The organism is Actinoplanes sp. NPDC024001 (genome assembly GCF_040638955.1).
GTDB lineage: Bacteria > Actinomycetota > Actinomycetes > Mycobacteriales > Micromonosporaceae > Actinoplanes.
Genome location: NZ_JBEZZB010000084.1, coordinates 1 through 44239, shown reverse-complemented (window position 1 = coordinate 44239; position 44239 = coordinate 1). Strand labels below are relative to the sequence as shown.

37 protein-coding genes and 2 pseudogenes are annotated in these 44239 nt (G+C 73.1%); 20 read left to right on the top strand and 19 right to left on the bottom strand.

All coding sequences use genetic code 11. From position 1 onward, the window contains the following. The coding region (locus AB0F81_RS29205) for an alpha/beta hydrolase (protein WP_360202329.1) at nt 1-1209 on the bottom strand (1209 nt) is incomplete at its 3' end. 136 nt (nt 1210-1345) lie between these two features. On the opposite strand from AB0F81_RS29205, the gene AB0F81_RS29200 reads away from it, so the two are divergent. Together AB0F81_RS29200 and AB0F81_RS29195 are read left to right on the top strand one after the other, a co-directional pair. Next, nucleotides 1346-1906 (top strand): carboxymuconolactone decarboxylase family protein, encoded by a 561-nt coding sequence (locus AB0F81_RS29200; RefSeq protein ID WP_360202327.1) that lies wholly within the window; start codon nt 1346-1348, stop codon nt 1904-1906. Then, nucleotides 1903-2937, top strand: a complete 1035-nt coding sequence (locus AB0F81_RS29195) for a Glu/Leu/Phe/Val dehydrogenase dimerization domain-containing protein (protein ID WP_360202326.1) — start codon at nt 1903-1905, stop codon at nt 2935-2937. Before AB0F81_RS29200 ends, AB0F81_RS29195 begins: the two co-directional genes overlap by 4 nt. Here AB0F81_RS29195 and AB0F81_RS29190 read toward each other — a convergent pair. From AB0F81_RS29190 to AB0F81_RS29170, 5 genes are all read right to left on the bottom strand, one after another. After that, nucleotides 2919-4604: a hypothetical protein gene (locus AB0F81_RS29190; RefSeq protein WP_360202324.1), complete on the bottom strand. Its 1686-nt coding sequence runs from the start codon at nt 4602-4604 to the stop codon at nt 2919-2921. The genes AB0F81_RS29195 and AB0F81_RS29190 overlap by 19 nt on opposite strands. A 32-nt stretch (nt 4605-4636) precedes the next feature. Continuing rightward, nucleotides 4637-6535: a beta-L-arabinofuranosidase domain-containing protein gene (locus tag AB0F81_RS29185; protein ID WP_360202322.1), complete on the bottom strand. Its 1899-nt coding sequence runs from the start codon at nt 6533-6535 to the stop codon at nt 4637-4639. Nucleotides 6536-6543: 8 nt separating this feature from the next. Beyond that, complete coding sequence (locus tag AB0F81_RS29180) at nt 6544-7305, bottom strand: carbohydrate ABC transporter permease (RefSeq protein ID WP_360202335.1); 762 nt, start codon at nt 7303-7305, stop codon at nt 6544-6546. A gap of 44 nt (nt 7306-7349) precedes the next feature. Beyond that, on the bottom strand, nt 7350-8180 hold the full coding sequence (locus AB0F81_RS29175) for a sugar ABC transporter permease (RefSeq protein WP_360202333.1): 831 nt from the start codon (nt 8178-8180) through the stop codon (nt 7350-7352). 98 nt (nt 8181-8278) lie between these two features. Further along, on the bottom strand, nt 8279-9529 hold the full coding sequence (locus AB0F81_RS29170; RefSeq protein WP_360202320.1) for an extracellular solute-binding protein: 1251 nt from the start codon (nt 9527-9529) through the stop codon (nt 8279-8281). 150 nt (nt 9530-9679) lie between these two features. Here AB0F81_RS29170 and AB0F81_RS29165 point away from each other — a divergent pair, with 150 nt between their 5' ends. Continuing rightward, a complete protein-coding gene (locus AB0F81_RS29165) occupies nt 9680-10678 on the top strand; it encodes a LacI family DNA-binding transcriptional regulator (protein ID WP_360202318.1) in 999 nt (332 codons plus the stop codon). Nucleotides 10679-10910: 232 nt separating this feature from the next. Next, a complete protein-coding gene (locus AB0F81_RS29160) occupies nt 10911-14471 on the top strand; it encodes a LamG-like jellyroll fold domain-containing protein (RefSeq protein WP_360202316.1) in 3561 nt (1186 codons plus the stop codon). A gap of 21 nt (nt 14472-14492) precedes the next feature. On the opposite strand, the gene AB0F81_RS29155 is transcribed toward AB0F81_RS29160, so the two are convergent. After that, the gene (locus AB0F81_RS29155) at nt 14493-14693 is read right to left on the bottom strand and encodes a transketolase C-terminal domain-containing protein (protein WP_360202315.1); all 201 of its coding nucleotides are present in this window, start codon (nt 14691-14693) and stop codon (nt 14493-14495) included. 17 nt (nt 14694-14710) lie between these two features. On the opposite strand from AB0F81_RS29155, the pseudogene AB0F81_RS29150 reads away from it, so the two are divergent. The 3 genes and pseudogenes from AB0F81_RS29150 to AB0F81_RS29140 form a co-directional block, all read left to right on the top strand. After that, nucleotides 14711-15328 (top strand): annotated as a pseudogene (locus AB0F81_RS29150) (SDR family NAD(P)-dependent oxidoreductase); the annotation flags it as partial. A gap of 38 nt (nt 15329-15366) precedes the next feature. Continuing rightward, nucleotides 15367-16557 carry a glycosyltransferase gene (locus tag AB0F81_RS29145; RefSeq protein ID WP_360202313.1) on the top strand — a complete coding sequence of 397 codons (1191 nt, stop codon included), beginning with the start codon at nt 15367-15369 and terminating at the stop codon, nt 16555-16557. Between the two features lie 4 nt (nt 16558-16561). Beyond that, nucleotides 16562-17113: a TetR/AcrR family transcriptional regulator gene (locus AB0F81_RS29140; RefSeq protein WP_360202311.1), complete on the top strand. Its 552-nt coding sequence runs from the start codon at nt 16562-16564 to the stop codon at nt 17111-17113. A gap of 234 nt (nt 17114-17347) precedes the next feature. Here the strand turns inward: AB0F81_RS29140 and AB0F81_RS29135 are convergent, their stop codons facing one another. Continuing rightward, complete coding sequence (locus AB0F81_RS29135) at nt 17348-17761, bottom strand: MarR family transcriptional regulator (protein ID WP_360202310.1); 414 nt, start codon at nt 17759-17761, stop codon at nt 17348-17350. Between the two features lie 63 nt (nt 17762-17824). Here AB0F81_RS29135 and AB0F81_RS29130 point away from each other — a divergent pair, with 63 nt between their 5' ends. After that, entirely contained in the window at nt 17825-18415 is a 591-nt protein-coding gene (locus tag AB0F81_RS29130; RefSeq protein ID WP_360202308.1) for a TIGR03086 family metal-binding protein, read from the top strand. Nucleotides 18416-18442: 27 nt separating this feature from the next. Here the strand turns inward: AB0F81_RS29130 and AB0F81_RS29125 are convergent, their stop codons facing one another. Further along, nucleotides 18443-19561, bottom strand: a complete 1119-nt coding sequence (locus AB0F81_RS29125) for an FAD-dependent monooxygenase (protein ID WP_360202307.1) — start codon at nt 19559-19561, stop codon at nt 18443-18445. A 107-nt stretch (nt 19562-19668) separates the two neighbouring features. Here AB0F81_RS29125 and AB0F81_RS29120 point away from each other — a divergent pair, with 107 nt between their 5' ends. The 3 genes from AB0F81_RS29120 (at nt 19669) to AB0F81_RS29110 (ending at nt 22598) form a co-directional block, all read left to right on the top strand. Further along, nucleotides 19669-20592 (top strand): TetR/AcrR family transcriptional regulator C-terminal domain-containing protein, encoded by a 924-nt coding sequence (locus AB0F81_RS29120; protein ID WP_360202305.1) that lies wholly within the window; start codon nt 19669-19671, stop codon nt 20590-20592. A 74-nt stretch (nt 20593-20666) separates the two neighbouring features. Then, the gene (locus AB0F81_RS29115; RefSeq protein ID WP_360202303.1) at nt 20667-21758 is read left to right on the top strand and encodes a HAMP domain-containing sensor histidine kinase; all 1092 of its coding nucleotides are present in this window, start codon (nt 20667-20669) and stop codon (nt 21756-21758) included. A gap of 258 nt (nt 21759-22016) precedes the next feature. Next, on the top strand, nt 22017-22598 hold the full coding sequence (locus tag AB0F81_RS29110) for a DUF4386 family protein (protein ID WP_360202302.1): 582 nt from the start codon (nt 22017-22019) through the stop codon (nt 22596-22598). A gap of 8 nt (nt 22599-22606) precedes the next feature. Here AB0F81_RS29110 and helR read toward each other — a convergent pair whose 3' ends face one another. Next, on the bottom strand, nt 22607-24757 hold the full coding sequence (gene helR / locus AB0F81_RS29105) for an RNA polymerase recycling motor ATPase HelR (RefSeq protein ID WP_360202300.1): 2151 nt from the start codon (nt 24755-24757) through the stop codon (nt 22607-22609). Nucleotides 24758-24981: 224 nt separating this feature from the next. Here helR and AB0F81_RS29100 point away from each other — a divergent pair, with 224 nt between their 5' ends. From AB0F81_RS29100 to AB0F81_RS29080, 5 genes are all read left to right on the top strand, one after another. Beyond that, entirely contained in the window at nt 24982-26151 is a 1170-nt protein-coding gene (locus tag AB0F81_RS29100) for a DUF418 domain-containing protein (protein ID WP_360202299.1), read from the top strand. Between the two features lie 4 nt (nt 26152-26155). After that, nucleotides 26156-27304, top strand: a complete 1149-nt coding sequence (locus AB0F81_RS29095; RefSeq protein ID WP_360202297.1) for a sensor histidine kinase — start codon at nt 26156-26158, stop codon at nt 27302-27304. Continuing rightward, nucleotides 27301-27930 (top strand): response regulator transcription factor, encoded by a 630-nt coding sequence (locus tag AB0F81_RS29090; protein WP_360202295.1) that lies wholly within the window; start codon nt 27301-27303, stop codon nt 27928-27930. The genes AB0F81_RS29095 and AB0F81_RS29090 overlap by 4 nt, the downstream gene beginning before the upstream one ends. Before the next feature lie 64 nt (nt 27931-27994). After that, entirely contained in the window at nt 27995-28366 is a 372-nt protein-coding gene (locus AB0F81_RS29085; RefSeq protein WP_360202293.1) for a YciI family protein, read from the top strand. Further along, complete coding sequence (locus AB0F81_RS29080; protein WP_360202291.1) at nt 28354-29550, top strand: DUF6596 domain-containing protein; 1197 nt, start codon at nt 28354-28356, stop codon at nt 29548-29550. The genes AB0F81_RS29085 and AB0F81_RS29080 overlap by 13 nt, the downstream gene beginning before the upstream one ends. A 124-nt stretch (nt 29551-29674) precedes the next feature. On the opposite strand, the gene AB0F81_RS29075 is transcribed toward AB0F81_RS29080, so the two are convergent. Further along, nucleotides 29675-30535 carry a pentapeptide repeat-containing protein gene (locus AB0F81_RS29075; protein WP_360202290.1) on the bottom strand — a complete coding sequence of 287 codons (861 nt, stop codon included), beginning with the start codon at nt 30533-30535 and terminating at the stop codon, nt 29675-29677. A gap of 5 nt (nt 30536-30540) precedes the next feature. Further along, on the bottom strand, nt 30541-30987 hold the full coding sequence (locus tag AB0F81_RS29070) for a hypothetical protein (RefSeq protein ID WP_360202289.1): 447 nt from the start codon (nt 30985-30987) through the stop codon (nt 30541-30543). A 60-nt stretch (nt 30988-31047) separates the two neighbouring features. Between AB0F81_RS29070 and AB0F81_RS29065 the strand changes: the two genes are divergently transcribed. Both AB0F81_RS29065 and AB0F81_RS29060 read left to right on the top strand, forming a co-directional pair. Continuing rightward, on the top strand, nt 31048-31827 hold the full coding sequence (locus AB0F81_RS29065; protein ID WP_360202288.1) for a hypothetical protein: 780 nt from the start codon (nt 31048-31050) through the stop codon (nt 31825-31827). Further along, a complete protein-coding gene (locus tag AB0F81_RS29060; RefSeq protein WP_360202286.1) occupies nt 31811-32362 on the top strand; it encodes a hypothetical protein in 552 nt (183 codons plus the stop codon). Before AB0F81_RS29065 ends, AB0F81_RS29060 begins: the two co-directional genes overlap by 17 nt. A 3-nt stretch (nt 32363-32365) precedes the next feature. Here AB0F81_RS29060 and AB0F81_RS29055 read toward each other — a convergent pair whose 3' ends face one another. Continuing rightward, nucleotides 32366-35704, bottom strand: a complete 3339-nt coding sequence (locus tag AB0F81_RS29055) for a trypsin-like peptidase domain-containing protein (protein ID WP_360202284.1) — start codon at nt 35702-35704, stop codon at nt 32366-32368. Between the two features lie 48 nt (nt 35705-35752). On the opposite strand from AB0F81_RS29055, the gene AB0F81_RS29050 reads away from it, so the two are divergent. Then, the gene (locus tag AB0F81_RS29050) at nt 35753-38866 is read left to right on the top strand and encodes a BTAD domain-containing putative transcriptional regulator (protein WP_360202283.1); all 3114 of its coding nucleotides are present in this window, start codon (nt 35753-35755) and stop codon (nt 38864-38866) included. On the opposite strand, the gene AB0F81_RS29045 is transcribed toward AB0F81_RS29050, so the two are convergent. From AB0F81_RS29045 to AB0F81_RS29030, 4 genes are read right to left on the bottom strand one after another with little or no spacing between them, the layout of a single operon-like run. After that, a complete protein-coding gene (locus AB0F81_RS29045) occupies nt 38808-39590 on the bottom strand; it encodes an ABC transporter permease (protein ID WP_360202281.1) in 783 nt (260 codons plus the stop codon). The genes AB0F81_RS29050 and AB0F81_RS29045 overlap by 59 nt on opposite strands. Continuing rightward, nucleotides 39587-40543 carry an ATP-binding cassette domain-containing protein gene (locus tag AB0F81_RS29040; RefSeq protein WP_360202279.1) on the bottom strand — a complete coding sequence of 319 codons (957 nt, stop codon included), beginning with the start codon at nt 40541-40543 and terminating at the stop codon, nt 39587-39589. The genes AB0F81_RS29045 and AB0F81_RS29040 overlap by 4 nt, the downstream gene beginning before the upstream one ends. A gap of 47 nt (nt 40544-40590) precedes the next feature. Beyond that, nucleotides 40591-41262, bottom strand: coding sequence for a response regulator transcription factor (locus tag AB0F81_RS29035; protein WP_360202331.1), 672 nt, complete (start codon nt 41260-41262; stop codon nt 40591-40593). Beyond that, complete coding sequence (locus AB0F81_RS29030; protein WP_360202278.1) at nt 41259-42497, bottom strand: histidine kinase; 1239 nt, start codon at nt 42495-42497, stop codon at nt 41259-41261. The genes AB0F81_RS29035 and AB0F81_RS29030 overlap by 4 nt, the downstream gene beginning before the upstream one ends. Nucleotides 42498-42644: 147 nt before the next feature. Here AB0F81_RS29030 and AB0F81_RS29025 point away from each other — a divergent pair, with 147 nt between their 5' ends. Further along, complete coding sequence (locus AB0F81_RS29025) at nt 42645-43253, top strand: phosphatase PAP2 family protein (RefSeq protein ID WP_360202276.1); 609 nt, start codon at nt 42645-42647, stop codon at nt 43251-43253. Here the strand turns inward: AB0F81_RS29025 and AB0F81_RS29020 are convergent. Beyond that, nucleotides 43171-43821 carry a response regulator transcription factor gene (locus AB0F81_RS29020; RefSeq protein WP_360202275.1) on the bottom strand — a complete coding sequence of 217 codons (651 nt, stop codon included), beginning with the start codon at nt 43819-43821 and terminating at the stop codon, nt 43171-43173. The two genes, AB0F81_RS29025 and AB0F81_RS29020, sit on opposite strands and share 83 nt — an antisense overlap. Next, nucleotides 43818-44239 (bottom strand): annotated as a pseudogene (locus AB0F81_RS29015) (hypothetical protein); the annotation flags it as partial. The pseudogene AB0F81_RS29015 and the gene AB0F81_RS29020, both read right to left, overlap by 4 nt.

Below are 44239 nucleotides of genomic sequence, written 5' to 3'. Positions count from 1 at the left end.
GGCGGCCGCCGCGGCGGCGGGCCAGGACGCGGCGTCGCGGGCGTGCCACCCGTCGGAGCAGAACACCGCCGCGGCGGCCTCGAACTCGTTGTGGTAGCCGCCGGGTGCGGGCTCCAGCCGCTCGGCGAGCGACTTGCGGGCGGCTTCACGGCGGGCCGGTTCGGCGTACGGATCGGTCAGCGCCCGCAGATCGACGAGGTTCGGGATGACGTGGTCGGCGGCGTCCGGCTGGTAGAGCTGCTGCAGCGTCTGGCTGACCAGCATCGGATAGGTGTAGTCACGCCCGTCCGGCAGGGTGACCGGGGCACGCTGGAGCCGCTCGGCGATCGTGTCGAAGTCACCGCCCGCGAAGCCGCACCGCGACTCGCCGGCCCGGTCGCATCGTTGGAGCAGTTCCCGCAGCACCCGGTGGGACGCGGCCGCGGAACCCATCCGTACGAAAGTGGGAACATCCCTGGTGGCCGGCGTGCCGGCCCAGGCGGCCGGGTCGACGATGCCGTCGATGGCGATCGCGCGCACCCGGCCGGGGAACATGGCGGCGTAGACCTGCCCGAGGTAGCTGCCGTAGGACACCCCGAGGTAGGTCAGCCGGGCATCGCCGACGGCGCGGCGCAGCACGTCCATGTCGCGCGCCACCTGCGCGGTCGACGCGGCCGCGGCCAGGCCGCCGGTGGCGGCCGCGCAGGAGACCCCGATGGTACGGGCGCTCGCGACCGCCTTCCGGACCTCGGCGCGGGTGTACGGCCCCCGGCCCGGCCCGGTGAACGGTGCGGTGACCCGCTGCTGCTCCTCGGCGCTGCCGAAGCACCGGACCTGCCAGCTGTCCCCGACCCCGCGCGGGTCGACGCCGACGATGTCGAACCGTGCCACCACTTCCGGGCTGAGGAAGTCCGGCAGGCCCATCGCCATGTCGGTGGCGGAGCTGCCGGGCCCGCCCGGGTTGACGAACAGGCTGCCGATGCGCCGCGCCGGATCGGTGGCCCGGTGCCGCAGCAGGGCGACCTCCACCTGCGCCCCGTCCGGGTCGTCGTAGTCCAGCGGCAGCGGCGCCGTCGCGCACTCGAACCGTTCCTCGCACGGCTGCCAGCGCAGGACCGGGGTCGGCACGCGATCGACGCGCTGGGCCTCGGCCGGTGGTCCGGCCGCCTGCGCGGGGATGCCGGCCAGGGACACGGTGAGGACCGCCGCCGCGGTGATCAGAGAACGCATGACAGCCAGCCTCGATGGATCTCCGTCCGATCTCGATACCGCTGGCGGGTCACAAAAAGGTAGGGCGGACTGGATGGCGCATCGGGAACGGCAGCGTTATGGTGCTTCTAAATTCGAAGCACTGGAGGCGACTGTGGTGCGTATTCCTCCGCTCGGCGCCCCGTACCCCGAGGGTGTCGAGGATCAGCTGGCGGCGATGATGCCGCCCGGTGTGCCGCCGATCGGCCTGTTCCGGACCTTCGCCCGCAACCTGCCGATGACCGTGGCGATGACCGGCTGGGGCAGCTACGAGCTGAGCCGCCACCTCTCGCTGAGCATGCGGGAGCGGGAGATCGTCATCCTGCGCACGTGTGCGCGCTGCGCCTGCGAGTACGAGTGGGGCGTGCACGTGATGTTCTTCGCCGACCGGGTGGGTCTCACCGGCGACCAGCTCACCTCACTCACCCACGGCTCGGCCGGCGATCCATGCTGGACGGACGCCCGCGAGCGGGTGCTGATCACGGTCGCCGACGCCCTGCACGACACCTCGGATCTCGACGACGACCTGTGGAAGACCGCCCGCGACCTTCTCGGCGAGGCCGAGCTGCTCGACCTGTTCCTGCTCTGCGGGTGGTACCACGCGATCAGCTTCGCCGCCCGCGCCGCCCGGGTGGACCTGGAGCCCGGCGCACCTCGCTTCGCCGACGCCCGGCCATGACGGACCGCCACGAGCAGGTCACGTCCTTTCAGGACGTCGAAACCGGCCTGCGCGCGATCGTCGCGATCCACGACAGCACGCTCGGCCCGGGCTTCGGCGGGACGCGCTTTCATCCGTACGCGGGGGCGGCCGCCGCACTGGCCGACGTGCTGCGGCTCTCGCGCGGGATGACGCTGAAGACCGCGATGGCGGACCTGCCGTGCGGTGGCGCGAAGGCGGTCATCATCGGTGACCCGCGCACGCTGAGGTCCGAGCCGCTGCTGGAGTCCTACGGCCGTTTCGTGCAGAGCCTCGGCGGGCGCTACGTCACGGCCGGCGACGTCGGCGTCAGCGCCGAGGACCTCGACGTGATCGGCCGCACCACCGAGTTCGTGGTCGGCCGGACGGTCGCCGCCGGCGGCTACGGCGACAGTGGACCGATGACCGCGCTCGGTGTCCTGCACGCCATCCGGGCCGCCGCCGCGACGCGGTGGGGGAGCGCCGACCTGACCGGGTGCGCGGTCGGCGTCGAAGGGCTGGGCAAGGTCGGCTTCGAGCTGGCCCGCCTGCTGCTGGCGGCCGGGGCGAAGGTCACCGCGGCGGAGATCTCCACGCCGGCCCGCGAGCTGCCGGGAGTCGTGCTCACCGACCGGGTGCTCGACGCGCCGGTCGACGTCTACGCGCCCTGCGCGCTGGGCGCCACCCTGACCGCTGACTCCGTCCCCCGGATCCGCGCCTCGATCGTCTGCGGCGCCGCCAACAACCAGCTCGCCACCGCCGACGTCGAGCGGTTGCTCGCCGACCGGGACGTCATCTGGGTGCCGGACTTCGTGGCGAGCGCCGGCGGCGTGACCATGGGCTCGTACGAGTTCCGGCGACTGCCGGTCGAGGACGTTCCCGCCCGGGTGGCGCGGATCTTCGACACCACTGCCGAGGTGCTCGCCCTCTCCCGCGATCGGGGGTTGCTGCCCGGCGCGGCGGCCGAGTCGATCGCCCGCGCCCGGATCAACCGGCGCCGGACAGCAGAGCCCGATCAGGACAGGTGGATGTAGTCCAGCTCGGCGTACCCCGAGCCGCCGGCGAACGCCGGTGCGCCCTTGGCGAGGCGGATGACGTTGTAGCCCGCGTTGAGATTCACGGTCGTGCTGACCGTCGACCCGAAGATGCCCCAGCCGGCGGTCGGCGGGTAGCTGATCGTCGACCAGCCGCCCCCGTTGTACGCCAGCCCGTGCGTCGCGGTGGCCCCGGTGCCGTTGGCGTAGCCGATCGCCATCGTGTACGACCGGGCGGCCGGCACGTGCACGATGAAGTCGACGAACGACTGGTTGCGCATGTTCGCGCTGCCGTCGATCTGCCCGACGTATCCGCCGTTGGACGCCGACCCGGCCGAGAACCGGTTGGCGTTGACCACGGTGGCGTTCTCCGCCTCGTACCGTTGCTGCCAGGTCGCCGCGCCGGACGCCGGGGTGACCAGCAGCTGGTAGGCGTCCCACGCGTGCATGTTGGTCACCGGGACGCTGATGCTGCCGTTGACGACGTTGTAGGTCGCCGACGAGACCGCGATCGGCGCGTTCTGGTTGGTGTGCCGCCCGGTGGTGCCGCTGCGGGTCAGGGTCACCCGCACCTGCGAGCCGAGCGCGCCGAGCCCGTTGACGCGCACCGTGTTGTTGCCGCTGTCACCGCCGAGCACCACGTTGACGAAGCGGCGCGTCGGGTCGTACGACGCCACTCCCTCCAGCCAGGACCCGGGGATGGTCTGCACGATGTTGCCGGCCATGTCGCCGTACCACCGGTAGGGCCAGTACGACGAGGTCGGCGCGTTGTTGTGCAGCAGGCCGTTGAGTGTGCCGGCCTCGTACCAGTAGGCCCGCTCGGCCGAGCGGATGCCGTGCCGTTCGAAGACCGCCATGTAGTGCACCGAGACGCTGGGGATGTCGACCTGGGACGGCGACGCGTACTCGTTGATCGAGATGGGCCGGGGTGAGATGCCCAGCGACCGCTCGATCGCGCGGTAGTCGTTGACGTGCGCCTCGACCTGGAGGTACTTGTCGTCCTCCAGCTCGTGCCAGACGATCACGTCGGGCAGGGTGTTGGTGTTCCGGGCGTGGGTGAGGAAATCGACCATCCATTGGTGGTTGTAGACGGAGTGCGACGGCCCGACGATCGGGGTGACCGTGTCGAGCGTGCGGATCAGCCGGTGGGTGCGGGTCCAACCGTCCAGGAAGGGGCCCGCCGCGGCGGTGTTCCAGGTCCAGTCCGGCTCGTTCCAGAGTTCCCAGCCGTCGACGTTGGTGGTCGAGGTGGCGTTCAGCCGGGCCTGCACCATGGTGCGGACCTTCGACTCCCAGTCCGCCCAGCTCACCCAGCGGTACGGGAAGTTGGGGTAGATGTCCGGCATCCGGAAGAACTGCTGGGCGCCGGCGCTGGTCACCTTGCCGGCCACCTGCAGTCCGTCGCAGCACGGGCTGGTCGCGCCGTTGCCGAGCTGCTGCCCGCCGGGCGGCGGCTGGGTGAGGTGGTTCAGCTTGAGCGGCAACATCATGTTCAGGGGCGGGTTGTTGCCGGTGTTGACGGCGTAGAGGCCGCCGGACGCCACGTGCGTGACGGGCCGGACGACCGTGCCGACGTTGACCGTGAGGGTGTTGCCGGCGGCCTGTGCCGGGCTGGGGACGGCCAGCCCGGCGGCCACGAGGAGCAGGAGGACGGTGGATCTTCGCACGGTTCACCTCGGTGGGGGTGAGGACAGGACGGTTACTCCTCCCGTGAGGCCAGCGGAATCCAGACCCGCATCGGTCCGGGGGTGCGGTTGGCCCACAGGAAGTAGGGGACGGCGGTGACCACCGTGTTCGGCCCGGACGCGGCGGCCGGCGGCCAGGTGCCGTAGAGCCCGGTGTCCGAGACGGCGCGGGCGCGGACGGGCACCTGCAGCGTCACCGGGAACGGACCGTCGCCATGGAACGCGACGGTGAGGGAGGAGTGCGGGTCGAGGCAGAGGTCCTCGAGCACCACGCCCGCGGGCACGTCGGCCTGCTCCAGGCAGTAGACCAGCGGGCCGCGGACCAGGGCGACGGCGCCGCGGGTGGCGTCGACCCGCGGGTGGGCGCTGACCAGGCGGGTCGGCATGGCCAGGGTCAGGACGATCCGGTCGCCCGCGTGCCAGACCCGGTGCAGCCGGAGGTAGCCGTCCTCGGCGTGGGCCGGCGCCGGGTTGCCGTTGACGGTCAGCCGCGCGTCGTCGCACCAGGCCGGCACCCGCAGCGACAGCGCCCACGGCTCGGCGGACGTGGCGGTCACCGTGACGGTGATCTGCTCGTCCCACGGGTAGCTGGTCTCCACCTCGACGGCGCGCCCGCCGTCGCTGAACGTGCCGGTGCCGTAGAGGTGCAGCTGCAGGCCGCCGGGTCCGCCGGTCGCCAGGTAGGCGTGCAGCGACGCCATCAGCCGGGCCAGGTTGGGCGGGCAGCAGGCGCACGAGTACCAGCTCAGCCGCTGCGACGGGGCGTCCTCGTGGGAGCCGTCGTGGCCGGTGCGCAGCTGCAGCGGGTTGGAGTAGAAGAACTCGGTGCCGGAGAGGGCGGTGCTGCCCGCGATGCCGTTGTGCAGCACCCGTTCCATCTCGTCGGCGTACTTCACCTTGCCGGTGGCCAGCAGCAGCCGCCAGGCCAGCTGGAAGCTGCCGATCGCGGCGCAGGTCTCCGCGTAGGCGCGGTCCGGCGGCAGCTCGTACGGGTCACCGAACGCCTCGTCGCGGTGCCGGGAACCCTGCCCACCGGTGATGTAGGTGCGGCTGTCCAGTGCGGAGTCCCAGAGCCGTTCGGCCGTCTCCAGCAGCGCGGTGTCGCCGGTCTCCACGGCCACGTCGACGGCGCCGGCGAGCAGGTAGAGCTGGCGCACCACGTGCCCGGTGACCTCGGTGGACTCGCGCAGCGGCTCGTGGTCCTGGAAGTAGCGGGGGCCGAACCGGCTGGCGTCCAGCGTGCCGTGACCGCGGTTGGTGACGAAGCGGCCGGCGAGATCCAGGTAGGGGCGGTGCCCGGTGACCCGGTAGAGCTCGGCGAGAGCCGTCTCCACCTCCGGGTGCCCGTCCACCTCGGGCGAGTCCCCGTACCGTTGCACCAGAAGATCGGCGAAGCGGCGCGCGACCGAGAGGACCTGCTGGGCCGCCGGCTCGTCGGGCGCGGAACGCGCCGCGGCGACCGCGGCCTGGACCAGGTGGCCGGCGGTGTACATCTCGTGGCTGTAGTGCAGCTCGTTCCACTGCCGGTCGCGGTGCGCCGGGTCCTGGTAGAAGGAGTTCAGGTAACCGTCCGGGTCCTGGGCCTTCTCCAACAGCGCGGCCACCTCGTCGACGAAGGCGGGCGCGGAGCCGGACCAGAACGCCGCCTCCAGGGTCTTGTGCACGTCGGTGTCGGCGAACCACATGCCGGCGAACTCGGCGTCGGCGTCCCCGGTGACCCGGCGCAGGTTGGTCAGGTTGCCGTGCACGCCGAGCTGGTCGATGCAGTGCGGCAGCGTCGCGCCGGCGTTGCGGGCCTGCCAGTCGCCCAGCAGTCCGCCCGGCGTCAGCCGGACCGCGCCGGCGGGCAGCGGCCGCAGGACGCCGAGCGCGTCCGGCGTGGGCACGACGGGACCGTGCGAAACGAAGCTCATGTGGTTCCTCAGTCCTTGACGGCGCCGGCGGTGACGCCGGCCGCGACGTAACGCTGGGCGATGATGAGCAGCAGCGTTGCGGGGATGGAGGCGATCACCGCGGTGGCCATGATGGCGTTCCATTGCTGGTTGTTGTTGCCGATGTACTGGTAGATGCCGAGGGTGATGGGCTGGTGGTCGGCGCCGCCGGCGAGCGTGGAGGCGAACACGAAGTCCGACCAGGCCCACAGGAACGCGAAGAGGCTGACCGTGACGATCGCGTTGCGGGACACCGGCAGGATCACCGAGACGAACGTGCGCCAGGTGGAGGCGCCGTCGATGCGGGCCGCGTTGATCAGCTCGTCGGGCAGGCCGGACATGAACGCTGTGAAGATCAGCACGCCGAACGGCACCGCGATCGTCGAGTCGGCCAGGATCAGAGCGGGCAGCGTGTTGAGCACGCCGAGGCGCAGGTAGATGGCGTAGAAGCCCATCGCCATGATGATCCCGGGGATCATCTGGGCGATCAGCAGCACGAAGCTGAGCGCGCCGCCGCCTGCCGGGCGCAGCTTCGCCAGGGCGAAGCCGGCCGGGGCGGACAGCATCAGGGTCAGCACGACGGTGCCGATCCCTACGATCAGGCTCGTCCCGAGGTATGGCAGTTGCTGGTCCAGGACGGCGCGGTAGCCCTCCAGGGTGCCGTTGAACGGGAACAGGTGCGGTGGGTCGGCGCGCATGTCGGTGTCCTTGGTGAAGGACACGTTGATCATCCAGTAGATCGGGAACAGCATGATCGCCGTGAAGGTCAGGCCGAGCCCGGTCTTGGCATGCTGCTTCACGCCTGCCTCCTCTGGAACCGGATGTAGAGCAGGCCGAAGACCAGGGCCATGATGATCAGCAGGTTGCCGACCGCGGCGCCGGGCCCGAATTCGGGCAGCAGGTTGCCGAAGCTGAGCCGGTAGGACCAGGTGGCGAAGGTGGTCGACGCGTCGGTGGGGCCGCCCTTGGTCATGATCCAGATGATGTCGAAGACCTTCAGCGTGTAGACCAGCCCGAGCAGCAGGGTGATCGCGGAGACCGGCCGCAGCAGCGGGAAGGTGACCCGCCAGAAGCGTTGCCAGGGTGATGCGCCGTCGATTGCGGCGGCCTCGTAGACGTCTTTCGGGATGGCCTGCAGTCCGCTGTAGAGCACCACCAGGTTGAACGGGATGCCGATCCAGATGTTCGCGATGATCACGCTGGTCAGCGCCCAGTCCGGCGAGGTCAGCCAGTTCACCGGGTCGACGCCGAACAGGCCCAGGGCGTGGTTGACGATGCCGGAGTCGCTGTTGAGCATCCAGCTCCAGGTCGACGCGCTCACGATCAACGGCAACAGCCACGGTACGAGGAACAGCGCGCGCAACGTGGCGGACAACCGGAAGTTCTGGGCGAAGAACACCGCCAGGGCCAGCCCGATGGCGAACTGGAACGCGATCGACACGAAGGTGAAGACCAGCGTGTGCAGCAGCGCCGGCCCGAACGCCGGGTCGTCGAACACCGTCCGGTAGTTGTCCAGGCCGCTGAACGGGGCGTCGCCCTGCACGAAGCTGCGCACCGTGTAGTGCCGCAGGCTCAGGTCCAGGTTGCGGTAGAGCGGGTAGGCGTAGAAGGCGGCCAGGTAGACCACGACCGGGGCGAGGAACGCCCAGGCGGTCCAGTGAACTCGGGACCGCCGGACCCGGGTGCTGCCTTCCCGGGTCCGGACGAGGGTGTCGGCGTGCGTGGTCACTTGGTAGCCGCGGCTGCCGTCGTCTGGGCGTCGGTGAGCGCCTGCTGCGGGGACTTCGATCCGCTGAGCGCCGCCTGGAACGCGGTCCACATCGGCTGCGAGATCTTCGGGTACTTGGTGCCGAGGTCGTCACTGGTGCGGCCCTTGGCGGCCTTGACCGCGTCGACCCAGACCTTCAGCTCGGCGTTCTCGGTGACCTGCTTCTGCTGCACGGCCTCGGTCGCCGCGATGTAGGACAGTGTCGTGTCCGTGGTGTAGGCGTTGTCGCTGCTGCTCAGGCAGGAGATCAACTTCTCGGTGACCGCGTACCGGTCGGTCGTGGACTGGACCGGTGCGGTGACGAACTCGCCGCCGGTCGGGGCGGGAGCGGTGCCGCCGGCCTGCGACGGGATCGGGATGATGCCGTACTCGAAGCCGGTCTTCTTGGCGTTGGCGAGCTGCCAGGTGCCGTTCTCACTGAACGCGAAGTCACCGGTGGCGAACTCCTGCCAGCTGGTGGTCTGGGTGTTGTTGAGCACCGAGTTCGGCGCGTAGCCCTTCTTCAGCCAGTCGGTCCACAGGGCCAGCGCGGCCACGCCCTGCGGCGAGTCGAGCTGGGTCAGGTCGGCACCGGAGCCCCAGAACCACGGCAGGAACTGGAAGCTGCCCTCCTCGGTGCCGATCGCCGAGAACGTGATGCCCTTCTTGCCGGTGGCCTTCACCTTCTCCAGGGCGGCGGTGAGGCCGGCCCAGTCCTTGATGGACGCCGGGTCGACACCGGCCTTGTCGAGGACGGCCTTGTTGTAGTACAAGGCAAGCGTGTTGGCGCCGATCGGGATGCCGTAGGTCTTGCCGCCGATCTGACCGGCGGCGAGAAGGTTCGGCTCCACCGCGGAGGTGTCGACCTTCAGCTCGTCCGTGGTGGTCAGCACCCCGGCGTCGGCGAGCGTCGACACCACCGGGTTGTCGACGATCAGCACGTCGGGGGAGTTGTCCTGCTGGGCGGCGAGCAGCGCCTTGTTGGTGAGGTCGGTGGTGTCGTACCCGGTGCGCTCGACCGTGACGCCGGCGTCGGTGCCGCACTTGGTCAGCAGCTTCACCCAGTCCGACGTGGCGTCGAACTGCGGGTACGGGTCCCAGATCGTGTAGGTGCCGCCGGCTTCCGAGCCGCCGTCGCCGGAACCGGAGTCGGAGGAGTTGGAGCAGCCCGCCAGGAGACAGGCGGCGATGGTGAACGCAGCCGCAGCGCGAACGCGCAGGGATGTCATATGGGTCCTCGCACACTGGTTGGGATGCCAAGGAAATCGATTGCCTAGAAGCTAGGTAGCCGCTTGCTCGCATGTCAAGAGCGAGTTACCGTTCGATGAAGCGGGTGACCGGAAGGTTGCTCGGAAACTCGGGAGGAAACGCTGAGCACGATGGATCGCGCCGTCACCATCAGCCAGGTGGCCGCGCTCGCGGGGGTCTCCACCGGAACGGCGTCCAAGGCGCTCAACGGCCGGGGTGCGTTGCGGCCGGAGACCCGGCTGCGCGTGCAGCAAGCAGCCGAGCAGCTCGGGTTCGTCGCCAACGCGGCGGCGCGCAGCCTGCAGACCGGGCGCACCTACACGGTCGGCATGATCACCACCGACAGCATCGGCCGGTTCAGCATCCCGCTGCTCATCGGCGCCGAGGACGCCCTCGGCGCGGGACAGATGTCGGTCTTCCTCTGCGACGCCCGCGACGACCCGATCCGGGAGCAGTACTACCTGCGTACGCTGCTCAGCCGCAAGGTCGACGGGATCATAGTGACCGGGCGCCGGACCCAGGCGCGGGCGCCGATCGGAGTCGGGCTGCCGGTCCCGGTGGTGTACGCGTTCATCAGCTCGGCCGACCCGCAGGACTGCTCGGTCGTGCCGGACGAGGCTGACGGGGCGCGGCGCGCGATCCAGCATCTGCTCGCGGTCGGGCGGCGGCGGATCGCCCACGTGACCGGGCCCGAGCATCACCACTCGGCGACGGTCCGGGCCTCGGGAGCTGTGGAGACGCTGGCGGCCGAGGGGCTGCGGCCGGTGGTGCCGACGCTCTACGGGGAGTGGAGCGAGGCCTGGGGGCGGCAGGCGGCGCGCATGCTGCTCAACTCGGGCGCCGACGTCGACGCGGTGTTCTGCGGCAGCGACCAGATCGCCCGCGGGCTGGCGGAGGCGCTGCGGGACGCCGGCAGGGACATCCCGGGGGACATCGCGCTGGTCGGCTTCGACAACTGGGACGTCATGGTCGACGGCTGCCGGCCCGCGCTGACCAGCGTCGACATGGATCTGGAGGGGATCGGGCGCAGCGCCGCCGAACTGCTCCTCGCCAAGATCAACGGCGATCCGGTGCAGGGGCCGCGCGCCCGCCCCTGCCGTCTCGTCCCCCGAGCCTCCACCGCCGTGTGAACTGTGGGGCGCGCTGCGCGCCCCACAGCCCACGCTGGGGAGGCAAACGTTTTCCTACCGGGCATTGACGGGTGTGGTTGGGGGTCCGTAACCTACCCGAAACCCCACCCCGCGGCGGCGCGGCGAGATCCCGCCGGTGCGCACGTCCTTGCGCGCCAGGCAAGCAGGCCATCCTTTGCATGCCGCACTCCGCCGATCGTTGTGAACGCTCACATCAGCGTTGGAGAGACGCATGAGTCCTCGGAAACATCCGCCCCCACTGCTGTTCGCCGCCGTCGCAGCCGGGCTGCTGGCCGTGCTTCCCGCCCTGCCGGCACGGGCCGCCGCCGACGTCCCGGCGCCGGTGGTCGCCTACGAGTTCGACGCCGGCGACCTCACCAGCGGCGTCGTCACCGACAGCTCCGGCAACGGGCTGGACGGCACGCTCGTCAACGGCGCCACCGCGACGCTCGTCGACGGCGCCCGCGGCGGCCACGCCATCCAGCTGCCCGGCGGCGGTCCCACCTCGAACGGCGCCCACATCCGGATTCCCCGGACGGTGCTGGAAGGCCGCACCGAGATCACCGTCTCCACCCGGGTCCGCTGGGACGGCACCACCGCGCCCTGGCAGTGGATCTACGCGCTGGGCAAGGACACCGGCCGCTACCTGTTCACCACCCCGTACAACGGCGACGGGCGCCTGCGTACCGCGGTGACCAAGGACTTCGCCGGCGCGGAAGCGCAGGTGACCGGCTCGGCGGCGCTGCCGGCGAACGCCTGGAGGACCCTCACCGTGACGCTCGGCGGCGGCCGCCTCGTCACCTACCTCGACGGCGCGGCGGTCGCCGAGGCGAAGACCACCGTGACCGCCGCCGACCTGCTCGACGCGAACACCACCTCGGCCGGGTTCATCGGCAAGTCGTTCTACCCGGACCCGCTGTTCGACGGGGCGGTCGACGACTTCCGGGTCTACGGTGCGGCGCTCGCCGCCGAGCAGGTCGCCGCCGAGTTCGGCGCGGCCCCGCCCACGGTCACCGAGCTGACCGGCACCGCGTTCCAGGTGCGGACCACCATCGGCACCGCCCCGGCGCTGCCGGCCTCGGTGCGGGCGAGGTTCACCGACGGGTACGACCGGGACGTCCCGATCACCTGGGCGGCGATCGACCCGTCGCAGTACGCGCAGCGCGGCACGTTCGCCGTCACCGGTACGGCAGCCGGCCGGGCGGTGACGGCCACGGTGACGGTGATCCGCGAGGGTGAGCTGACCGTCGACCTCGGCACGACCACCGGCGCCTTCCACGGCGGAGCCTCCGGCACCCTCTACGGGCTCTACGGCGACGGCGTCCCCACCAACAACCTGATCGAGGGCATGCGCCTGCGTACCGTCTCGACCAAGGCGCAGGACGGCCCCCAGCATCCCGGCGCCGACGCCCTCGAAGTGGTCAAGCCGCTGGCCGACAGCACCGACGGCGACGTCTACATCTACATGACCGACATCCACCGCGGCTTCCCCTACCAGTGGCCGGGCAGCACGCCGCAGGAGAAGCTGGCGACCTACCGCGAGAAGATCGTCAAGCAGGTCGGCCAGGTGCTCCAGCTCGACGAGAAATACCAGGACAACATCGTCTTCGTGCCGTTCAACGAGCCCGAGGGCAACATGTTCGGCACCGGCGAGTGGAGCTACAACCGGGTCAGCTGGCTCAGCGACCCGGACGACTACTTCGCCGCGTGGGACGACTTCTACCGGCTGATCAAGGACAGGATGCCGGGCGCGCGGATCGCCGGCCCCAACACCAGCATCCTGTTCGAGCAGGTCAAGGGCTTCCTGGAGCACACGAAGGCGGCCGGGACGGTGCCCGACGTGATCACCTGGCACGAGCTGAGCCACCCGGAGGCGGTCCGTGACAGCGTCGCGAAGTACCGCGCCTGGGAGGCCGAGGTGCTGCCCGGCAAGCACCTGCCGATCAACATCAACGAGTACGCCTTCAACTACCACACCAGCGTCCCCGGTCAGATGATCCAGTGGATCTCGGCGATCGAGGAGTCCAAGGTCGACGCGGACATCGCGTACTGGAACATCGACGGCAACCTGTCCGACTCGGCGGTGCAGGCCAACCGCGGCAACGGGCAGTGGTGGCTGTACAACGCCTACGGCAGCATGACCGGTGACACCGTGCGGGTCACCCCGCCGTACCCGGGGCAGAACTACACGATGCAGGGCGTCGCCACCCTGGACCGGGCGAAGAAGCAGGCGCGTGCCATCTTCGGCGGGTCGGCCGGCAAGGGGTACATCCGGTTCACCGACGTGCCGAAGGACTTCGGGCGCGGCGTGCGCGCCACGATCCGGGAGATCCCGTGGACCGGGCAGATCGGCGACTCGGCCCAGCCGAAGCTGATCGCCGAGAGGGATCTGCGCGTGGTGAACGGCGAGGTCGCCGTGGAGTTCGACCAGTTGGCGGAGTCCTCCGCGTACGAGATCGTCGTGAGTCCCACAGGCCACCGTGACCGGCCTGCGGCCGCGCCCACCGTCTGGCAGGGATCCTTCGAAGCCGAGGACGCGACCTACACCGGTGGCGGTTACAGCAGGAACGGGCCGGAGGGCTCGCCGGCCGACGTCTCGAAGTTCTACACCTCCGGCGGCTTCAACGTCGGCGGGCTGCGCACCGGCAGCGACGGGGTGCTCGACTTCACGGTGACCGTGCCCCGGGACGGCACCTATGACCTGAGCGTCTTCGCGAACTCGCTGAACACCTTCGACCTGGTCAAGGAGCAGGGGCCGACCAACGTGTTCCTGCGCGTCGACGGTGGCGCGGAACAGGAGATCTTCCTGCCGCTCGGCTACAAGTGGGTGGTCTGGGACCACACCGACACCAGGGTGCGGCTCACCGCGGGGGAGCACACCATCTCGCTGGCCGCGCGCAGCCTCGACGGCACGCGCGTCACCCAGGGTGACGCGATCATCGATCGCCTCACCCTGGCACTGCCCGGCCCGGCCGCAGCGATCTCGGCGTACGAGGCGGAGTTCGCCGACCTGAAGGGTGGCCGCCCGGTCTACGGCGACCGCCGGGGCGCCGAACTGTCCCGCGGTGGCACGGCGACCTTCTGGGTCTACTCGCCGGCCGACGCCTCGTCGACCCTGGACCTCGCCGTCACGTCGGGTTCGGTGGAGACCACCGTCAACGGCATCCGGGTCGGCAACGGGAGGAAGACGGCGGTGTCGCTGTCGGGTGGCGTCAACAAGGTGGTCGTCACCGGCACGGCCCGGCGGACCGTGATCGACCGGCTGGACGTCCGGCAGGCCGGCCGGGCGCTGCCGGAGACGGTGCTGGAGGCGGAGTCCGCGGCCCTCGCCGGCACCGCGGCGGTCGCCGCGAAGTCGCTGGCCGGCGGGGGCAAGGCGGTTACCGGGGTGGGTGGTGCGCCGGGCAACGGCAACACGCTCACCTTCACGGTGAACGCGGCCCGGGCGGGGGTTCACGCGCTGCGGATCCGGTACTCGAACCCGGAGCAGGCGGTGGCGACCCACTACAACCCGGACCCGCTGGCCCGGCACGCCGACCTGTCGGTGAACGGCGGGGCCGGCCGGCGGGTGCTGTTCCCGCACAGCTTCCACGACAACAACTTCTGGGAGCTGACCGTGCCGGTGAGCCTGCGGAAGGGGGTGAACACGGTCGAGTTCTCGTCGGCGGAACTGCCCAACTTCGACGGCACCAGCTATGCGTCGGAAACCTGGCCGGACGTGCTGCTGCGCTCGAAGTTCGCGCCGCTGATCGACCGGGTGACCGTGGCGCCGTTCAGCGCCCCGGCCCGGTGACGCGGTCCCCGGCGCGGCCGGTCAGCAAGCGGCTCGGACGCGGCTGACCACCGCGTCGGTGGAGAGGCCGTAGCGGTCGTGCAGGGTCGGCAGCGCGCCGGCCGCGAGGAACTCGTCGGGGAGGGCGATCGGCAGGACCGGTCGCGCCTTCCCGGCGAAGGCCAGGGTGGCCGCGACGGCCTCGCCGAGGCCCCCGCGGACGGTGTGGTTCTCGCAGGTCACCACCAAAGGACGCGGCCACCGAGATCGCCGACCGGGACGCGGTGCAGGTCGCCGGGCTGGCCTGCGACGTCACCGGCGAGCGGTCGGTGGAGCAGGTCCTGGAGGCGCTGGCGGGCTCGATGCCGCCGGCTGGTGCGCTGGTCAACAACGCCGGCATCACCTCACCCGTGCCGTTCCTCGAGGTCGCCGGGGAGGAGTGGGACCGGATCTTCGCGGTCAACGTGCGCGGGGCGTACCAGATCACCCGCCGCGTCGTGCCGGCGATGGCCGACCGCGGGTTCGGCCGGGTGGTGTTCCTGTCGTCGGTCTCCGCCGAGCGCGGTGGCGGGGTGTTCGGCGGCGTCGCCTACTCCGTGGCCAAGGCCGCCCAGCTGGGCTTCGCCCGGGCCCTCGCCCGCGAGGTCGGCCCGCGGGGCGTCACGGTCAACGCGGTCGCGCCGGGTCTGGTCGACACCGACATCACCGCCGGCAAGCTGGATCCCGAGCGCAAGGCGCAGGTGATCGCCGGGGTGCCGGTCGGGCGGGCCGGCAACGTGCACGACGTCGCGGACCTCATCGCCTACCTCTGCCGGGAGGAGTCCGGCTACATCACCGGCGCGACCTACGACGTCAACGGCGGCGCGCACATCCATTGATCTGTCGCGGCTACTATAATCATAGTAGCCTGGCGGGCATGGCCCACATCGTTGCCGTCACGCTCGGGACCCGCGGTGACGTCGTGCCGTTCGTCGCTCTCGGGCAGGCGCTGCGCGAGGCCGGCCACCGCGCCACGATCGCGACCCACGGATCGCTGCGGGCACTGGTGGAGCCGGCCGGGCTGGGTTTCGCGGCGCTGCCCGTCGAGTTCGGCGCGGATCCGCGCACCCTGACCTCGGCCCGGTTCGCGCGTGCGCTGGCCGGCCGGTGGCTCGACGTCGGGCGGGCCGTGGCGACGGCCTCCGCCGACGCGGACCTGCTGCTGCTCGGCGCGATGGGCTGGCTCGGCTATCACGTGGCGCAGGCCCGGGGTGTGCCCAGCATGGGCGCGTTCCTGCAGCCGCTCGAGCCCACCCGCGCGTTCCCGCCGGCGTTGCTGACCACCCGCTCGCTGGGCGGCTGGGGCAACCTCACCGCGGCCCGGGCGCTGCGGCTGCTCGGCCAGGCGCCGTTCGCCCGGCAGACCGCCGCGCTGCGACGGGAGCTGGGTCTGCCGCGGCTCGGGCCGGCGGCCACGTTCCGCCGGATGGACGCCGAGCGGTGGCCGGTCCTGCACGGGTTCAGCCCGGCTGTGGTGCCGGCGCCGGCGGACTGGCCGGCATACCGGCCGATGACCGGTTATTGGTGGCCGCCGGTGGGCGGGGAGCTCTCGCCCCGGCTCCAGCGGTTCCTCGACGACGGCGAACCGCCGGTGTTCGTCGGGTTCGGCAGCCTGGCCGCGCCGGGTCTGGACCGGGTCGTCGACGAGGCGCTGGCCCGGCTCGGCCGCCGGGCCGTGATCCAGGGAGGCGCCGCCGGCCTCGCCACGGACCGCCGCGACGTGCTGGTGGTCGGGGACGAGCCGCACACGGCGCTGTTCCCTCGGGTGAGGGCGGTGGTGCACCACGCCGGGGCCGGGACCACGGCGGCCGCGCTGCGTGCGGGCGTGCCGGCGGTGTGCGTGCCGTTCGCCGCCGACCAGCCGTTCTGGGCCGGGCGGGTCGCCGCGCTCGGCGCCGGGCCGCCGCCCCTGCCTGGCCGTGGACTGACCGCCGACCGGCTGGCCGGTGCGATCGAGTCGGCCGGCGGCTACCGGGCGGGTGCGGCCGCGATCGCCCGGCGACTGGCCACGGAGGACGGCACCGGGCAGGCGCTCGCCGAGATCACCCGGCGGCTGCCGGTACCCTGATCCGGTGCCTCCCGCCACCGCCGTGCGTATCGCCGACGCCGCGCTGGAGGTGCTCGGCACCGGCGGCATCCACGCGCTGAGCCACGCCCGGGTCGACGCGACGGCCGGGCTGCCCGCCGGCTCGACCTCCAACTACTTCCGCACGCGGGCCGCACTCGTGGCCGGTGCGATCGCCCGGCTGGAGCAGTTCGACGAGGAGCAGTGGCAGGCGACCGTGGCGGCCGGGCGGCCGTCGAGCCCGGCCGGGCTCGCGGACGCCTTCGCGGCGTTCGTCGAGTCCGCCGCCGGCGCCCAGCGGACCATGACGGTCGCGCGGTATGTCATCTCCGTGCAGGGGGTCGTGGAGCCGGCGCTGCTGGAAACGCTGAACGCCAACCGGCGGCGGGTCGCCGACTGGGCCGCGGCTGTTCTGACGGATCTCGGAGTGCCGGACGCGCGGGACACTGCCAGCGCGCTGCTGGCCGGCGCCGAAGGACTCATCCTGCACAGGCTCACGGGTTTCGCGGCGATCCCGGCGGGCCCGCATCTCCTCCGGCTGATCGGCGCCGATCGCTGACGCTCGGCGCGACCGGCGGCGATCGCTGACGCTCGGCGCGACCGGCGGCGATCGCTGACGCTCGGCGAGACCGGCGCCGATGGCTGACGCTCAGCGCGATCGGCGCGGATTTCTGACGCTCAGCGCGATCGGCGCGGATTTCTGACGCTCAGCGCGATCGGCGCGGATTTCTGACGCTCAGCGCGATCGGCGGCGATGCGGACGCTCAGCCTGCTCGGTGCCGACGGCTGACGCTCAGCGCGGTGCGAGCGCGGCGACCGTACGCAGAAAGGCCTCTCGATCCTCGGCGGGAACCGCCGCGAGGATCTCGTCCTCGCCGGCCCGGATCTCGGCCTGGATCGACCCGTGCACACGGCGGCCCTCGGCGGTCACGCCGAGCAGCCGGACCCGGCGGTCGGCGGGGTCGGGCTCACGGTCGATGAGGCCGCGCCGCTGCAGCTCGTCCAGCACCGGGATGAGCCGGGTCTTGTCGGCGCCGATGCTCGCCGCCAGAGCGGCCTGGGTGCGCATCGGGCTGTCGCTCAGCGCGGTCAGCACGGCGTAGGCCCACATGGACAGGTCGTGCCGGGCCAGGATCGGCTGCTCCATGGCGAGCAGGCGGCGTCCCAGCCGGAAGACCAGCGCGCCGAGATCGTCCGTGCGTTCCACGCCGTTACTCCTACCACCTCCGGTGGGGTTGACGATTCGTAAGCCCACGCACATGATAGGCGTATGCTTACGATTAACGACGACCTTCGCGCCGCCGACGCGACCGCGGTGCGCGCCACCATCGACCTCGTCAGCCGGGTGACCGAGGCTGACCTCGGGCGGGCCACGCCGTGCGCCGGCTGGGATCTGGCCGCTCTGCTGGAGCACATGACCGAGCAGCATCACGTCTTCGCGGCCGCGGCCCGCGGAGCGGCTGCCGCCGACGGCGGTGATTACGCTGCCGCCGGCGGCGATGACTACGCCGCTGCCGCCGAGGACGTGCTCGCCGCGTTCGCGGGGGAGGGTGTGCTGGACCGCCCGTTCCTGCTGCCGGAGATCGGCCGCCCGGTCCCCGGGCGCATGGCGATCGGGTTTCACCTGGTCGACTATCTAGTGCACGGCTGGGACGTCGCCCGCACGATCGGGGCCCCCTACCGGCCCGGTCCCGACCTGCTGGCGCCGGTGCTGGCGATCGCCCGCGCCGTGCCGGACGGGCCCGAGCGTCGCGCGCCGGAGTCGCCGTTCGCGCCGGCCAGGCCGGTGCCGGACGGCGCGGACGCCCTGACCGAGATCCTGCTGCTCCTCGGCCGTGACCCGGATCAGCCACTGCGCTGATCAGCACCGCTTCTCCACGGCGGAGAGTCACTCCCGCGGGCGGTCCAGGGAGATCGCCCGCTTGGCGCGCTCAACTGACTCCTCCGGCGCCGGTCCGCCCGGATTCTCGGTGGCGAGCGCCTGGTTCGCCGCGACGAACGGGCGCATCCGCTGCTCGTACCGGGAGAAGGCGGTCTCGTGCTCGCCGCCGGCGGCGGAGAGCTCGGCGGCGAGCACGTAGGCGCCGACCAGCGCCAGGCTGGTGCCCTGCCCGGAGAGCGGCGACGCGCAGTACCCGGCGTCGCCGAGCAGCGTCACCCGCCCGCGCGACCAGGAGTCGAGCTGGACCTGCGCCATCGCGTCGAAGTAGAAGTCGGGCGCCTTCCCCATGCCGTCGAGCAGCCGCGGCACCTCCCAGCCCATCGCGGCGAACCGCTCGGTCAGCAGCGCCCGCTGGGCGTCGGTGTCCCGGTAGTCGTAGGCGATCGGGCCGGCCCGGAAGCCGAGGTTGACCCGAAGTTCGGTGTTGCGCCGCACCGGATAGATGCCGCCGCCGAGGTCGCCGTCGTTGAACCAGAGCTGCCAGTCCTCGAGGCCGAGGAAGTTCTCCATGCTGTAGACCCCGAGGTACGTGCCCAGGTGCCGCACGAACGCCTCCTCGGGCCCGAACGCCAGCCGGCGCACCGCCGAGTGCAGCCCGTCGGCGCCCACCACCAGGTCGAAGGTGCGCGGGGCGCCCCGCTCGAAGGTCACCCGCACGCCCCGGTCGTCCTGGTCCAGGGTGGTGATCGAGTCGCCGAAGACGTATTCGACGTCGCCGGCGGTGCGCTCGTGCAGCAGCGTGGTGAGGTCCTCGCGCAGGACCTCGATGTCGTCGCTGTCCAGCCGGCCGCTGCTGATCGCGTGCTCGGTCGAGCGCATCAGCTCGTTGCCCTCGCCGTCGACCATGGTCATCCCGCGGGTGTGGGTCTTCATTCGGCGCAGTTCGCCGGTGAGGCCCATCCGGTCGGTGACGTCGAGCGCTGTGCCGCGGATGTCGATCGCCTGGCCGCCGCGGCGCGGGGCCGGGGCGCGCTCCACGATCGTGGTGTGGAATCCGTGCCGGTGCAGCCAGTAGGCCAGGGCCGGGCCGGCGACGCTGGCCCCGGAGATGAGGATCGTTGTCATGCGTCTCAATGTACGGCGTACGCGCAAACCCGTACAGCCTCTGACCTGCATTTCTGTCCTAGTGCAGGAGCCCTTGATAGGGTGCCTGTACTAGGACAGGGGGAGCCGTGACCGAGCCGCCGTACCAGCGCATCGTCGCCGACCTGCGGCGCCGCATCGCGGCCGGCGAGCTGCGCCCCGGCGACCGGGTGCCGTCCACCCGTCAGATCGCCATCCGCTGGGGAGTCGCCCTCGCCACCGCGACCAAGGCGCTCGCCACGCTGCGCACCGAGGGTCTGGTCCGGGCCGAGCCGCGCGTCGGCACCGTCGTCGCCGAGCCGCGGCCGGCGCCGCCCGCACCCGCCGCCCCGGTCGTCGAGCGGGAGCTGACCCGGGACCGCATCGTGCGCGTCGCCATCGAGATCGCTGACGCCGAGGGCCTCGACGCGCTCTCCATGCGCGGGATCGCCGCCCGCCTCGGCGGGGCGACCATGTCGACCTACCGGCACGTCGCCGGCAAGGACGAGCTGATCGTGCTGATGGCCGACGCCGCCTTCGGCGAGGAGCAGCCCGCCGGGCCGGGCGCGGCGGGCTGGCGCGAACGCGTCGAGACCGGGGTGCGCACGCTCTGGGCGCTGCACCGCCGGCACCCCTGGCTGGCCCATCTCAGCCCGCTCACCCGGCCCCTGCCGCTGCCCGGCCTGCTCGCTCACAGCGAGCAGATCCTCGCCGCCCTGACCCACGCCGGCCTCGACCCGGTCACCGGCTTCGACGTGCAGATCCTGCTCTACAGCTACGTGCAGGGGCTGGCCGTGAACATCGAGCGCGAGGCGCACGCGCAGGCGGCCACCGGCCTCTCCGACGAGGAATGGATGCGCCGGCAGGACCCGGCAATGGGCGCGATCGCCGCCACCGGCCAGTTCCCGGTCTTCGCGCGGCTGCTGGAGACCTTCGCCACCGACGGCTTCGACCTCGACCTCGACCGAATCTTCGAACTGGGTCTGCGGCTCATGCTGGACGGCCTGCCGGTGAGCGATATGGTCATCGAATAGACCAAACCGGCCCCTTTCGCCTCCTGGGAGCCGGGCCGCGAGCCGCCGCCCGGCAGTCCGCCGCACTCTTCGTGGTGGCCGCCCTGCTGGCGTTCGTCGGCATCCTCACCGACCCGGCCGCCTACCAGCGGCTGGCCCTGGTCGCCGCCTGCGACCTCACCGTCGCCCTCGCCGCGCTGATCCTGCCCTGGCCGCGCTGGTCGCCGAACGCCACCGCCCTGCTGGGCGTCGCCGGGTTCGCCGTGCTCGGCCTCTCCACCTGGTCGTTCGGCGGCGTGGCCACCGGCACCGGCCCGTTCCTGGTGCTGCTCTACGCCTGGGCGGCGCTGCACTTCCCCCGCTGGGTCCTGCTCGCCTTCGCGGCGCCGGCCACCGTCGCCTACCTGCTGCCGCTGATCCTGACCGGTCAGCCGCCGATGGTCCTCGGCAGCGCCCTCGTCCTCATGCCGGTCGCCCTCGTGGTCGGCCTGCTCATCGAAGCCCAGGCCCGCCACCTGCGCGAGGACCGGGAACGCCTGGCCCGCATCGAACGCTGGCGCTCCGCCATGGTCAACACGCTCGCGCACGACGTGCGCTCACCGCTCGGCACGGTTCAGCTCGCCCTGGAGGAACTGCGTGACGACGCCACCGGCATGAGCGCCAAGGTCCTGGACACGGCGCTGCGGCAGACCGCCCGGATCTCCCGCCTCGCCGACGGGCTGCTGGACATGCAGCGCATCGACAGCTCCGGCCACCTGCGCCTCGACCGCCGCTCGCAGCCCGCGCTGCCGCTGATCCGGGCGGCGCTCGGCTACGTCCGCGCCGACGCCGACGTGCGCGTCGAGGTCGACCCGGAGGCGACGCTGTACGTCGACGAGCAACGCTTCGAGCAGATCCTGCTCAACCTGGTCGGCAACGCGCTGCGCTACGGCGGCCCGCCGGTGATCGTCCGCCTCACCCGCGACGGCGCCGTCGACCGCCTCGAGGTGCGCGACCACGGGCCGGGCATCCCCGAATCGCTGCGGCCGCGCCTGTTCGGCCAGTTCGCCGTGGGCGGCCCGGAAGGCGTCGGGCTCGGCCTGTGGATCGTCCGCCAGCTCGCCGTCGCCCACGGCGGCCAGGCGGCCGCCGAACCCCGCACCCCCGGCGTAGCCATGATCGTCACCCTCCCCGCGGGGCCGGCTTAGACCCATATCCGGTACGCGTTCTGCCCGTCCCGTTGAACTTGTCCGTTCCGGGCTACCCGCGCGACCGGCCGGGTGGTCCCGGCCGATCCGCGACCGCCGGGCTTGAGCAGCCGGTCACCCAGCCCGAGGCCGCCCTCCCTCGCACCCCAGCGGCGGGGCGTACCGGGGAATGGCGGGAGAGATCAGGGTTGGTCTCTGCGGGGGTTCTCGGGGTTTCGCCGGAGGCGCCGGTCCCGGCACCCGAAGAGGATCCTCGATATGACGAAGGCAACGAGATTCGCACTCTTCGCGGCGCCGCTCGCGATGACCGGGTACGGGGTGGTCCGCTACGTCGGGCGGCTCGACGACGCGTACGGTCCGGGGTTCGACTGGCAGCTCGCCCACGTCCTCGGCCTGGCCGGGTTCGTGCTGTTCGTGCCGGTGGTCCTGGGGCTGCGGCGGATGCTCCCCGCCGGCCCGTGGCGGGAGGTGGCGGCCGGGGCCGCGCTGTTCGGGCTCGCCACCTCGATGGTGCAGTTCGCGGTCGACATCGTGCAGGCGTTCCGGGCCGCGGACAAGGCGGAGCTGCAGAGCCTGCAGAACGACTTCACCGAGCTGCCCGGTGTGCAGGCGGTGATCTACGACTTCGGCCCCCTGTTCTTCTTCGTCGGGCTGGTGACACTCGCGGCCCTCGCCGTCCGGGCCGGCCGTCTCCCCTGGTGGAGCCCGGTCGTCCTGCTGATCGGCGTACTGCTGCCGCTGGTCACCCTGGACCTGATGCCCGTCACCGGCGTGCTGACGCTGGCGGCGTTGCTGCCGCTGACGCGCGAAGCGCGGCGGGAGGCGGCGCCCGTCGGCTGAGACCCGGGTCACGAGCTGCGCAGGATCACCAGCTTCTGGGTGGCCCGGGTCATCGCCACATAGCGGTCGACCGCGCCCTCGATGCCGTCGCCGAACGTCTCCGGGTCGACCAGGACGACCAGGTCGAACTCCAGGCCCTTGGACAGTTCCGGGGTCAGCGAGCGCACCCGGGCGGGCGGCTCGAAACCGGGCAGGCCGATGACGCAGGCGACCCCCTCGGCGTGGTCGGCGAGCCAGCCGTCCAGGATCGTGGTCAGGTCCGTCAGGTGACCGTGCCCGACCGGGACGCCGCTGGCGCGGATCGAGGTGGGCACGTTGGCGTCCGGCAGCGCGGCCCGGATCACCGGCTCGGCCTCCGCCATGACCTCGGCCGGCGTGCGGTAGTTGATGGTCAGCGACGCCAGGCCGATCCGGTCGAAGCCGACCCGTTCCAGCCGTTCCTGCCAGGTCTCGGTGAACCCGTGCCGGGCCTGGGCGCGGTCACCGACGATGGTGAAGCTGCGCGACGGGCACCGCAGCAGCAGCATCTGCCATTCCGCGTCGGTCAGCTCCTGCGCCTCGTCCACCACGATGTGCGCGAACGGTCCGGCCAGCCGGTCCGGGCCGTCGCCGGTGGCCGGTGCGACGCCGTCGGCCAGGACGTCGCGCAGGTCCTGCTGGCGCAGCATGGTCATCAGGCCCTCGCCGTCGTCGTGCACGGCGGACGCGATCAGATCGTCGACGACCCGCGACATCTGCTCGCCCCCCTCGGCCTGCGCGGCCTCGTCGCGGCGGCGCCGTTCGGCGGCCTCCGGGTCACCGAGCCGCTGCCGGGCCGCGTCCAGCAGCGGCAGGTCGGCGACCGTCCACGCCCGGGCGTCGGCGCGCTGCAGCAGGCGGACCTCGTCGGCGCTGAGCCACGGCGCGCACTTGCGCAGGTAGGCCGGAACGGACCACAGGTCACCCACCAGGTCGGGCGCTTCGAGCAGCGGCCAGGCCCGGTTGACGGCGGTACGCAGTTCCCGGCTGCGGCGCAGCACCCGCTCGTTGATCTCGTGCCGCTCCGCCAGGATCGCCACCAGCTCCGCCCAGATCTGATCGCGTGCCTCGTTGTGCGGGGTGCCCGGCTCGACCGCCTCGAACGCCGCGGCCCAGTCGCCGGCGCTCACCCGCACGTCGCCGTCCTCGGTGGCGGCCGTCATGCCCTTGGCCGGCGGCTCCTCGTAGAAGCGGACCGCCGCCTCGACCGCGCCGACCATGGCCGCCGACGCTTTCAGCGCCGCCACTCGCGGGTCGGCCTCGGCCGCTGCCGCGGCGCCCTCCGGCAGCAGATCCCGCAGCGTGCAGGTCTGCACGTCCTCCTCACCCAGGCTCGGCAGGACATCACTGACGTACGCCAGGTACGGCTCGTGCGGCCCGACGAACAGCACCCCGCCGCGCCGGTGCCCGAGCCGCGGGTCGGAGTAGAGCAGGTACGCGGTGCGGTGCAGGGCGACGACCGTCTTGCCGGTGCCCGGACCGCCGTCGACGACCAGCGCGCCCCGCGACCCGGCCCGGATGATCGCGTCCTGGTCGGCCTGGATGGTGCCGAGCACGTCGCGCATCCGGTTCGACCGGGAGCCGCCCAGGGTGGCGATGAACGCGGACTGGTCGTCGAGCGCCGCCCGGTGCCCCTCGAATCCCTCGTCGGTGAACACCTCGTCCCAGTAGTCGGTGATCCGGCCGCCGCTCCACCGGTAGCGGCGGCGGCTGGTCAGCCCCATCGGGTCGGCGTGGGTGGCGCCGAAGAACGGTTCGGCCGCGGGGGAGCGCCAGTCGAGCAGCAGCCGGCGGCCGCTGCTGTCGGTGAGCCCCTGCCGGCCGATGTACACCGGCTCGGAGCCGTCCGCCCGGTCGATGCGCCCCAGGCACAGGTCCACGCCGAACCGGCTCAGCATCCGCAGCCGCCCGGTCAGCCGGCGTACCTCGTCGTCGCGGTCCACCGCCTGCCGCCCCTTGCCGGCCGGCGCCCGGCGCGCGGCTTCGAGGCGCTCGTTCAGCTCCGCCAGCCGTTCGTCAAGGCTCGCGGCGATCGCCGCGAAGTGCTGCTCGTCGGCCGCGATCAGCGCCGGCGCCGCCTTGGCGGCGAGGCGCCCGGGAAGATCGAACATGCTGGTGTCGAGGTGTCGCAAAGGGCCCATGAGCAGCGATTTTGCGCCCTCACCCGGGTCTTGCGGCAAGCCCCCGGGTGGGATATACCTTAGAAAGGGCAGGGGAGTGGTGCGCCCACTCCGCTCCAGCGCGAAGCTGTCGAGGCCGCCTCTCTCATCAACCGATCGGTGGATTCGCGCTGGGCGGCGGTGGATCCCGCCGGGCCGGTGGATCGGTCGATTCGCGGGCCGGCGCGCGCCGACAGGCTGAAGCCATGGCACTCACAGACGCAACCGCCCTGGCCGGGCCGGTTCGCAGCGGGGACCGGGCGCTCGCCCCCGACCTCGCCCGCGGGCTGATGCTGGCCCTCATCGCGCTCGCCAACTCGGTGGTCTACCTCTACGGCCGCGAGTACGGCGTCCGGCAGCACATCGTCGAGCACGGCATGCTGGACCGGATCGTCAGCACGCTCATGGTGACCCTGGTGGACGCCCGCGCCTACCCGATGTTCGCCGCCCTGTTCGCCTACGGCATCGTGCAGATCTTCCGGCGGCAGACCGCGGCCGGGCTGTCCGAACCGGAGACGAAGCGGCTGCTGCGGCGCCGCAGCCGGTGGCTCATCGCGTTCGGCTTCGTGCACGTGCTGCTGCTGTTCCCCGGTGACATCCTCGGCCTGTACGGCGTCACCGGCCTCATCCTGCTCTCCCTGACCCGGGTCTCCGACCGCAGACTGCTGATCGCCGCGGCCCTGTGGCTGGTCGTGGTGGCGTTCGTCCAGGGCGCCGCCTTCATGGCCCCGCCGACCCCCGAGCGCACCTTCTTCTGGTCGTTCGAGACCGCCGACCCGGTCAGGGCGGCGCTGCTGCGCCCGCTGGAGTGGCTGATGACCCCGTTCGGTGTCATCGGTGTCGGCAGCGCCGTGCTGGTCGGCACCTGGGCGGCGCGCCGCGGCATCCTCGCCGACCCGGCCGCGCACCGTCCGCTGCTGACCCGTACGGCGGTCGTCGGCCTGGCCGTCGCGGTGGCCGGCGGGCTGCCGATGGGCCTGGCCGTCGGCCACTTCTGGGAGCCGGCGACGACCCTGCAGATGTGGGGCATCTCCGCGCTGCACGCGGTCACCGGGGTCGCCGGCGGTCTGGGCTACGCCGCGCTGATCGGCCTGCTGGCGCTGCGCCTCGACCGGCGCAACCCGGTGACCCGGGCGCTGGCCGCCACCGGCGAACGGTCGCTGACCTTCTACCTGTTCCAGTCGGTGGTGTTCGTGGCGCTGTTCATCCCGTACACGCTGGGGTTGGGGGAGACCCTCGGGACCGCCGCGACCGCGGCGATCGCCCTGGCCACCTGGCTGGTCTCGGTCGTGATCGCCGACCTGCTGCGGCGGGCCGGGAAGCGCGGGCCGGCCGAGGCGCTGCTGCGCCGGCTCACCTACCGACCGGCACACTGACGGGGTGACGTCGGTGGAGGAACAGCTGGGCCGGCAACGGGAACACCGGTGGAACCAGGCGTGGGCCCTCGTGCCGTACGCGTTGCTGCTGATCGCCTGCCCGGTGGCGCTCGCCACCGAGCCGGGCGGTTGGCGGGCCCACGCGGTCACGCTCGCCGTGGCCGGCGTGACGGTCGTCTGGCACTGGTGGTTCATCCTGGCCCACCCCGACTGGTGGGAGCGCCGGGCCTGGACGATGGCCGGCTATTACGCGGGACTGCTCGTCCTCACCGGGCTCCTGCTGCTGCGCAGCGACGCGTTCCAGCTGTTCGTCCCGGCCTGTTACGTGCTCACCTTCGTGGCGCTGCCCGGCTGGTACGCGTACCTCGGCCTGCTGGCCGCCAACGTGCCGCCGCTGGTCGTCGGCGGCCTGGACCCGGGTGACCTGCTGATCGCCTTCGGGGTGGCGACGCCGTTCGCGGCGCTGATCGGCACCATGGTGCGGCTGATGGAGCGCGAGGCGATCCGGCGGCGGGAGCTGCTCGCCGAGAACGCCCGGCTGGCGAGGGAGGCCGGCGTGGCGGAGGAGCGGGCGCGGCTGGCGCGGGAGATCCACGACACCGTGGCGCAGGGGCTGACCGGGATCGTCACCCAGCTCGAAGCGGTCGGCGAGCTGCCGTCCTCGGCGCGCGGCCGGGTGGAGACCGCCCGGAACCTGGCCCGGACCAGCCTCGCCGAGGTGCGCCGGTCGATCGAGGCGCTGCGGCCCGGGCCGCTGCAGGACGCGCGGCTCGGCGACGCGATCCGGCAGGCGGTGACCACCTGGAGCGAGCAGTACGACGTGGACACCCGATTCACCGTCACCGGCACCCCGCTGCCGGCGCACTCCGAGGTGGAGGTGACCGTGCTGCGGGCGGCCCAGGAGGCGCTGGCCAACGTCGGCCGGCACGCCCGGGCGGGCCGGGTGGATGTCACCCTGTCGTACATGGAGGATGTGATCGTGCTGGACGTGCGCGACGACGGGGCCGGGTTCGCCGGGACCCCGGACGGTTTCGGGCTCACCGCGCTGCGCCAGCGGGTCGCCGCGCTCGCCGGCTCGGTGGACATCGAGTCGGCGCCGGGCGCGGGCACCGCGGTCAGCGTCACGGTGCCGGTCATCGAGGAGGAGCGATGACGCTGCGACTCGTGGTCGTCGACGACCACCCGGTGGTCCGCGACGGGCTGCGCGGCATGCTCGGCACCCAGCCCGACTTCGAGGTGGCCGGTGAGGCGGCCACCGGCCTGGAGGCGCTGACCGTCGTCGAGGCGGTCCGGCCGGACGTGGTGCTGACCGATCTGCGCCTGCCCGAGCCGAGCGGCGGCACCCTGATCCGGTTGCTGCTGGAGCGCCTGCCGGGCGTACGGGTGCTGGTCCTCACCACCCACGACACCGACTCGGACGTGCTGCCCGCGGTGGAGGCCGGCGCGATCGGCTACCTGCTCAAGGACGCGCCGCGCGAGGAGCTGTTCCGTGCGGTGCGGGCCGCCGCCCGCGGTGAGACGGTGCTCTCCCCGACGGTCGCCACCCTGCTGCTGTCCCGGGTGCGGCCGGCCCGCCCGCTGACCGAGGCGCAGCTGAGCAGCCGGGAACGCGAGGTGCTGGCGCTGGTCGCGCAGGGCCGCACGAACCGGGAGACGGCGGCGGCGCTGTTCATCAGCGAGGCCACCGTCAAGACGCACCTGCTGCACATCTACGCCAAGCTGGAGGTGCCCGACCGGGCCGCCGCGGTGTCCGCCGCCCATCGCCGGGGACTGCTGTGACGATTCGGCGCCGGCCCGATCGTCATGGCGGTAGACAGCGCATCCGCGACGAGAGGACGACACCATGCGTTACGCACTGCTCATGCATCACCAGGAGCCCGGCGACGGCGAGCTGAGCCCGGAGGTGATCGCCGAGGCGCAGCGGGCCTTCGGCGTCTACGCCCGCGCGCTCTCCGAGGCCGGGGTGCTGATCTCGGCGGACGTGCTCCAGCCGACCGAGGGGACCACCACGGTCACCCACCGCGACGGCGCGCTGCGGGTGCAGGACGGCCCGTTCGCCGAGACGAAGGAAGCCCTCGCCGGGGTCTTCCTGCTGGAGGTGCCGGACCTGGACGCGGCCGTGAGCTGGGCCGGCAAGTGCCCGGGCGCCCAGTGGGGCACCGTCGAGGTCCGGCCGGTCGCCACCTCGTACCTCGACGGCGGATGGACCAGCTGACCGGCGCCGCGGCCCTGGCCGCCCGGGACAGTTACGGGCGGCTGCTGGCCCTGCTCTCCGCGGCGACGAACGACCTCGCCGCCGCGGAGGACGCCCTGGCCGACGCGTTCGAGCGGGCCGTGCGGACCTGGCCGGAGCAGGGCGTCCCGGCCAACCCGGACGCCTGGCTGCTGACCGTGGCCCGCAACCGGCTGCGCGACTGGTGGAAGTCCGCCTCGGTGCAGCGGACCGTCGCCCTCGACACCGAGCAGCACGCTCCGGCGCACCTCGACGACCTGGACGTCGACGCGATCCCGGACCGGCGGCTGGAGCTGATGCTGGTCTGCGCGAACCCGGCGATCGACCGGGCCGTGCACACCCCGCTGATGCTCAACACCGTCCTCGGGTTCACCGCCGAACAGGTCGGCCGCGCCTTCTCGATGCCGGCCTCGACGATGGCCACCCGCCTGGTCCGGGCGAAACGCCGGATCAAGGCGGCCCGCATCCCGTTCCGCGTCCCGGACCGGGCGGACCTGCCGGACCGGATGACCGCGGTCCTGGAAGCCGTCTACGGCGCCTACGTCATCGACTGGTCCGGCGAGGCGCTGCACCTGGCCGAGCTGCTCACCACGCTGCGCCCGGACGACCCGGAGGCACACGGCCTGGCCGCCCTGATCCAGCTGTCCGCGGCGCGGGCCGGGGCCCGCATCGACGCCGGCGGCCGTTTCGTACCCCTGCCGGAGCAGGACCCGGCCCGCTGGGACCAGCGGCTGATCAGCCGCGCCCACGACCACCTGCGGGCCGCGCACGCCCGCGGCAGCCTGGGCCGCTACCAGCTGGAGGCCGCCATCCAGGCGGTGCACTGCGCCCGCTCGCGGACCGGCACCACGAACTGGGCGTCCCTGCTCGACCTGCACCGCCTGCTGCAGCAGCTCGCGCCCTCCCTCGGCGGCGCGGTCGCGCTCGCCGCCGTCACCGCCGAGACCGACGGCCCCGAGGCCGGCCTCGCCCTGCTCGACGACCTCACGGCCGCCGCCGGCGAGCCGGCCCGCCGCTTCCAGCCGGCCCAGGCCGCCCGCGCCCACCTGCTGGACCGGCTCGGCCGCGGCCCGGAGGCCGCAGCCGCCTACGACGAGGCCATCACCTTCACCCCCGACCAGGCCGAACGCCGCTACCTCCAGCAGCGCCGCCAGGCACTCCCATAACCCCTTTTTCGTACGCGTTCTCCACAGCCCGGTGCCAGCCGCGCGATCACCCGCCCACTCCCGGCCGCCCGGCGACCGCCGGGCTGATGCGGTGGGCGCGGTCAGAACTCAGGGCTGCGGCGGGTCAGTCGGGCTGGAGGTGGCCCTGGCAGGTGTTGTTGTTCTCCTCGCTCAGGGAGCCGTCCGGGCAGGTGGTGCGGGACCAGGTCACCTTGACCAGGGACGCGCCCGTCAGGTCGGCGCCGGTGAGGTCCGCGCCGGTCAGGTCGGCGCCGTCGAGTTTGGCGTTGCGCAGGTCGGCGTCGCGCAGGAAGGCGCCGGACAGTTTCGCGTTGCGCAGGTCCGCGGTGACCGTCTTGGCGGGTGGGTTGGCGGCCCAGGCGAACGCCACCACACCGGTCGCCGCGAGCAGGGTCGCCACCAGCAGGCGGCGCAGGCAGCGTTCGAAGGTGGCCTTGAGCGCCTCGTGGGAGGCGACGTCCTCGACCGCCTCGATGCGCCGGTCCATCGACTCGATGCGGTCGCGCAGGCGTGGGTCGGCGCCCGGTTTGCCGAGCTGGGCGACCATGCCGGCGCGGCGGCTGATCAGCTCGCCGGGGCTCGACGTGCCCTGCAGGAACTTGGGCCGGCGTCGCAGGAACGCGATCACCGGGCGCAGCTGCGGGGTGGGCGTGTCCCAGTTCTCGGCCAGGTCGGAGATGAGCACCTGCACCGGCAGCAGCACCCGGACCGCGGCGGCGATCGCGAACACCACGGCGGCCAGGGCGAGCAGCGCGCCGGCGGCGGCCACCCAGAGCCGGACGGTGGCGAGGCTGGTGGGCCAGCCGACGTCGAGCCGGCCGATGCTGGACAGCTGGCTGCCGGCGATCAGCGCGGCGCCGACCCCGGCCGCGCTGGCGATCAGCCATTTCGCGGTGTCGCGGATGCGCTGGTTGGCCAGGACGAGCGGCGGTTGCTCCGGCTCGGGCGCGACGGACGCGGTCATCGCGGTCATCCGGACGCGGCCGGGCGGGTCACCACGATCGGCGGCAGGTCGTCGTCGCCGATGTCCGGCAGCCGGGGGACGGCCTGCACGTCGCGGAACCCGACGTCGCCGACCCCGTCCATCCGCTCGGTGAGCGGCCGGTCGATGCGCACCGGCCGGCCGTAGTAGGCGAGCACCGCGCCGATCTCGCCGAGCGAGAGCAGCGCTTCGGCGTCCACGGTCGGGCCGGCTGTCACCTGTTCGGCGGAATAGCCCAGCACCAGAGCGTCCTCGGTGAGCACGGCGCCGAACAGGGGCGCCACGAACGGGGTGTCGCGGTCGGCGGGGAACGCCACCATCAGCGGCTGCCTGGCGCCGTGAGCGACGTAGACGGTGCCGACGCGGCCGAGCGGCTTGCCGTCGGCGGAGCGGACCTGGGTCGACTGTAGACGGCCGGCGTCGGAAACTTGCATGGTCACCTTCCGCTCTGGACTGGTTACGATGACTGCGTCGCCGCTTGCCGAGGAGCTTACTTGTCCGGGCCGTCGCAGGACTCCCCGCTGGTGCGGGTGGGGGAGACGAGCGGCTTCACCAATCCGATCCTCTACATCGAGGAGTTGCAGCGGCTCCCGCTGAACCGGTCACGGGTGCCCGCTCCCGGCACGGCCCTGGTGTTCCGCACCCGGGCCGGGCGGCTGCGGGTGCCGGCGGGCGGTTACACGGCCGGGGAGATGTGGCTGCTCGGGCCGCGTACCGGGTATCGGGTCGACACCGCCCCGCACGGTTTCCGGGCGTCGTTCGAGATCGGGACGGCGCTGGTCGCCGACGTCGAGGGGTGCTGGCTGGTGACCGACCCGGCGGCGGTGGTCGCCCACCGGATCAGCGACCTGGAGTACGCGTGCACCACCGAGCTGCGCGACCGGATCGTGGCCGCGCTGGAGCCGAAGGCGGAGACCGCCGGCGAGGTGTACGAACGGGTCACCGCCGCGCTCGCCGGCGGGGTGACCGTGCCCGGCGGCATCCGGCTGGACGACCTGCGCGCCGACGTGGCCGCCGTCGACGTCCTCACCGGCGAGCGGGTGATCCAGGTGCTGGTCGGCGACGACGAGGAGGCCGATCCGGGCGATCCCGGCGGCGCCGACCCGGCGCAGCTGGTGCAGGAGCTGGCCGACCTGGCCCGGCAGGCACTCGCCGAGCACGGCGCCGGCGGTGCGGCGGGCCGCGCCCTGATCCGTTTCCAGGAGCTGGTCACCCGGATGGGCGACGTTCTGCCGCCCGGCGACGAGCGGTCCGGCGATGACCGCCGGCGATGACCTGTTCGGCCTGGCCGACCGCCTGCTGGCCTGGCTGCCGGGCGCCCTCGGCTGGCTGCCGGCCGGGCTTCCCGGCTATCTGGTGGTGCCGGTCGTCGTGGTCGTGCTGCTGGTGACGCCCCGTGTCGTGGTGCACCGGGTGCTGCCGTGGATCGGGCACTATCTCGTGGTGCCGGCGGTCGCCGTGGTCTCCGCCGTGGTGGTGACCGTGACGCTCGCCGTCGACGTGCTGCTGGCCCGGTTGTTCCGGTTGTTCAGCCTGCCGTTGACCGCGGCGCACCACGCGATCGGTGACTGGGCGATCACCGGTGGGCGTGGGGTGCGCGGTGCGGCGCGGCTGCGGGTGGGGCAGCTCGGCTGGTGGCTGGCCGGGTTCAACTCGACGCTGCTGATGCTGGCCGGCGCCGCGGTCGTCTTCTTCTGGAACCGGGGCTACTGCGCGCGGGAGCCGGCGGTGGGCTGCGCCGATCCGGTGAGTACCTGGTGGCACGCCACCCTCGCGGTGTTGCCCGAGATCCGGGTGCCGTGGGCGTGACCCTCAGTCGGCGGTGCGCTCCAGCCGGATCAGCGCCGGGAGGGTCGCCCGCCGGGCGAGGCAGTCAGCGCGGTCCCGCAGCGACGCGCCGGGTGTGTGCGCCAGGGCGGTCAGCATCTCGTACGCCTCGGCCCGGGTGCGCTTGCGCGAGCCGTACGCCTGGGCTGCGATGGCCCGCAACCGGACCGGCAGGCCGGCGTCGTCGGCCAGCGCTCGCGTCTCGTCGCTGTCGATGCGGCTGAGCAGCTCGGCGAGCAGGGCGCGCCGTTCCCGCGCCGGCGCACCCGGGTCGCGCAGCCGCCGCGACAGCAGCGCGGTCACGTCGTCGGTCCGGTCCAGCACCAGCCGGCCGTACTCGGTGAGCAGCAGGAGGCGGCGCTGCCACGGTTCCAGCGGGTCGACGGCGAGCTGCTGGACGGCCTGCCAGGCCAGCGGTTCCCAGGGCGACGGGACCGGCTCGCCGCCGAGCCGTTCGGAGGGACGGGCCAGCCAGGTGACCAGCCCGGTGCGGGAGTCCCAGCTGATCGGCCGGGTCCGGATGAACCGTCCGACGGCCGAGGCCGCGAGGCGCGAGCCCGGCGCCCAGGCGGCCGGTTCGAAAGCCAGGGCCGTCCAGCTCTCGACCGGGTTCGGTCCCAGCGAGACGGCCCGCCAGGTCTGCTCGTCGAGTTCGTCGCCCGGGTCGAGCTCGCCTACTGCCTGACGGGAGTCGTACTCCGTGCGGTACAGGTCCAGCAGCAGCATGGCCTCGGAGCGTTCGGTGTCGGTCCGGTGGGTGTCGAGGGCACGCCGCAGCAGCGCGGCGGCCGCCGCCGGCGCCTCGCCGGCCTGGCGCACCAGTTCCATCGCACTCATCCGGATGTGCAGCTCGCCGACCGTCTCCACGTACTGCACGAGGCGCTGCAGCGCATGCCGCCGCTCGTGCCGCGGCCCCGTGTCGGCGATGACGAACAGCGCCCACAACCGCTCCGGGGCGTCCAGGTCGGCGTCGTAGGCCAGCCGGGTCAGCTCGGTGAGCCCGACCTCGTGGTCCGCCGGGTTCTCGCTGGTGATCAGGACCCGGGTGGCCTCGACCCGCTTGCCGATGGAGAGCCGGTCGTCGACGACCAGCCGGACCACCCGGGCGGCGTCGCGGGTGCGCTGCAGGATGGCCCGCAGCACCTCGCCGACGGGCGGCATCACCCAGGCGTCGTCCACCTCGCGCACCGCGGTCTCGGCGAGGTCGATGATCTCGTCGGCGCCGCCGGCGGCCAGCACCCCGCCGTCCTGGATCATCACGGCCGCCTGGCGCAGGTGCGGGTACTCCCGTTCGGCGCCCGGCGCCATCAGCGCCTCGATCACCCGCCGGGTGTCGTTGCCGGCGTCACCCCAGGCGGCCAGGGTGAACAGGCCGAGACTGTCCGGCCCGGTGTGCCGGACCCGCTCCAGCCAGGCGTCCGGGTCGAACTCGCCGACCAGCACCAGCGAGGCCAGGTATTCGGCGAAGCTCTGGTGGATGAAGACCAGGTCGTCGCCGTAGACCGCGACCAGCCCGGTGTCGACGAGCAGGTCGCGCATGTGCTCGACGGTGACGCCGAGCGGCGGCCGCCGGTAGCGTTCGCGCAGCCACTGCGCCAGCGCGTCGGTGAGCCGCCGGCCGTGCCGCAGGTATTGCACCGCGAGGAAGCTCAGGCAGGCCAGCCGGTCCTCGAGCATCTGCTCGCCGAAGGCCTCCGCCTGCTGGCCGAGCGGGGCGAGCTGCTCGCGCAGGGCGCTGCGCACGCCGAGCCGCTGCACGCGCAGGGTGAGCAGCACCCGGACGAAGGTCTCGTAGAGCCCGGCCCGGTCCAGCGGGAGCGGCAGGCTGGGTTTCTCCTCGTAGACGATCGCGGCGATGGTCGCCAGCAGCGGCACCTCGACCAGCGACGCCAGCCCGGCGGTGGAGATCGCGTCGAGGAAGTCGGCGGGTTCGACCGGGGACTGCTCGCCGACCGACGGGCGGAACCAGTTGCCGGCGAACTGGCGCACCGCCTCCCAGTCGAACGGGCGCAGGTCGTACTCGCCGAGGCGTTTGGTGCGGTCGCTGCCGGTCAGGCTGGCCCGCAGCCGGGCGAACTCGCGGTCCTCCAGCGGGCGGCTGGCCACCACGAACCGGGTGGTGGAGCCGTACCGGCCGACCCGGAAGCCGAGGACGTCGACCAGTTCGCGGCGGACCGCGCGGTCGAGCACCTCGTCGAGGCCGTCGACCAGGATCAGCCAGTCGGCGCCCGGCGCCGGTGGCTGTTTGAAGTGTTCCGCGGTGAGCATGACGTCGAGGCGGCCGCCCAGGTCGTTGTTGACGGCGCGGGCGAGCGAGGCGTACCAGGGCCCGCCGCCGAGCAGGTCCTGGGCCGCGGCGCGGACCGCGACCACCCGGCCCAGCGGCGGCTCGGCGGTGGCGTCCGGGTCGCGCAGCCACCAGTCGGCGGAGGCCGCCACCAGCTGCTGGATGAGCGTGCTCTTCCCGCCGCCGGCGCTGCCGACGATCAGCGCGTTGCGGTGCCGGTGCAGCAGCTCGACCGGGCTGATCACCAGCGACCGTCGGGTGCTGGACCGGGTGCGCTGCTCGACGTAGACACTGGACAGTGGCGGCGGATCGCGCCGGGTCAGCGTCGCCACCCGGTACGGATACCGCTTGGCGACCTCGCGCTGCGCGGTGAGCAGCATGTGCAGCGGGCTGCCCGCCCGGGGCCGCTCCAGCGCCGGCAGGTCCCGCATGTGCGCCCGCAGCAGCCGCTTGTGCAGCCGGAACGACCGCTTGATCTCCCACGACGGAATCAGATAGGCGCTGTTGCCCTGGGCCAGCTTGCCGGACTTGAGCATGCCGCGCACGTTCTCCGAGCCGTCGGTGTCCACCACCGGCGACCCGCTCATGCCCGGCACGATGTGCGCGTCGCTGAGCAGCTGGTAGCGGTCCGACTCGCCGAGCACCGGAACCCGGCGGCGTTCCAGCGCCACCCGGCCGGCCGGGTTCACCGTGCTGAACCCCTCGATCCACAGCGCTTCCAGGTCGCGGCCGAGCGCGGAGGTGTCCAGGAACGCGGACGGGTTGTCCAGCGTCTGCACGCCGATGAACGCCACGTCCGGCCCGGGGTAGTAGCGCTCCCCGGAGCGGGTCGGCGGGTCCTTCACCAGCACCCGGCCCGGCAGGTCCGGCCCGGACCAGCCGATCACCACCTGCTCGTCGTGCTCGACCACGTGCGCGCAGGTCACCACGGTCCGGGCGGCCACGAAGAAGCCGGTGCCGCGGAAGTCGCCGTCCACCGACCAGATCTTGACGAGAGTGGGGCTGGGCGGCGCGAGCCCGGCCTCCGGACCGCCCATGCGGACTCCTTCCGGCTGACCAGTAGAGAGTATCGATACGCTGGGGCGGTGACCCCCGATCTGGTCCTGCTCTCTCGGGTGTCCTTCCGCGGCCGGGAGATCACCGGCGCGCGGTTGTGCGGCCTGCTCGCCCTGCTCGCCGGTGATCTGCGCACCGGCTGCGGCGTGGGCCGGCTGGTCCAGGGGCTGTGGCCGGACGAGCAGCCGGCGAACCCGGCGAAGGCGCTGCAGATTCTCGTGTGGCGGGCCCGGTCGCAGCTCGGCGCCGACGTCATCGTCCGGACCCCGGCCGGTTACCGGCTGGCGCTGGCCGAGGAGCAGGTGGACGCCGCGGCGGTGCTGGTCCGGGCTGAGCAGGCCGCCGCTTGTGCGCGGGCCGGCGACCATGCCGGCGCGCTCACGCACGCCGACGCAGGCCTGGCGCTCTGGGACGCTGCGGCGCCCGGCGACGCCGGTACCGATCCGGTCACCGAGCTGCGGGCACGGCGCCGGATCAACCACCACCATCTGGTACGGGCCCGCGCGCTCGCTCTCTCCCGTCTGGGCCGGCCGGCCGAGGCGGTGGACCTGCTGGCCGCCCTGGCCGCCGACTCGCCCCGCGACGAGGAGCTGCTGGTCGAGCTGCTGCGCTGTGAGGCCGCGACGGCCGGCCCGGCGGCCGCGCTGGCCCGCTACGAGGCCTACCGCCGGGTCCTGCGCGAGGAGCTGGGCGCCGATCCGGGCCCGGCGGCGCAGGCCGAGCACCGCCGGCTGCTGCGCGGCGCCGCGCCGGCCGTCCGGCAGGGCGTGACCTACGAACCCAACCCGCTGCTCGGCCGCGACGACGACATCGCCGCCGTGGAGGCGCTGCTGCGCACCTCCCGGGTGACCTCGATCGTCGGCACCGGCGGCCTGGGCAAGACCCGCCTCGCCAACGCCGTCGCGCGCCGCGCCGACCTGCCGGCCGTCGCGGTGGTGCCGCTCGCCGGCCTGTCCACCGCGGAGGACGTGGCCGCGCTGGGCCTGGCCGAGCAGCGCGAGCTGTCCCTGCTGGTGCTGGACAACTGCGAGCATCTGCTGCCCGGCCTCGCCGGCGTGGTGCACGAGCTGGTGGCGGGCACCCCCGACCTGCGGATCCTCACCACCAGCCGGTCGCCGCTGGGTCTGTCGTCGGAGGCGGTCCACCAGCTGCCCGAGCTGAGCCTGCCGTCCTGCGCGGAGCTGTTCCGGCAGCGGGCGCGGGCGGCCCGCCCCGGTGTCGAGCTGCCCGAGGCGGACGTGGCCGAGGTGTGCCGGCATCTCGACGGGCTTCCGCTGGCGGTCGAGCTGGCCGCCGCGCGGGTGCGGACCATGTCGGTGGCGGAGATTGCCCGGCGGCTCGACGACCGGTTCGGGCTGCTGCGCGGCGGCGCCCGGGACGCGCCGGAGCGTCACCACACCCTGCACGCGGTGGTCGACTGGAGCTGGAACCTGCTGGATCCGGCGGGCCGGGCGGCGATGCGGGCGCTGTCGGTGTTTCCCGGCGGGTTCACCGCGGAGGCCGCGCACCGGGTCCTCGGGGCCGATCCGCTGGCCGTGCTGGAACAGCTCGCCGACCAGTCGCTGCTCCGGGTGATCGACACTCCGGCCGGCACCCGGCTGCGGATGCTGGAGACGGTTCGCGAGTTCAGCGCCGCGCGCCTGGCGGAGGCGGGGGAGAGCGGCGCGGTGACGACCGCGTTCCTCGGGTGGGCGCGGGAGTTCGGTGCGTTGCACCACGACGCGGTGTTCGGCTCCGACCCGTACGGCCCGGTCGCCGCGATCCGCGCCGAGCAGGACAACCTGCTCCAGGCGCTGCGCCTGGCCCTGGTCCGCGACGACCGGCCGGCCGTCGCCGCGGTCACCGCCGTGCTCGGCGGCCTGTGGAGCCTGGAGTCGAACGGCCCCCGGCTGGCCGGCCTGTTCCGGCAGACCTCCTGGCCGCTGTCGCACTACCGGCCGGAACCCGGCCTGGTCGAGGCCACCCGGACCGCCCTGACCGCGGCCGTGCTGTACACGTTCGGTTTCGAGGGGCCACGCCCGGTCCGGGCGCTGGTCGCGTTGCGCCGGCTGGGCCCGGCCGCACCGGACACGGTCGTCCGGGCGCTCGGCGTGGTGATCGCCGCGCTCGGCGACCCGGACGCGCTGCGGCGGCTGTGCGACAGCACCGGGCCGCTGCCCGCCGGTGTCGCGAACATGCTGGCCAGCCACCGCTGGGAGGCCGCCGGCGACCTGGACGCGGCGCTGACGGCGGCCCGCCGGGCCCTGGTCCGGTTCACCGACCGGGACCTGCCGTGGCTGCGCGCCCTGGCCCACGGCCGGATCGCCGAACTGCTGCTGCAGCTGGAGCAGGGCGGCGCGGCCCGCGAGCACCTGCTCGCTACGCTGCCGCTGGTCCAGCGGCTCGGCGCCCGGGTCGACGCGGTCGGCATCCGGGCCTGGCTGGTGCTGGCCAGTCTGCAGACCGGCGACACCGCCGAGGCCGAGCGGTGGCTGAACGGGCTCGCGCAGGTCACCCTCACCGAGGAGCAGGCCGAATCGGCGGGCTACGACCTGGCCATCGGCGGCGAGGTGCTGCTGGCCCGCGGCGAGGTGGAGGCCGGCCTGCGGCTGTGGCGCCGGGTGGCCGAGCGGGCCGGGGCTGCGGGCAACACCGCCGGTGTGCCGCCGGAACTCGACCCCTGGCCGGACGAGTCCCGGTCGGTGGCCGTGGTGGCGCACGCCCGCCACGACCGGCTCGACCTGGTCGCCGACGTGGCCGCCGCGCTGCCCGGGCGGCTGGCCCATCTGCTGGCGCATCCGCTGGTCAACCCGCCGCCGTACCTGGTGGAGCCGGCGATCTGCGGCACGCTGCTGCTGGCGACGGGGATGGCGGGACTGGCCCGGGCCCGAGCCGCCGGTGGGCCGGAGCGGACCCGGGTGGCGGTCCGGATGATCGCGCTGGCCGAACGCTTCCGGTGGCTGCGTAACTTCCAGCCGACGATGTCGACGGTGGCGGCCCGCGCCGACGCGGAGCGCGCCGACCGGGCCGCCTATCGGGAGGCCGCTTCCGCCTACGCCGGTTTGGACCGGGAAGCACTGCGCGAGGCGGCCCTGGAACTGCTGGTCAGCGGGTGCGGTCCCGGTTGTACAGCCGCTTCGCCCAGCCGTACCCGATCAATGTGATGACCGCGCACCAGCCTGCCGCGAGTGCCCCGCTGTCGCCGATCGGCGTGCCGAGCAGCAGGCCGCGCAACGTCTCCATGATCGGCGTGAACGGCTGGTGCTCGGCGAACCATCGCAGCCCGGCCGGCATCGAGTCGGTGGGCACGAACCCGCTGCCGAAGAACGGCAACAGCAGCAGCGGCATCGGCAGGTTGCTCGCCGACTCGACGGTCTTCGCGGCCAGGCCCAGCGCGACGGCCAGCCAGACCAGCGCGAACGAGGTGCCGGCGAGCAGCGCGGCGACGGCCAGCCACTCGAGCGGGGTGGCGCTCGGCCGGAAACCGACCAGCACGGCCACCCCGAGCACCACGGCCAGGCTGAACAGGTTGTGCAGCACGCTGCCCAGCACGTGGCCGGTCAGCACCGACACCCGGGCGATCGCCATGGTCCGGAACCGGGCGATGATGCCCTCGGTCATGTCCATCGCCACCGAGATCGCGGTGCCCTGGATCGACCCGGCGACCGCGACGAGCAGGATGCCGGGCGTCACGTAGTTGACGTAGGCGGCCCGCCCGCCGGACCCGCCGAGGCCGTTGCCGAGCGTGTCACCGAGCACGTAGACGAACATCAACAGAAAGATCACCGGTACGGCGAGCAGCATCAGCGTCACCGTCCAGGCCCGGGTCATGTGCCGCAGCTGCCGGCGCAGCATCGTCGCCGAGTCACGCACCGCCATGGTCGTCATGCCCTCACCCGCTCCGGGCCGGCGCCGGTGACGGCGAAGAACACGTCGTCGAGGTCGGGGGTGCGGACCGCCAGGGCGGCCACCTCGATCCCGGCGGCGTCGAGCCGGTCGAGCAGCGCCTTGAGCGAGCGCACCCCGCCGTCGCCGGGCACCCGCAGCGCCAGCGGCTCACCGCCCGGATCCGGGTCGGCCGCCAGCAGTGCTCTCGCCGTGGCCAGCGCGTGCTCGTCGGGGAAGGTCAGCTCCACGTGCCCGCCGGGCACCCGCCGCTTCAGCTCGGCCGGGGTGCCCTCGGCGACCAGCCGGCCGTGGTCGAGCAGGGCGATCCGGTCGGCGAGCTGGTCCGCCTCCTCCAGGTATTGCGTGGTCAGGAAGATCGTCACGCCGCGGCCGGCCAGGTCCCGGACGATCTGCCACATGTCGCGCCGGCTGCGCGGGTCCAGGCCGGTGGTCGGCTCGTCCAGGAAGATCACCCGGGGGTCGCCGATCAGGCCCATCGCCAGGTCGAGCCGGCGCCGCATGCCGCCGGAGTAGACCGCGGCGGGCTGTCGTGCCGCCTCGCCGAGGCCGAAGCGGTCCAGCAGGTCCGCGGCGCGGCGCCGGCCCTCGGCCCGGTCCAGGTGGTGCAGGGCGGCCATCAGCAGCAGGTTCTCCTCGCCGGTCAGGTAGCTGTCGACCGCCGAGAACTGGCCGGTGACGCCGATCGCCGCGCGTACCCGGTCCGGTTCGCGGGCCACGTCGTGGCCGCACACGCGTGCCTCGCCGGCGTCCGCGGTGATCAGGGTGGACAGGATCTGGACCATGATGGTCTTGCCGGCCCCGTTCGGGCCGAGCAGGGAGAAGATCGTGCCTTGCGGCACGTGCAGGTCGATGCCGTCGAGCACCAGCTTGTCGCCGTACGACCGGCGCAGGCCGGCGACCGCGATGGCCGGCCCGGTCGAGTTGTTCGTCATGCCCCGACCGTGCCGCCGGGCCGGCTCACCGCGGTTTCACACCGGTTTCACCCTCGCCCTTGAGGGCCGGTTTCGCCCTCGCCCTTGAGGTAGGTCAGCACGGCCAGCACGCGCCGGTTCGTGCTGTCGTCCGGCGGCAGGTCCAGCTTGGCCAGGATGCTGCCGACGTGCTTGACCACCGCCGCCTCGGAGAGCACCAGGATCCGGGCGATGGCCGCGTTCGAGTGTCCCTGCGCGACCAGCCCCAGCACCTCCCGCTCGCGCGGCGACAGCCGGGTCACCGGATCGCGGTGGCGGCCGAGCAGGCGGCGGACCACCTCCGGGTCGATGACGGTGCCGCCGTCCACCACCCGGCGCAGCGCGGCGACGAAGTCGCTGACGTCCACCACCCGGTCCTTGAGCAGGTAGCCGACCCGGCGGCCGTCACCGGAGGCGAGCAGGTCGGCGGCGTACCCGTGCTGCACGTACTGGCTGAGCGCGACCACGGCCAGGCCGGGATCGTCGCGGCGCAGGCGCACGGCGGCGCGCAGGCCCTCGTCGGAGAAGCCGGGCGGCATGCGGATGTCGGTGACGACCAGGTCGGGGCGGTGCTCGGCGACGGCTCGCAGCAGCTCCCCGGCGTCGCCGACGGCGGCCACCACGTGGAACCCGAAGCGTTCCAGCAGGCCGGCCAGGCCCTCGCGCAGCAGCACGCCGTCCTCGGCGAGGACCACGTTCAGCACGGGAGCTCCACCCGTACGACGGTAGGGCCGCCGGCCGGGCTGGCCAGCAGCATCCGGCCGCCGGCCACCGCGACCCGGTCGGCGAGACCGGTCAGGCCGCTGCCGCGAGCGGGGTCGGCGCCGCCGCGCCCGTCGTCGGTGATCTCGACGGTGAGCAGGCCGTCGCGCTCCCGCGCGGTCACCGTGCCGCGCGTCGCGCCGCTGTGCTTGGCCAGGTTGGCCAGCGCCTCGGCCACCACGAAGTACGCGGCGGTCTCCAGATGTTCCGGCAGTCGGCGCGGCAGGTCGGCGTCCACACTCACCGGCACCGGCGCGTCCGCCGCGAGATCACGCAAACCGGCGGCCAGCCCGAGGTCGGTGAGCAGCTGCGGGCGGATGCCGTGGATCAGCTCCCGCAACTCGCCCATCAGCTCCTTGGCCTGCCGGTGTGCGGTGTCCACCGCGGTGGCCGCCGGCGTCTCCGCCGGCAGGTCGATCCTGGCCAGGCCCAGCTGCAGGGTCAGGCCGACGAGTTTCTGCTGCGCGCCGTCGTGCAGGTCGCGTTCGATGCGCCGGCGTTCGGCCTCGAAGGCGCCGGCCAGCCGGGCCCGGGACCGGGACACCTCGACGAGTTCGGCGCGCAACTCCTCGGTGGCGGCCGTGTGCAGCAGCGCGCGGGCCACGGCGGCGTGCGCCCCGGCGGTGGCGGCCACCAGATAGGGCACGGCCGGCAGGGCGAGCAGGGCGCCGATCGCGTACGGCACCGCCTGCCCCACCGAGTCGATGGTGACCACCCCGAACGTGATCGGCCCACCGTCCACCAGCAGCGGGCTGAACAGGCAGACCCCGAGCAGCAGCAGGGCGACGAACAGCGCCGCGTAGACCACCGGCACCGCCGTCACCAGCACCACCGCGTAGCCGAGCCGCCGCCCCGGCGACCGCCCGGCGAGCATCGGCCGGTCGTCGACCAGCCGCAGCCGGTGGGCCTCGACGATCGGCAGGGGCCGGGCGGCCAGCGGCCCCAGCAGCGCCAGCGACGCCGCCCCGGACAGGAACAGCAGCAGCGCGGTCACCGGGTCGGCGTCGCCGGTGAACAGCCGGCGCAGCAGCACCAGCCACGGCGCGGCCAGCACGCCGAACGGCACCCCGGCCGCGACGGCCAGCGGCACCGTGCTGAGCACGAAGACGAGCGACCGCCACGGCCAGGCGGTGAGAAGGAATCGACGGGACCGGATGATCGAAAGGACGGTCACAGGGCCACGGTAACGGTGCGGTGACACCGGCCCCAGACGTCCAGACGGAGGCCGCAGGTATGGCTGGCCCTACCCCTGACTTTCGTCAGGGGCGGGTCCTTACCGACGCCGGATGTTCGCGGCGGCCCCGGAAACGAGGCTGTGAGCATGAGCAACGAGATCGAGAACGTGCCGGACGTCGCCGGTGAGTGGTACCGCGACATCGTCGAGTTCGCCGCCGGCACCCCGGGGTTCGTCCAGAGCTTCCTGGCCCACTTCACCGAGCTGGGCGTGGTGCTGCTCGCCGGGATCTGGGCGCTGCTGTGGTGGCGCACCCGCCGTACGCCGGTCCCCGCCACCGCCGGCGCCGCCGGTGTCGTGCTGGCCTACGGGCTCAGCGAGTGGGCGAAGACCTACCTGGACGCGGAACGGCCCTGCCGCACCTTCGCCGACCTGACGATCGTCGCGAGCGAGTGCCCGCCGACCGGCGACTGGTCGTTCCCCAGCAACCACGCCACGGTCGCCGGCGCGCTGGCGGTCGCGATCCTGCTGGTCTCACCGCGGCTCGGCCTGCTCGCCGTACCGGTGGCCGCGCTGGTCGCGTTCTCCCGGGTGTTCGTCGGCGTGCACTACCCGCACGACGTGGTGGCTGGTTTCCTGCTCGGCGCCGTGGTCACGGCCGTCGTGGTGGTGCTCAGTCGGTCAGTCCGGCCTGGTAGGCGAGCAGCGCGGCCTGCACCCGATTCCGCAGTCCGAGCCGGGTCAGGATCGCGCTGACGTGGGCTTTGACGGTGCCCTCGACGAGATGCAGCCGGGCGGCGATCTCGGCGTTGGACAGTCCTGACCCGACCAGCCGCAGCACGTCCTGTTCGCGCTCGGTGAGCGCGGCGATCCGCTCGCGGGCCTGCGCGCCGCGGGTCAGGTGCCCGCCGTCGTAGTGGGTGATGACCCGGCGCGCGACCTTCGGCGACAGGTAGGCGCCGCCGTCGGCCAGCGCGCGCACCCCGGCGATCAGCTCCCGCGGGTCGCCGGTCTTGAGCACGAAGCCGCTGGCCCCCTCGGCGAGGGCCCGGGCGATGTACTCGTCCTCGGAGAACGTGGTCAGCATCAGCACCGCGGTCTCCGGCACCACCCGGCGGATCTCGGCCGCGGCCTGCAGGCCGTCCATGCCGGGCATCCGGATGTCCAGCAGGGCGACGTCCGGCCGGTGCAGGCGCACCTGTTCCACCGCCTCCCGGCCGTCCGGCGCCTCGGCCACCACCTCGATGGCCGGTTCGGCGGCGAGGACCGCGCGGACCCCCGCCCGGATCAGCGCCTCGTCGTCGGCGAGCAGCACCCGGATCACACGTTCTCCTTCACCGTGGGCGGCAGGACGTCCTTGGCGACCAGCCGCCCGTCCCGGAAGCAGAGCCGGTACACGTCGAACGGCGCCGGCACGAAACCGGCCGCCGACCGGTAGTACTCGCAGGTGCTGCCGGCCGGTGGCGGCGGGCCGGTCTCGCGGCGCTCCGGGACCTGCCGCCGGGGGAGCAGCCCGGCGACCTCGTCGCGGCTCGCGCCCAGCGCCAGGTCGCGGAACCTCTCCGGGGGCAGGTGCGAGGTGCGGCTGTCGTGGGCGTACAGGCCCATCAGGGTGCCGATCAGCGCGGTCACCAGCAGCGCGGGCACGGTCAGCGCGAGAACCAGGCCGCGCCGGGCCCGGCCGCGCCTCCAGGGCGGGGTGGAAGGGCTGCACACCGTACGGCAGGACCTTGGCCGCGTTG

Excerpts from the sequence above, each read along its gene's own strand:
- AB0F81_RS29195 (WP_360202326.1), top strand. The coding sequence starts at position 1,903 with ATGACGGACCGCCACGAGCAGGTCACGTCCTTTCAGGACGTCGAAACC.
- AB0F81_RS29185 (WP_360202322.1), bottom strand. The coding sequence starts at position 6,535 with ATGAGCTTCGTTTCGCACGGTCCCGTCGTGCCCACGCCGGACGCGCTC.
- AB0F81_RS29180 (WP_360202335.1), bottom strand. The coding sequence starts at position 7,305 with ATGCTGTTCCCGATCTACTGGATGATCAACGTGTCCTTCACCAAGGAC.
- AB0F81_RS29170 (WP_360202320.1), bottom strand. The coding sequence starts at position 9,529 with ATGACATCCCTGCGCGTTCGCGCTGCGGCTGCGTTCACCATCGCCGCC.
- AB0F81_RS29165 (WP_360202318.1), top strand. The coding sequence starts at position 9,680 with ATGGATCGCGCCGTCACCATCAGCCAGGTGGCCGCGCTCGCGGGGGTC.
- AB0F81_RS29160 (WP_360202316.1), top strand. The coding sequence starts at position 10,911 with ATGAGTCCTCGGAAACATCCGCCCCCACTGCTGTTCGCCGCCGTCGCA.
- AB0F81_RS29145 (WP_360202313.1), top strand. The coding sequence starts at position 15,367 with ATGGCCCACATCGTTGCCGTCACGCTCGGGACCCGCGGTGACGTCGTG.
- AB0F81_RS29130 (WP_360202308.1), top strand. The coding sequence starts at position 17,825 with ATGCTTACGATTAACGACGACCTTCGCGCCGCCGACGCGACCGCGGTG.
- AB0F81_RS29125 (WP_360202307.1), bottom strand. The coding sequence starts at position 19,561 with ATGACAACGATCCTCATCTCCGGGGCCAGCGTCGCCGGCCCGGCCCTG.
- AB0F81_RS29110 (WP_360202302.1), top strand. The coding sequence starts at position 22,017 with ATGACGAAGGCAACGAGATTCGCACTCTTCGCGGCGCCGCTCGCGATG.
- helR (WP_360202300.1), bottom strand. The coding sequence starts at position 24,757 with ATGGGCCCTTTGCGACACCTCGACACCAGCATGTTCGATCTTCCCGGG.
- AB0F81_RS29100 (WP_360202299.1), top strand. The coding sequence starts at position 24,982 with ATGGCACTCACAGACGCAACCGCCCTGGCCGGGCCGGTTCGCAGCGGG.
- AB0F81_RS29090 (WP_360202295.1), top strand. The coding sequence starts at position 27,301 with ATGACGCTGCGACTCGTGGTCGTCGACGACCACCCGGTGGTCCGCGAC.
- AB0F81_RS29085 (WP_360202293.1), top strand. The coding sequence starts at position 27,995 with ATGCGTTACGCACTGCTCATGCATCACCAGGAGCCCGGCGACGGCGAG.
- AB0F81_RS29080 (WP_360202291.1), top strand. The coding sequence starts at position 28,354 with ATGGACCAGCTGACCGGCGCCGCGGCCCTGGCCGCCCGGGACAGTTAC.
- AB0F81_RS29075 (WP_360202290.1), bottom strand. The coding sequence starts at position 30,535 with ATGACCGCGTCCGTCGCGCCCGAGCCGGAGCAACCGCCGCTCGTCCTG.
- AB0F81_RS29070 (WP_360202289.1), bottom strand. The coding sequence starts at position 30,987 with ATGCAAGTTTCCGACGCCGGCCGTCTACAGTCGACCCAGGTCCGCTCC.
- AB0F81_RS29060 (WP_360202286.1), top strand. The coding sequence starts at position 31,811 with ATGACCGCCGGCGATGACCTGTTCGGCCTGGCCGACCGCCTGCTGGCC.
- AB0F81_RS29055 (WP_360202284.1), bottom strand. The coding sequence starts at position 35,704 with ATGGGCGGTCCGGAGGCCGGGCTCGCGCCGCCCAGCCCCACTCTCGTC.
- AB0F81_RS29045 (WP_360202281.1), bottom strand. The coding sequence starts at position 39,590 with ATGACGACCATGGCGGTGCGTGACTCGGCGACGATGCTGCGCCGGCAG.
- AB0F81_RS29040 (WP_360202279.1), bottom strand. The coding sequence starts at position 40,543 with ATGACGAACAACTCGACCGGGCCGGCCATCGCGGTCGCCGGCCTGCGC.
- AB0F81_RS29025 (WP_360202276.1), top strand. The coding sequence starts at position 42,645 with ATGAGCAACGAGATCGAGAACGTGCCGGACGTCGCCGGTGAGTGGTAC.